This is a genomic window from Arenibacter arenosicollis, assembly GCF_014397245.1.
GTDB classification, from domain to species: domain Bacteria; phylum Bacteroidota; class Bacteroidia; order Flavobacteriales; family Flavobacteriaceae; genus Arenibacter; species Arenibacter arenosicollis.
This window is the reverse complement of record NZ_JACLHY010000010.1, coordinates 1-57,671: the sequence shown is the minus strand read 5'-3', so window position 1 is coordinate 57,671 and position 57,671 is coordinate 1. Positions and strand designations below refer to the sequence as shown.

The 57,671-nt window shown below is 38.6% G+C and carries 47 protein-coding genes (1 of these 47 running past the window's edge); 21 read left to right on the top strand and 26 right to left on the bottom strand.

Annotated elements, in window-relative coordinates:
• The 6 genes from H4O18_RS11445 to H4O18_RS11420 all read right to left on the bottom strand — a co-directional run.
• A protein-coding gene (locus tag H4O18_RS11445) for an alkaline phosphatase D family protein (RefSeq protein ID WP_187584660.1) crosses the window boundary here: on the bottom strand, positions 1 to 2,449 show its 5' portion. Its footprint begins 170 nt before the window's first position; only the first 2,449 of its 2,619 coding nucleotides appear in the window; it begins with the start codon at positions 2,447 to 2,449; its stop codon lies beyond the left edge, outside the window.
• 137 nt (positions 2,450 to 2,586) lie between these two features.
• Entirely contained in the window at positions 2,587 to 3,678 is a 1,092-nt protein-coding gene (locus H4O18_RS11440; protein ID WP_187584658.1) for a DUF5007 domain-containing protein, read from the bottom strand.
• A gap of 22 nt (positions 3,679 to 3,700) precedes the next feature.
• Positions 3,701 to 4,345: a fasciclin domain-containing protein gene (locus H4O18_RS11435; RefSeq protein WP_187584657.1), complete on the bottom strand. Its 645-nt coding sequence runs from the start codon at positions 4,343 to 4,345 to the stop codon at positions 3,701 to 3,703.
• Positions 4,346 to 4,375: 30 nt separating this feature from the next.
• Positions 4,376 to 5,911, bottom strand: a complete 1,536-nt coding sequence (locus H4O18_RS11430; RefSeq protein WP_187584654.1) for a RagB/SusD family nutrient uptake outer membrane protein — start codon at positions 5,909 to 5,911, stop codon at positions 4,376 to 4,378.
• Between the two features lie 19 nt (positions 5,912 to 5,930).
• A complete protein-coding gene (locus H4O18_RS11425) occupies positions 5,931 to 9,122 on the bottom strand; it encodes a SusC/RagA family TonB-linked outer membrane protein (protein ID WP_187584652.1) in 3,192 nt (1,063 codons plus the stop codon).
• 216 nt (positions 9,123 to 9,338) lie between these two features.
• Positions 9,339 to 10,703 (bottom strand): Gfo/Idh/MocA family protein, encoded by a 1,365-nt coding sequence (locus H4O18_RS11420; protein WP_187584650.1) that lies wholly within the window; start codon positions 10,701 to 10,703, stop codon positions 9,339 to 9,341.
• A 217-nt stretch (positions 10,704 to 10,920) separates the two neighbouring features.
• Here H4O18_RS11420 and H4O18_RS11415 point away from each other — a divergent pair, with 217 nt between their 5' ends.
• The 8 genes from H4O18_RS11415 (at position 10,921) to H4O18_RS11380 (ending at position 24,417) form a co-directional block, all read left to right on the top strand.
• Entirely contained in the window at positions 10,921 to 15,018 is a 4,098-nt protein-coding gene (locus H4O18_RS11415) for an ATP-binding protein (RefSeq protein ID WP_187584648.1), read from the top strand.
• 47 nt (positions 15,019 to 15,065) lie between these two features.
• Entirely contained in the window at positions 15,066 to 16,463 is a 1,398-nt protein-coding gene (locus tag H4O18_RS11410; RefSeq protein ID WP_187584646.1) for a DUF3472 domain-containing protein, read from the top strand.
• 195 nt (positions 16,464 to 16,658) lie between these two features.
• Positions 16,659 to 18,215 carry an arylsulfatase gene (locus H4O18_RS11405; RefSeq protein ID WP_187584644.1) on the top strand — a complete coding sequence of 519 codons (1,557 nt, stop codon included), beginning with the start codon at positions 16,659 to 16,661 and terminating at the stop codon, positions 18,213 to 18,215.
• A 69-nt stretch (positions 18,216 to 18,284) separates the two neighbouring features.
• Entirely contained in the window at positions 18,285 to 19,907 is a 1,623-nt protein-coding gene (locus H4O18_RS11400; RefSeq protein ID WP_187584642.1) for a beta-N-acetylhexosaminidase, read from the top strand.
• Positions 19,908 to 19,920: 13 nt separating this feature from the next.
• On the top strand, positions 19,921 to 20,880 hold the full coding sequence (locus H4O18_RS11395) for a M28 family metallopeptidase (RefSeq protein WP_187584640.1): 960 nt from the start codon (positions 19,921 to 19,923) through the stop codon (positions 20,878 to 20,880).
• 45 nt (positions 20,881 to 20,925) lie between these two features.
• Positions 20,926 to 22,065, top strand: coding sequence for a formylglycine-generating enzyme family protein (locus tag H4O18_RS11390; RefSeq protein ID WP_187584638.1), 1,140 nt, complete (start codon positions 20,926 to 20,928; stop codon positions 22,063 to 22,065).
• A 172-nt stretch (positions 22,066 to 22,237) separates the two neighbouring features.
• On the top strand, positions 22,238 to 23,368 hold the full coding sequence (galK, locus tag H4O18_RS11385; RefSeq protein WP_187584636.1) for a galactokinase: 1,131 nt from the start codon (positions 22,238 to 22,240) through the stop codon (positions 23,366 to 23,368).
• Between the two features lie 5 nt (positions 23,369 to 23,373).
• Positions 23,374 to 24,417, top strand: a complete 1,044-nt coding sequence (locus H4O18_RS11380) for a UDP-glucose--hexose-1-phosphate uridylyltransferase (protein WP_187584634.1) — start codon at positions 23,374 to 23,376, stop codon at positions 24,415 to 24,417.
• Between the two features lie 64 nt (positions 24,418 to 24,481).
• Here H4O18_RS11380 and H4O18_RS11375 read toward each other — a convergent pair whose 3' ends face one another.
• From H4O18_RS11375 to H4O18_RS11365, 3 genes are all read right to left on the bottom strand, one after another.
• Positions 24,482 to 24,697: a hypothetical protein gene (locus H4O18_RS11375; RefSeq protein WP_187584632.1), complete on the bottom strand. Its 216-nt coding sequence runs from the start codon at positions 24,695 to 24,697 to the stop codon at positions 24,482 to 24,484.
• A 178-nt stretch (positions 24,698 to 24,875) separates the two neighbouring features.
• A complete protein-coding gene (locus H4O18_RS11370) occupies positions 24,876 to 25,163 on the bottom strand; it encodes a chaperone modulator CbpM (protein WP_187584630.1) in 288 nt (95 codons plus the stop codon).
• A gap of 67 nt (positions 25,164 to 25,230) precedes the next feature.
• Positions 25,231 to 26,124 (bottom strand): DnaJ C-terminal domain-containing protein, encoded by an 894-nt coding sequence (locus H4O18_RS11365; RefSeq protein WP_187584628.1) that lies wholly within the window; start codon positions 26,122 to 26,124, stop codon positions 25,231 to 25,233.
• 337 nt (positions 26,125 to 26,461) lie between these two features.
• On the opposite strand from H4O18_RS11365, the gene H4O18_RS11360 reads away from it, so the two are divergent.
• Positions 26,462 to 27,310, top strand: coding sequence for a universal stress protein (locus H4O18_RS11360; protein WP_187584626.1), 849 nt, complete (start codon positions 26,462 to 26,464; stop codon positions 27,308 to 27,310).
• Between the two features lie 195 nt (positions 27,311 to 27,505).
• Positions 27,506 to 28,468, top strand: a complete 963-nt coding sequence (trxB, locus tag H4O18_RS11355; protein ID WP_187584624.1) for a thioredoxin-disulfide reductase — start codon at positions 27,506 to 27,508, stop codon at positions 28,466 to 28,468.
• Between the two features lie 169 nt (positions 28,469 to 28,637).
• On the opposite strand, the gene H4O18_RS11350 is transcribed toward trxB, so the two are convergent.
• Entirely contained in the window at positions 28,638 to 29,084 is a 447-nt protein-coding gene (locus H4O18_RS11350) for a hypothetical protein (RefSeq protein ID WP_187584622.1), read from the bottom strand.
• Positions 29,085 to 29,319: 235 nt separating this feature from the next.
• On the opposite strand from H4O18_RS11350, the gene H4O18_RS11345 reads away from it, so the two are divergent.
• Both H4O18_RS11345 and H4O18_RS11340 read left to right on the top strand, forming a co-directional pair.
• The gene (locus H4O18_RS11345) at positions 29,320 to 32,442 is read left to right on the top strand and encodes a SusC/RagA family TonB-linked outer membrane protein (protein WP_187584620.1); all 3,123 of its coding nucleotides are present in this window, start codon (positions 29,320 to 29,322) and stop codon (positions 32,440 to 32,442) included.
• Between the two features lie 11 nt (positions 32,443 to 32,453).
• A complete protein-coding gene (locus H4O18_RS11340; RefSeq protein WP_187584618.1) occupies positions 32,454 to 33,935 on the top strand; it encodes a SusD/RagB family nutrient-binding outer membrane lipoprotein in 1,482 nt (493 codons plus the stop codon).
• Positions 33,936 to 33,992: 57 nt separating this feature from the next.
• Here the strand turns inward: H4O18_RS11340 and H4O18_RS11335 are convergent, their stop codons facing one another.
• From H4O18_RS11335 to H4O18_RS11310, 6 genes are all read right to left on the bottom strand, one after another.
• Entirely contained in the window at positions 33,993 to 35,054 is a 1,062-nt protein-coding gene (locus H4O18_RS11335) for an aminotransferase class I/II-fold pyridoxal phosphate-dependent enzyme (RefSeq protein WP_187584616.1), read from the bottom strand.
• The gene (locus H4O18_RS11330; protein WP_187584614.1) at positions 35,054 to 36,064 is read right to left on the bottom strand and encodes a dipeptide epimerase; all 1,011 of its coding nucleotides are present in this window, start codon (positions 36,062 to 36,064) and stop codon (positions 35,054 to 35,056) included. The genes H4O18_RS11335 and H4O18_RS11330 overlap by 1 nt, the downstream gene beginning before the upstream one ends.
• Before the next feature lie 123 nt (positions 36,065 to 36,187).
• Entirely contained in the window at positions 36,188 to 36,913 is a 726-nt protein-coding gene (locus tag H4O18_RS11325; protein WP_187584612.1) for a head GIN domain-containing protein, read from the bottom strand.
• 128 nt (positions 36,914 to 37,041) lie between these two features.
• Positions 37,042 to 38,799 (bottom strand): PspC domain-containing protein, encoded by a 1,758-nt coding sequence (locus H4O18_RS11320; protein ID WP_187584610.1) that lies wholly within the window; start codon positions 38,797 to 38,799, stop codon positions 37,042 to 37,044.
• Between the two features lie 3 nt (positions 38,800 to 38,802).
• Positions 38,803 to 39,138 carry a PadR family transcriptional regulator gene (locus H4O18_RS11315; RefSeq protein ID WP_187584608.1) on the bottom strand — a complete coding sequence of 112 codons (336 nt, stop codon included), beginning with the start codon at positions 39,136 to 39,138 and terminating at the stop codon, positions 38,803 to 38,805.
• Between the two features lie 124 nt (positions 39,139 to 39,262).
• Positions 39,263 to 39,739 carry a DUF4870 domain-containing protein gene (locus H4O18_RS11310; RefSeq protein ID WP_187584606.1) on the bottom strand — a complete coding sequence of 159 codons (477 nt, stop codon included), beginning with the start codon at positions 39,737 to 39,739 and terminating at the stop codon, positions 39,263 to 39,265.
• Between the two features lie 265 nt (positions 39,740 to 40,004).
• Here H4O18_RS11310 and H4O18_RS11305 point away from each other — a divergent pair, with 265 nt between their 5' ends.
• The 6 genes from H4O18_RS11305 (at position 40,005) to H4O18_RS22475 (ending at position 43,477) form a co-directional block, all read left to right on the top strand.
• Complete coding sequence (locus H4O18_RS11305) at positions 40,005 to 40,460, top strand: DUF4442 domain-containing protein (RefSeq protein WP_187584604.1); 456 nt, start codon at positions 40,005 to 40,007, stop codon at positions 40,458 to 40,460.
• A gap of 123 nt (positions 40,461 to 40,583) precedes the next feature.
• Entirely contained in the window at positions 40,584 to 41,381 is a 798-nt protein-coding gene (locus tag H4O18_RS11300; protein WP_187584602.1) for a TIGR00266 family protein, read from the top strand.
• Positions 41,382 to 41,427: 46 nt separating this feature from the next.
• On the top strand, positions 41,428 to 42,081 hold the full coding sequence (locus H4O18_RS11295; RefSeq protein ID WP_187584600.1) for a DUF2461 domain-containing protein: 654 nt from the start codon (positions 41,428 to 41,430) through the stop codon (positions 42,079 to 42,081).
• Positions 42,082 to 42,361: 280 nt separating this feature from the next.
• Positions 42,362 to 42,946 (top strand): GDP-mannose pyrophosphatase NudK, encoded by a 585-nt coding sequence (gene nudK / locus H4O18_RS11290; RefSeq protein ID WP_187584598.1) that lies wholly within the window; start codon positions 42,362 to 42,364, stop codon positions 42,944 to 42,946.
• Positions 42,947 to 42,967: 21 nt separating this feature from the next.
• Positions 42,968 to 43,228 carry a peptide-methionine (S)-S-oxide reductase gene (locus H4O18_RS22480; protein WP_343065456.1) on the top strand — a complete coding sequence of 87 codons (261 nt, stop codon included), beginning with the start codon at positions 42,968 to 42,970 and terminating at the stop codon, positions 43,226 to 43,228.
• A gap of 12 nt (positions 43,229 to 43,240) precedes the next feature.
• Positions 43,241 to 43,477: a hypothetical protein gene (locus H4O18_RS22475; protein ID WP_343065455.1), complete on the top strand. Its 237-nt coding sequence runs from the start codon at positions 43,241 to 43,243 to the stop codon at positions 43,475 to 43,477.
• Here the strand turns inward: H4O18_RS22475 and H4O18_RS11280 are convergent.
• Complete coding sequence (locus tag H4O18_RS11280) at positions 43,471 to 44,784, bottom strand: D-alanyl-D-alanine carboxypeptidase/D-alanyl-D-alanine-endopeptidase (RefSeq protein WP_246474222.1); 1,314 nt, start codon at positions 44,782 to 44,784, stop codon at positions 43,471 to 43,473. The two genes, H4O18_RS22475 and H4O18_RS11280, sit on opposite strands and share 7 nt — an antisense overlap.
• Positions 44,785 to 44,886: 102 nt before the next feature.
• Between H4O18_RS11280 and H4O18_RS11275 the strand changes: the two genes are divergently transcribed.
• Entirely contained in the window at positions 44,887 to 45,084 is a 198-nt protein-coding gene (locus H4O18_RS11275) for a hypothetical protein (RefSeq protein WP_103442351.1), read from the top strand.
• Between the two features lie 143 nt (positions 45,085 to 45,227).
• A complete protein-coding gene (locus H4O18_RS11270) occupies positions 45,228 to 45,623 on the top strand; it encodes a hypothetical protein (RefSeq protein WP_187584596.1) in 396 nt (131 codons plus the stop codon).
• On the opposite strand, the gene H4O18_RS11265 is transcribed toward H4O18_RS11270, so the two are convergent.
• From H4O18_RS11265 to H4O18_RS11250, 4 genes are all read right to left on the bottom strand, one after another.
• Complete coding sequence (locus H4O18_RS11265; RefSeq protein WP_187584594.1) at positions 45,624 to 46,562, bottom strand: LysR substrate-binding domain-containing protein; 939 nt, start codon at positions 46,560 to 46,562, stop codon at positions 45,624 to 45,626.
• 138 nt (positions 46,563 to 46,700) lie between these two features.
• Complete coding sequence (locus H4O18_RS11260; protein ID WP_187584591.1) at positions 46,701 to 48,161, bottom strand: TolC family protein; 1,461 nt, start codon at positions 48,159 to 48,161, stop codon at positions 46,701 to 46,703.
• 66 nt (positions 48,162 to 48,227) lie between these two features.
• Complete coding sequence (locus tag H4O18_RS11255; protein WP_187584588.1) at positions 48,228 to 49,598, bottom strand: ABC transporter permease; 1,371 nt, start codon at positions 49,596 to 49,598, stop codon at positions 48,228 to 48,230.
• 4 nt (positions 49,599 to 49,602) lie between these two features.
• Positions 49,603 to 50,847, bottom strand: a complete 1,245-nt coding sequence (locus tag H4O18_RS11250; protein ID WP_187584586.1) for an efflux RND transporter periplasmic adaptor subunit — start codon at positions 50,845 to 50,847, stop codon at positions 49,603 to 49,605.
• Positions 50,848 to 51,147: 300 nt separating this feature from the next.
• On the opposite strand from H4O18_RS11250, the gene H4O18_RS11245 reads away from it, so the two are divergent.
• The gene (locus tag H4O18_RS11245; protein WP_187584584.1) at positions 51,148 to 51,627 is read left to right on the top strand and encodes a Dps family protein; all 480 of its coding nucleotides are present in this window, start codon (positions 51,148 to 51,150) and stop codon (positions 51,625 to 51,627) included.
• A gap of 121 nt (positions 51,628 to 51,748) precedes the next feature.
• On the opposite strand, the gene H4O18_RS11240 is transcribed toward H4O18_RS11245, so the two are convergent.
• The 5 genes from H4O18_RS11240 to H4O18_RS11220 form a co-directional block, all read right to left on the bottom strand.
• Complete coding sequence (locus tag H4O18_RS11240; RefSeq protein WP_187584582.1) at positions 51,749 to 52,597, bottom strand: metallophosphoesterase; 849 nt, start codon at positions 52,595 to 52,597, stop codon at positions 51,749 to 51,751.
• A 123-nt stretch (positions 52,598 to 52,720) separates the two neighbouring features.
• Positions 52,721 to 53,143 carry a DoxX family protein gene (locus tag H4O18_RS11235; protein ID WP_187584580.1) on the bottom strand — a complete coding sequence of 141 codons (423 nt, stop codon included), beginning with the start codon at positions 53,141 to 53,143 and terminating at the stop codon, positions 52,721 to 52,723.
• 294 nt (positions 53,144 to 53,437) lie between these two features.
• Positions 53,438 to 55,615: an amino acid permease gene (locus H4O18_RS11230; RefSeq protein WP_187584578.1), complete on the bottom strand. Its 2,178-nt coding sequence runs from the start codon at positions 55,613 to 55,615 to the stop codon at positions 53,438 to 53,440.
• 472 nt (positions 55,616 to 56,087) lie between these two features.
• Positions 56,088 to 56,897: an amidohydrolase family protein gene (locus H4O18_RS11225; protein WP_187584576.1), complete on the bottom strand. Its 810-nt coding sequence runs from the start codon at positions 56,895 to 56,897 to the stop codon at positions 56,088 to 56,090.
• A gap of 78 nt (positions 56,898 to 56,975) precedes the next feature.
• Positions 56,976 to 57,518, bottom strand: a complete 543-nt coding sequence (locus H4O18_RS11220; RefSeq protein WP_187584574.1) for a VOC family protein — start codon at positions 57,516 to 57,518, stop codon at positions 56,976 to 56,978.
• Positions 57,519 to 57,671 lie beyond the last annotated feature (153 nt).

Below are 57,671 nucleotides of genomic sequence, written 5' to 3'. Positions count from 1 at the left end.
GGTTATTTTGATCAAAAACCGAAATCACCGGTTTAAGCTTTCCTGCAACTTTTATTTTTGGTAACCAAGCAACAGCTTTACGACCATAATTGTCCTCTTGTTTTATAGTGATTGGCCATCCTGGGAATTGCTCATTTTTATCGCTTATGGGGTCGGCATATCTAGGCCAACAGGCCGTAGTTATGGTTCTTTCTTTTTTATTGAAGGTTACCAAGCCATATCCTGTGGCCCTATTGTGAACCATGGCAGGCTCAATCCCCGTATTGAAAGGATTGCCTACGGCATGGACAGATATTTTATTCCCAAATCCGTCCTCATGATTACCCACATAGGAGGGATTTTCGTAGGTGTGTTGATCGCTTTTTACTTCTGGCCAGAATCTACGTGGCCAAATATTGTTTAATGCTGGCCCAGCAAAAGCGTAACCACTGTCGCCATGTTGATCAATGCCGTATTGGATAAAACTTCCTAAATGCTGATCTCCGGCAATCTGAAAGGCAAAACATTTCCGAATGGCCTTTACTGCTTTATCCCTTTCGTTTGCCGGCCAACCATTGGAATCCATGTCCACGGTAGGAACATCGCCCAAAACGTATTCCCCTTTTTTGGGAATCGGCAAGGAGGGAACCACATCATCATTAAGGGCAGTTTTTGGTAAGGTCGCCACAGTGGCAAAATTGGTCTGGGAAAGTACCACTTTCATTTCTACACTATTGTTCCAATCTTGGGTCCAATGATCAATAAAATTGTGCTGTCGTTTTCCCAAAAGTACAGCATCCAGGTTCCGGTGTTGTTTTATATCGAATTCTTTGTTTTGTATCCATCCATTTCTAACCTTGGCCTCAGGTGGCAAAACATGCTTGGGTGCCGATTTGAATTTTCGGTCCTCCAAGATGGCAAAACTAAGTCCGCCGTAGTTCCAAGTTGTATAATAAACACCGATATTCTGTTGTACTGGGGTAGGGTCGTAGGGATCCGGTAAATGACTGGTTTGTGTAAATTGGACCATATTAACCCATTCGGCAGGCATTTTATATCCACCCGAATCCTGTGCCAACATTCCATGTCCTTCACTGGTATCGGCCTTTTTTCCACTCTCACCCCAAACATTGCCGTGATATACATCATGATCATCAGGGATAATGGCGCAGGGTTTGTGCCTAAACAATTCCCGGTAAGACCAACCGAACATCATCCATTTTCGCAAGTAATCCAAACATAGGTCGTCCAGGTCACCACTGCGTTCTGCTCCATATCCACCGGTGCCCTCGTAAAACTGATCACCTAGGAAAAGTACAATATCAGAATTTAATTTGGATACATTTTCTTGGACGTCGTTATCTGGAAAACCATAGTGAAAATTACAGCTAAAAACAGCGGCAGAAACTGCATCCTTGTCCATTGGTTCTTGGGCTATGGTTCCGTCGTAAGTGTATTGGTGGGTTTCGTTTTTTAAAGGAATTTCTACCAAAATACGATACGGAATATCCGTGTTGGCGTTCCAATCTTCAATTACAAAGTTCACTGCCCTGCCAATATGCTCCAATTTGGTGTTTTTTCTGTTTTTCCAAATTCCTTGTTCCTTGAATTGTAGGATAACGGAGTGGCCATCAATCTCTTCAATAGGAGCTAATTGTGCCGTGAGTTTCAATTTATTTCCGTGTAGGGTATATTGTGCAAAACAAATAGGACCGTATAATTGGTCGTTGTTTGAAACAAGATTATCCGCAGCTATACTCCAATTGGAAAATGCTGCAGAAGGTTGGGATACGTGGCTCTTAGCCGTTTTTAAATCAGAGAGCAGGGCAAAATTACCTACAACACTGGTAGCATCAATGGCTATGTTTTCCTGGGCATGTATAAGTTGATCGGTTACGGCATCCAGTATCAAAACTTTTAATTGGTATTTATTTTCTGAAGGCCTAAACTCTGCCACCAATTTGTAGTTATTCGCTATTTGTTTCAGGTTAGTTTCGAAGGTTTGATCTGCTACCTGTAGGGTACCACTGGGGTTAAGTCCTATATTTAATCCCTTGCCAAAAACGGCAGCTGACCTGTAATCCTCAAAGGGACCTTTACATCCCAATCGCATTCCCAAGCAACCTTCATCGGCTGGTGAAATATTTTTATTCATTAAGTTTATGTCCACGCTTACCGTCAATGGAGACAGGTAATCCGTTTTTTGAACGGTCAATAATTGAAGGTTTCTATTTTCAGCACTAATGTTGCAAACAACGGTCCCATTTGTAAGTCGCCAATCCTGCAATCGGTTTCCCCAATATTCGGGACCTACCCATTTCATATCTGGCCAGTTGTGCCAATTGCTCTTAAACTGTATTTCTTCCAACGATTTTATTTGGCCAACTGATCCAAATGGGAATGCCGAAGCGGAAAAGCTGGGCAATAGGGTTCCCAGGGCAATGGTCTTTATATATTTTCTTCTGTTCATGCTGTATTTATTCTGTTGGGGGTAAGCATTATTACTGCATCCTAGGCTAAAAATAGATAAAAAAAATGGTTTGAAATGGGAGCTAAAGTTGCGCCATTACAAACCATTCTTAGATTCTACTTATTTTTTAGATTAAATTATTCCTTAACTTTTGTGTATGGGATTTTCATTTTAATCTCCCAGGTACCGGAATCGTTTATTTTTATTCCCCATCGGATATAGGCTCTATTCATTATCTCTCCCGTTTCTGGATCTAAATATGGAGTCCAGTCCTTGGGTCCATTATCGGCTTCGAAGGCTTCCGTATCTACTGTAAAGGCATCATCCGTGGTCAGGTAATACATTAAATAGGAGTTGGTCCCTGTAGTATACGTTCTTCCGTACTGAGGAAACGGTGGTGCAGGTAACGAGAATGTAGAACCAGTTGCATCTATTTCCGTGTCAATGGAATTGTCATGATAGTTTTGAAGGTAGGTTGATCCGGAGGGATAGAAGACAACCTTTTCAGGATTTAAGGGTTTATCATAACTGTCGGCAATAATCATTTTTACCTTTACGCCCAAAGCGGGCTCCTCGCTTACTTTGGTTACAGTGATGTATGGGTGTGTACCATCCAAAACACTGGGTACTCCGTCGTCAAAATCGTTCATAATGGTAGAGGTATAGGCAATGTCATATGCTCCACCACCTTTGCCCAACTGTAGTCTTGAACGCATTTCTGTTGGGAATTCAACCGGTTGAAAATCATCCAATTTTACAATAACAAAGTCATCCAATTGACGCTCACCCCTTACATTGCTGGCTTTTACGTTTATTTTGAAAATGTCATTATTGGTTACAAACTTACTGGCCTGGGTAAAGGCCAATTGTCCACTCACTTCATTGATCATAATAGTTGGATAATCCCCTAATTCCAACTTTTCTTCTACCAAGGCCAAAGTAGTGTCGGTCTCCGCATTAAAAGCGGATTTCCAAGTTAAAAGCTCGTACTCGTCGTACAGGTCATTGGTAGGGTTGCCCTGGGCATCCGTTATACTGGTAATCTCCCATTTTAAAGGATAGGTAGATCCTTCTATGGCTGGGGCAGCCCCAACTTTAAACACCCCGCGTGGAACGGCAATGGTATCTTCCAAGGCATGTATATTGTCACTGATATAGCCCACTTCCGGCGGCTGACAAGATGCAACCATTACGATAATGATCAGTATGGAATATAATATGTTTTTCATCTTTTTGTTTTTATGGTTTTTATTAGTCCCTTTCGAAATTGAATAAAGTATGGTTTCCCTGAAGGACATGTATCACTCCATTGGTAGAGATTAAATTGGAGGTTTTTACCACCACCTTATCGTCATCATCAATGTTATCCCATTCGTCCCAATCATCCCCTTGTTTATAAGTGAAATAAACATATTCGGGTTTGGAATCCAACTCATTATTATATTGATCTGTTGGTTCCAAAGAAATTCTTCTTTCTTCACCATTCTCGGCAGTATAGATTTTCCCTTGTTCTTTGGTCATGTTTTCCCTTTTAATTTTTCCGGAAAAAATGTAACCTCCCATATATTTGGTTAGAGTGTCTAAAGGAATATCGTTTACGGTATATTCCGCTTCTGGATCTGTCTCCCTCATATCGGCCAAAACACTATTGACGTAATTCTTAATGGAAAGGTTATTGGGAGCAAAGATGGTGTTGTTTCCATTCACCAAATCTGCCATTCCCGCTTTTTCGATTAAAATTGCCAAAGTATCCAATTGACTATGAGATTTGAAAAATTCCATGGTGGTTGTTCCGACTTCAGAACTACTGATGCCACCGTCTATGAGGTAGTTTCCATCCTTATCACAGGAGTAAAGAACTACGACGGCGGTTAATATGATTATTATTTTTTTCATCGTTATTGTTTTTTTATTCTTAAAATTAGCCTACAATTTACCTCTCCAATATTCGGTTTGAATAATGGAAGGATTCCTGGATATAACCGATGGATGGACAGGCCAGAAATATCCTTTTTTGGCATTTCTTGCTTGATTTACCCATGGCACTCCGTCATAATAATCCATCCTAATTCTGTCATAACCCGATTGAGCTTCACCAACAAACTCTATAGCGCGTTCGTCAAAAATGGCTTTCATTAGGGATTCGCGGTCTGTTCCTCCGGTGTAATCAGGTACATTGGCCTTACTTCTTATGGTATTTAGATCTGAAATTGCAGGACCTGATACCCCTTTTCGGGCATTGGCCTCTGCTCTTAGTAAGTACATATCTGCCAATCTGAAAATTAGAATATTGGATTCTGAAAATTGCGCATAGGCATCTTCGGAAGCTGGATCTTGTTCAGAATGCGAATATTTCTGAAGATAGGAGTAATCTGCATTGGTCCCATATTCATAAAAGAAAAGATCTTTACGAACATCGTTGGACCTATCTGCATCTGTGGCCATCATCTCATTCCCATAAAAATCAGGATCAATATAAGGGCTAATACCAGTATTTACGCTCTGCCAAACAGGGTAATTCAGGGTAAGCCCGGTATGGTTATCGTCATATTGTAACAACCTAAAGGATTCGTTCATCTCCGCGCTGATATTAATTTCGAATAAACCTGTCTTGGATTGACCTATACACATTTCATCAAAACCATCCTTACCTTCATTTAAATAATCTATTAAACTAGCACCGCTATTGTTGATTACCGCTGTAGTGGCGTCTATGGATTGCTGTATCATCTCCACATTATCGTTATCCCTGCTCGCATACCAAAGGGTAATATGGGCTTTTAATGCTTCTGCACTTGCCTTGTTGGCAGTTATGGCCCAATTGGAGGCACCAGGAGTTGAGTACTGTAATAATCCAATGGATTTGTTAACAGCTTCAAGCGCATAATCCAACACTTCCAGCTCGTCCACCCTTGGAGTCTCAACGATATATCCATCTTCACTGATAAGTTGGTCAGAACTTTCAATGGATTGCTCCACGACAGGTACATCTCCCCAGATACGGGCCATATAGAAATAGGTCAGTGATCTAATGAACGCTGCTTCTCCTAAAATCCTATCTTTTTCGGTCTTGGAATCGAACATTTCCACAGGCATATCGTTCACATATTGTTCTATAGTATAGGCCCAGTTAGCTGCTCTATAGAAGTTTTTCCAGTTGATGGATGCATCTCTATATGCCAAGACGTAATTACCACTACCTTCAATATAGTTTACGATCCAGTTACGACTGTTCATAAAGGTCATCCCGGTCCACTCTCCCCAATAAAGGAAATTGGATTGGGTCATAATGGCTTCCTTAAAAAGACCATAAGCTCCTGCTACGGCTTGCTCTGCATTGGCTTGGCTATCCCAAAATACATCGGGATGGGTAATGCTTATCGGCTCCTGGTCCAGCAAATCTGTACAACTCACAGCGCCAAGTAGGCACAGGACCATGATATATATTTTAAAACTCTTCATCTGTTTCATAGTTTTATTATTAAAATTTTGTGTCAATTCCAATAGTGATTGTCCTTGCCTGTGGATATCCGTTACCATAGGTATGTCCTTTGGCATCTACCATGGAGGCATCTACAACCTTTTTAGATCTCTGCCATTGGTATGGGTTTAACATTGCTCCGTAGATTCTTAATCGAGATAGTCCAATGTTCTTCATGAAGTTATCGTTCTGGTCAAAGGTGTATCCAATTGAAGCATTGTTAACTTTCCAATAATCGCCACTTTCTATCCAAAGGGTCTGATTGCCCCTGAAGCCGTAAAATGCTCCAAGTGTTGGACTCTGTGGATATAGTGCAGGAAAGTCTACACCAGCAGCACCATCACCGGGTTGTTGCCAGAATGTATATTCACTGAGGTCCGCAAGTCCGTTTCTTGCCCAGGAATCACCACCTCTATCATAGCTATCCATATAACTGTTAAGAACAGTATTCTTTATATCAGCTCCGAAGGAGAATTGGCTGTAGGCCTGGAAGTACCATTTTTTATACTGTAAGTTAATATTGAAGGAACCTGTAATATCGGGAATAGGAGAATAGTCTGTCGTTAATTTTAGATCGTGCTCCTCATTAAGTAAATAATCCCCGTTAAGATCCTGCCATATTGGAAAACCTGGTCGGATGTTGGCCCAAGCGGATTTACCTTGTAAAGGTTCTCCAGTAAATGGGTTTACAGGCAATTGATCTAGATCATCAATGATATAATCATTAATAAACATTTTATAGAGGTTTATAGGGCGACCTACAACATAACCGTAATCTCCTCCAATGTAATCCTGGTTGCCATTAGGCAATTTGGAAATGTAATTTTTGTTTTGCGCAAAACCTGCGGACAATTCCAACCTCAGGTCATTGGTTCGTGGAAAAACATGGTAACGAAGCATAGACTCCCAACCGTAGTTTAATACACCTGCTACGTTGGTAGGGGCTGAGTTGTACCCGGAATAGGCAGGGAAGGCAACGTCAAAAAATAGCTTATCCGTACTCTTGTTATAGGCATCAAATGCCAAACTTACCCTTCTGTTGAACATATCCAGGTCAAAACCGATATTCCATTGTTTGGTTTCCTCCCAAGAAAGGGACGCATTGCCAATTTGGTCATAATTTGGAATAACGCCGGTTACCCCGCCATAACTGGAAACATTCATTTGGTTTGCCCAATGTACATTACCACCGTAACCTAGATTGTATTTTCCAAAACGAAGGTAGTTTTCTGGAAATTGCTTCCCGTTGATACCCCAGCTACCTCTAATTTTTAAATAATCTATAAAATTGGAAATATGAGGTTTAAGAAAAGGCTCATCGGAAATAACCCAACCCGCATTAAAGGAAGGGAACTTGGCCCAACGTACATCTTTACCAAACCTGGAAGAACCATCGATACTGAAGTTTCCTCCTACCATATAACGATTCTTGAATTTATAACTTACACGACCAAAATAAGATACTAAGGCATTGGCACTGATATCCGTATATCCGCCTATCTGGTCTTGGGTATATCTATTGTTGATGGTTTGTATGGCATCACTTCCAAATCCAAAGGCGGTCAAGGCCATATCCTCGTATTTGTTGTAATCTATCCTATTTCCCAATACTCCAGTAACCTCATGGTCATTATTTGCCCCAAGGTTTTTAAATAGGCTTAAATAGGTCTCGGCCGTCAAGTTCTTACGATTATATAAGGCATAACTGGCAAAACCATCTCTTTCTGTCCGTATAGTGGAAGGCTCATAGAAGTTCTTTTTATTACTATCGTAGACGAAACTTAGTTGTGAATTTAGGCTAAGACCGTCCAATAGATCATAGGTGGCAAAGTTGGAAATAGTAAAGTTTACAGTCTTATCCTCGTTCAACTTGCCTTCCAGTTCCCCGCTTAAGGACTGCCTTCTTTCATCGGTAAGATAGAATAGGGAAGATTGAAGTCCGGCCGGATTTACAGGCAGGGACGAGTTAAGGTTAAAACTTCCTTGATAAGGATTTCCCTGGCCTGTTTGCAGATCGGTATGGGTGAATCTGGTAATTAATTGATTCCTGAATTTTTCACCTGCCTTAAAATTAAGATTAGAGGAAAAAGTTACCCTGTCAACCCCGGTTCCTTTTATGACACCTTCCTGGTTATCATAACCCAAGGACATTCTGTAGTTGGTTTTTTCACTTCCACCCCTAACACTAAAGTCGTATTGTTGGTCAATACCGGTCTTGTAGAACAAACCTTGATAATCAACATTGTTGTTAAACGCGGGGTTTATACTATCGGTCAAGACCATTGGAGTTTGTCCACTTTGCAATTCGTCGGTATGCCACCATCTTTGGATCATTTCCATTTTGGTACGGCGTTCTGCCCCCCCTACCAAGATCGGGACCAAGTTTGGTTTTGGTTGCAATCCTAAGCTGGTGGAAAAAGAGAATTCCGGTTTGTCCAGAGCTGCACCTTTTTTTGTTTCAATGATGATAACTCCATTAGCACCCCTAGATCCGTAAATTGCTGCGGCCGAAGCATCTTTTAGAACATCTATGCTCGCTATGTCGTTAGGGTTAAGCGAGGCCAAAAAATCTACGTTGGAGACACCGTAACCGGCCAAATCCTCAAGACTGGTCTGTACCCCATCAATAACGTATAAGGGGCTACTATAGGCCAAATCTGCATCGATATCTCCACCTATACTGGTATTACCACGAATAATTAGGGCTCCTCTACCTGCTGGTGCACCAGTCATATTTACGCTTTGGATTCCAGTTGCCTGGGTAGCGATCAATCCTGATACATCCAAAACCGGTATTCCTTCAATATCGTCGCTCTTAATACTGGAAACAGCACTGGTGACATCTCTTTTAAATACTTTTTGGTAACCAATTAAAACTACATCGTCCAATTGGGTAGCATCAGGAGCCAAGGTGATGTTGATCTGTGTTTGGTTTCCAACTTGGATTTCCTGTGGTTTAAAGCCAAGGTAGGAAACAGCTAAAATAGATTCTGGTCCCTTAATGTCTATATAAAAGTTACCATCAAAATCGGATTGAGTACCTGTAGAGGTTCCCTTGACTACCACGGAAGCGCCGGGTAATGGAACTCCATTGTCGTCGTAAACGGTTCCTTGGACCGTTATATTCTGAGCCTGGGCCAAGTGCACTATACTCAAAATTAGAGTTAATAAACAAATAAGTGGTTTTTTCATTGATCTAGTTTAAATTAGTAATCGGTTGATGTTAAAATTTGAAAAATTCTTGTCGTTTTAAAATCGTTTAAATACTTCCGTTCATATTATTTCAAGGGTTAAATTGGAGAGGAGCGGGTTACTTTTTTTAACCCATTCCATTTTCATGAAATGGGTCTTAAAAAACAACTTACTCAAACAACTCAAAATGTCTTTATGTGATGTATTAGCTGGTATTTAATACGTATCCTTAATCCAGTTATAAGGTTTTCTCTTAATCCAGGTACCTCTGGTGAAATCCGGGAAATCTTGTGGTTCACCATTATTTTCAATGGAAAGTTCGGAGAGTGGCGTAACTGCGCTCCAGGCTGCAGCATCATACGCATCCATTGGCGGTGCTATATTTTCTTTGGCAGATTCTATAAAGGCGTTCATAACATAGAAATCTATTCCACCATGTCCTGCTTCCGTAGCACTGTTGCCAAATTTTTTCCATAAGGGATGATCGTATTTTTCGAGCCAGGTATCCATGTTTTCCCAACCATGTCCTTCAGTAACACCTTCAATATGAATTCGTTGGGTGTGGTAGTCAAAATCGGTAAGCCCTTGTGCACCCTGAACTTTAAACCCTAAGGAATAGGGGTGGGGGTTATTTACATTATGGGTAACAATGATGGTTTCCCCGTTGGAAGTTTCTATGGTAGAAGTAATAATATCTCCCTGTTTAAACTTCAATTTGGCATTGGGATGGTTTTCACCAGCGGTTTCTACAATATATTTATGCAGTCCAACGCCTTTTGTGGCATGTGATGTTAGGGATAAAAAACGATTACCGCGGTTTATATCTGCCATAACAGCTATTGGTCCCAAACCATGGGTAGGATAGACATCTGCATTTCTTAACAAAGAATGTTGCGTTCTCCATGCCGATTCGGAAATTCCTTTAGCTCCAAATTCGGCACCTTTTCCGTAAGCTGTTTTACCGTCATTAAATTTTACACCTCGTAAATCGTGTTGATAACCACATCTGAAATGTAATAGCTCGCCGAACACGTTCTGTTTTACCATATTCAATACAGCAAGCACATCCCTTCTATAGTTTACATTTTCCAATATCATTAGATGGGAACCAGTTTGCTCATGGGTATTTACAAGATCCCAGCATTCCTCCAGGGTATTGGCGGCCGATACCTCAAGTCCCGTATATTTACCCGCTTTCATTGAATCTACCGCCATTTTGGTATGCCATAGCCAAGGGGTGGCAATAACTACTGCGTCTATATCCTGTAGAGCCAATAGATTCTTATAATCCTGTTCATTCTTCCCGAAAACTTTTGCCTTCTTTCCACCTGCTTTTACTATATGGTCCTGGGCAATATCAATGCGGTTTGGGTCTATGTCACAAATGGCAGCTACAACAACATCATTTCTCTTTAGCAGGTTATCGAGATGATTTGTACCTCTTAGACCAACACCAATTACACCTACTCTTAATTTTTGCGGGTCTTTGGTTAAATTAGTTGCCAAACCTAGGTTGGGTAATAGGGCAATACCGGCACCAGTGAGGGCTGTTTTTTTAATAAAATCTCTTCTGTGGTTCATGTTAACTTAATATTATGTTTCAATAGGTAGTGTCCGCAAATATTAAAATAGTGTTAAATATAAAAGTGTAATTTTTCTGCTTTGTAGGGGTAAAATTTTGGATTTTACGGCCATTTGTGATTATTTTCCACCTTTTTGAAGAAAATACCTCCTTTCGGTTGTAGTGAATAATAGGTACATTTGTTTGGAAGAAAAATGAGGGGTTTAACCCAATGAAATGCATTTGTTGAAAAAGGAATTTAATAGGAACAAAATATATGGCACGCTAGTTTTTGGGCTGTTTTTAGGTTCTTTTTTGTTTGGTCAACATTCCACCAATTTTATCCACCTTCCCTTTAAATTGGATAACCATAATATTAAGGTTACCCATTCCGTTCAGGACAGTCTTGGTTTTGTTTGGTTAGCGCACGCTGAAGGAATCTCCAAATACGACGGTTATAATTACGAATTCACGCCTAAAGATTTAATTTTTAAGGAGGATACTACTTCAGACGAGGTGAAGAAGATTTTTAGAGATGCCAAAGGGGTTATTTGGGCATTATCTATGAACGGACAAATTTCCTATTTGCAGAAAAATGGTAGGTTTTTATCTATTGATAATTCTATAAAGGATTTCCAAAAAGAATACAAGGTCAACATAATACATGAGGACAATGGAATTGTTTGGATGGCCACGAATAAGGGATCTATTTTTTCCTATGACCATAGTATAGGTGTTGTCGATAGTATTACAACTATACCTGCTAATTCTATAGGTTTAAACGAAGTTAATTCTTTGGTGGTTAGAAAATCCAATCAGCTCATTGTAAGTACATATAAGGGACCACACTATATTTTTTATTTGGAAACCAAGCTCTTGGAAAGATTGGAGGTGCCCTACGATTATACCTTGGCGGACAACAACCTCCTACTGTTGGACAAAAAAAATAGACTATGGATTGGTTCTTCTTATGCGGGCCACGGGCTAATGGTTTATGATTTTAGTAAAGAATCTTTTGTTCAGGACGAGATTATACAAGAACGATGGAGGGGGCAATTAAGTGAATTGTTCACTTCTATGTATTGTGATGTAAATGGAGTTATATGGTTGGGAACGGATGGGAACGGACTTTACCGTCTAGACCCGGAAACCGGTGATTTGGGAATTTATAAACACAATGATTTAAATGGATTTTCATTGAGCACCAATACCGTAATAGGTATAAATGAGGACTTAAAGAATAATTTATGGGTCCTCACCAATTATGGGGATATCAACATTCTTCGGAATAGGAATAGTCAGATAAATTACCATTCCGGTTCAGTTCAGGGCAGACCTGCAAGGGTGTTGTCTTCCTTTAAGGCAAAAGATGGTACTCTTTGGATAGGGACCGATGGGGACGGTATAACCAAGGTTTCGGCCAATGGTGAGGAAGAGCAATTTTTTAATAATACGCCAGGAAGCAAAGGATTCTATATCCACTCCATTAATGAGGATAGTGAGAGCAATGTATTGGTAGCGACCTATAAGAACGGATTATGGAAGTACAATACGCGAAGCCATAAATTTTCTAAAGTTCCCCTAAGGAATTCCAAAAACAATATGGTGATGGATGTCCGATTTATTTTTAAGGATTCCAAACACAGATTATGGGTCACAACAGACCTGGGGATATATTTATTTTCGGAACGAAACACTTTATTGGCCCATTTTGAAAATGATAATGCAGGCTTATTCGGTGGAATTTCCCAGTCCGTTGTAGAGGATTCCTCTGGGACAGTCTGGCTCGCATATAACGGGGGTGGATTATTTAGGTTTAATGAAAATATTGATAATATATTAAAATCCAATTTCACTCGGTATCTGCATGTTGATAACCAACTTATCCCCAATAAAAATTATCACATTTGGTCTATGGCTGCAAGTGGAGATGAAGTTTTATGGCTGGTTTTGGTAAATGGTGATTTGATCAAGTTTAATATTTCCAAACAGCAATTTGAACCCGTAAAAATAAAAGGAACTTATGAAAATACCACTTTTAGGTCCGTACTATTGGAAAACAAGGATAATTTATGGCTGGGTTCAACCAATGGTATCTGGCATTTAAATGTAAGGGATTCAATATCAAGGGTTTTTCAGAAAAGTGACGGGTTACAGGATGATTCCTTTATGCAAAGAAGTGCTCATAACGGGACAGATGGGAATTTTTATTTTGGGGGGTTAAATGGGGTGAATTACTTTAAACCCAATCATATAAAAAAGGAAGAATCGGTAGCAAAATTATTTATTGAGGATATAGACATATTAAATCAACCTTCTATTTCGGTTATTCCGGAACAAATTAAAGAAGGGGTAGAAAGGATAGATGTATTGAAACTGGATCATGACCAATCCTCATTTTTCTTTCGATTTTTAGCTATAGACAATGTACTTTTTTCCAATTACAACTATGCATATCGGCTTAGAGGTTTTAATGATAATTGGATTTTATCAGAAAAGGAACGTTTGGCTACCTATACCAATATACCTCCGGGGAGATATGTTTTCGAAGTAAAGGCCAGTTCTGGGAATGGGGAATGGGACATTGAACAAAAATCGGTAGCCATTACCATACTACAGCCATTTTGGAAATCTTCATTGGCTAAAGTTTTTTATACTTTATTGTTCATTGGCCTGCTATACGGTATCGTAATTTGGATACGACTTAGAAACAGAGTAATCGCCGATGAGCTGGAGCACAAGCATGAAAGGGAATTATATGCCTTAAAAATGAACTTTTTCGCGAAGATGTCCCATGAGATCCAAACACCTTTGACCTTGATTCTGATTCCGTTGGAAAATATGCTGGACAGGGCCACAAAAAGCGGTAATGTGCTATTGCAGCAGAGGCTTCGTTTAATTTCCAATAATGCCAACAGGTTATCACGAATTGTCTTTGAGCTAACCTCGTTGCGAGATAAGGAATTGGAGAAACTGGTATTACGCGCTTCAGAGCACAATATTATAGGCGATTTAAAGGAAATTACAAGTTCTTTTGAGGAGCAGGCCACTTTTAAGGGTATCAATTTTAAATGTAGCTACCCTAATGAAGAGCTTAAAATGTGGTACGACAAAGATAAAATGGAACATGTTTTCTTTAATCTGTTGTCCAATGCCTTCAAATTTACCCCCAAAGGAGGAGCAATAACTTTGGATGTTATAGTGGAAGATTGGGAAAGAAATGTAAAAATATCCGTAACCGATTCCGGTCCGGGAATCCCAAAGGAGGAGTTGGAGAATATTTTTCAACTGTTTTATCAGGCCGATTCAGGTAAACAGAAAGTAGGTACAGGAATAGGTCTAGCACTTACCAAAGAACTGATTGACTTACACAGCGGTAAAATAGATGTAAAATCGGACCCGATAAAAGGCACCTGTTTTAGTGTTAGATTTCCAATAGATGGAAATAGGAATGATAGCTTGCAAGGGGAATTAATGGTTGAGGATACTATAATTGAAGTTGAAGATGTTGACCATGAATTGAAGGAGGAAACCAATGGGAAAGGGTATCCCAAATTAGCCAAAACTATCCTAGTTGTAGAGGATAACTATGAACTGCAAATATCCCTTAAGGATATCTTTAGTGACTACTATAATGTTCTCTTGGCTGAAAATGGGGAAGAAGGCTATGCCTTAGCTCTGGAGCATAACCCAGATTTGATCATTAGTGATATTATGATGCCAAAAATGGACGGTATTGAAATGAGTGGCATGCTTCAAAAAAATGAACTCACTACCCATATTCCCATTATTTTACTTACCGCCAAAAAAACATCGAAAAATAAGATATTGGGGTTACGAACTGGTGCCCTGGAATATATTAGTAAACCATTTAACATAAACGAGCTCGTATTAAAGGTAAATAATATAATTACCCGTAGCGATCGGATTATTTTAAAGTATAAGAACGACTTAATAACTGCGCCAAAGAGTGGGTCAGGCAGGTCGCAAGATGAAGTTTTTCTGGAAAAGTTGGTTGGTCTTGTTGAGAATCAGATGAGCAACCCTGATTTTAAGCTGGAAGATTTGTCGAGCGAATTAAACATGAGTTATTCCGCGATTTACAGAAAATTTCAGGCCTTGACAGGAAAGAAAATTGTCGATTTTGTGAGGACTATGCGCCTAAAAAAGGCGGCTATTTTGATCTCCGATTGCAATTATTCCGTATCCGAGGCAGCATTTTTGGTAGGCTTCAACGACCCTAAATATTTTTCAAAATGTTTTAAAAAGGAATTTGGCAAAAATCCTAGAAAGTTAAAGGGGAGGGTAGATAGTATTGAAGTATCGGATTTATAGTGATTGGATTTAGGGATATAAAAATTGAAACAACCATAATAATTATAATGAAAGAAAAAACAAATATTGGAACTACCGTCTCAAATACATTTACCAAGATTGTTGCAACACCTTTTATTGGATATAAAAATAGTATTGTAATTACCTTGCTGCTATGTGTTTGGTCATGTACCACATTGTCCAAGCAAGATGTTCCGGAAGAAAATATTCAGGAAAAATTAATTTTTACCGAAGCAATAAATCCTGGGGGTAATAGTTGGGTAGTAAATAATGTGGAAGAAAATCAAGAGCTTATTTCCGATAAGGGGATACGCAATTGGAATGATGGGAATACTACTATTCGAACCTATTTTAAGACCGACCAAATTGGTTCATTGAATGTTGGACTAAAGCTTAAGGTGTCCACTGGCAACTCCAAACTAAAAGTCTCATTGGATGGAACGGTCAAAGAAGTTGAAGTTTCCAACAGGGATATTGAAATAGTGGAGGTGGGAACCTTTAAGATTAGCGAACCGGGGTACCATTTTTTGGAACTGCAAGGTTTGGAAAAAACAGGAAACACTTTTGCGGAAGTTAGTGAGGTACTAATTGGTGGGCAAGCAGCAAATGGCAGCCTTACCTACGTAAAGGAGGATTTTTATTGGGGAAGAAGGGGCCCATCGGTCCATTTGTCCTATACCACTCCGGCCAACACGGAAATTCTGTGGTTTTATAATGAAATAACGGTACCCGAAAATGAGGACGTAATAGGATCCTATTATATGGCCAATGGCTTTGGTGAAGGTTATTTTGGAATGCAAGTAAATTCGGAAACTGAAAGAAGAGTTCTTTTTTCCGCATGGAGTCCGTTCGAAACCCAAGACCCTAAAAATATCCCGGACGATTATAAAATAATTATGTTAGGAAAGGGGGAGGGAGTAACTACGGGCGAATTTGGGAATGAAGGTTCAGGTGGACAAAGTTATAAAGTGTTTAATTGGAAGGCCGGAAACACGTATAAATTTTTATTGAAAGGGGAGCCTTCGGTGAACAATTCAACGGATTATACGGCATATTTCTTTGACCCGGAAACTGATAAATGGAATTTGATTGCCGGTTTTAGAAGACCACATACCAGTACCTATTTAACCAGGCCACATTCATTTCTAGAGAATTTCCGGACCGAAGTGGGCCATTTATCCAGAATGGGGGAATATACCAATCAATGGATTTACGATACCAAGGGCAATTGGCACGAACTTACCAGTGCTAAATTTACGGCGGACGCCACGGCAAGAAAGGGATCAAGGGAAGATTATGCAGGGGGTGCCATTGGGAACAAATTTTTTATGAAGAACTGTGGTTTTTTTGATGAAAAAACTACAATGGACACTTTCCATGAAAGGACGGCCAACGGAATAGCTCCGGATATAGAATTTTCATTATTGGAAAAACCAATGCAATAGAAATTTAATGATTTGGAAATGTGTTATTTTGAAAATTGGTAAATAAGCTAAAGGGAATGGAAAGCGAGGAATAGATAATAAAATAATATTGATTGCTCAGAGCCATAAGCCTTAAAAAAAGAGAAAAGAAAATAGAATCAAGACTTTAGTTATTAGATAAAAAAGGCGCCAAGCCACAAACCAGAAAAAACTGTTATGAATAAATTAATTGCTCTAATTTTAATTCCATTTGCCTTATTAAGCTGTAAGGATGAAGCTAAAAAAGATGTTAGTAGTACTCCATCAGTAAAACCAAATATCATCTACATTTTGGCCGATGATCTGGGGTACGCCGAATTGGGTGCCTACGGACAGGAAAAAATAGAAACCCCTAATATAGACGCCCTGGCAAAGGAGGGTATGTTGTTTACCCAGCACTATACCAGTGCCCCTGTTTGCGCCCCAGCACGTTACATGTTGCTTACCGGGACACATTCTGGACATGCCTATATTCGAGGCAATGAAGAATGGGGAGAACGGGGTGAGGTTTGGAATTACAAAGCAATGGCCAAGGATTCCGTTTTGGAAGGACAACGACCTATGCCGGATAGTACCATGACAATTGCTAAAAAGCTGAAAGGAGTTGGATATAACACGGCCATATTTGGGAAATGGGGACTTGGAGCACCTCATACCCAATCCATTCCTACAAAAATGGGCTTTGATTATTTTTTCGGGTATAACTGCCAACGACAAGCCCACACCTACTACCCGTTGCATCTTTATAAAAATGAAAATAGAGTGCATTTGAATAATGATACCATTGCACCTAATACTAAATTGGCCAAAGGGGCGGATATAAATGAACCAGAAAGTTATGCACCCTTTACCTTGAACGATTATGCGCCCGATCTTATGTTTGAGGAGCTAAAAGGGTTTGTAGATAGGAACAAGGAAAAACCATTTTTTATTTATTGGGCTACCCCAATTCCACATGCGGCTATCCAAGCTCCCCAAAAATGGGTAGACTATTATAAGAACAAGTTTGGGAAAGAAGAACCATATTTGGGAGAAAGAGGTTATTTCCCACATCAAAATCCCCATGCCGGTTACGCTGCCATGGTTTCCTATTTGGATGAAAATGTAGGCAAATTAGTAGCGAAGTTGAAGGCCGACGGTCTATACGAAAACACCTTGATTATTTTTACCTCGGACAATGGTCCTACTTTTAATGGAGGTTCGGACTCGCCATGGTTTGATAGTGCCAAACCTTTTAGGAGCGAGCAGGGGCGAGGAAAGGGATTTGTATACGAAGGTGGAATTCGGGTGCCCATGATAGCTTCATGGCCCGGAAACATAAAGCCTGGAACCACAACCGATCATATTTCCGTACACTATGATGTTATGGCCACATTGGCTGATGTAGCAGGTTATGAAAAACCAGGTTATACCGATGGAGTAAGTTTTCTACCTACCTTGCTTTCTAGGGAGGATCAAAAGGATCACGACTTCCTGTATTGGGAGTTTCCAGAATATGGGGGGCAATTGGCCATCCGAATGGGCGATTGGAAAGTGGTGAAATCCCATTTGAAGGACAAAAAAAATGAACCAAAACTGGAATTATTCAACCTGAAGAAAGATTTAAAAGAAACTACAAACGTCGCGGATCAACATCCAGAGATTCTGGAGAGAGCTGCCAAAATATTAAAAAGTCAGCATACGGAACCCACTATTGAAAAGTTTAGGATTCCGGCCCTTAGTGAAGGTCTGTGAAGAAATGGAATTATATTATCTGCAAAGAACTTCCTGTTAAATGATTTTAAATAGCAATTATTGAAAAAAATGAAGAACATTAGAATTGTTTTGCCTTTGGTTTTATTTTGGGCTATATCTAGTATCGGACAAAACACTGGAATAATTCCACAACCTTTGAGTGTGGATTTGAAAGAAGGGAAGTATATTATTACTTCCAATACGCCTATAATAGCTGACAGTCCCAACCAACAAAATGCAAGCTATCTACAAGAATTATTGAAAGTTGAATATCAGAAAGAACTGAAAATCAAAAGAAAAGGGGGAAAAGGAATCATCCTTACCCTCGACCCTGGATTAGCCCAGAAATTAGGGGAAGAGGGATATGTCTTAAAGGTTGCTAATAGTGCCATATCAATTTCAGCTGGAACATCTACTGGAGTTTTTTATGGTATAATGTCCCTTAGGCAGTTAATTGGGGAGGATAGTGATAATGGGAACCTTTCAATTTCCGGGATCAGCATCGAAGATGGTCCAAGATTTAGCTGGCGTGCATTTATGTTGGATGAAAGTCGATATTTTAAAGGGACTGAACAGGTAAAAAAACTATTAGATCAGATGGCACTTCTAAAAATGAATGTGTTCCACTGGCATTTGACCGATGATCAAGGATGGCGATTGGAAATAAAAAAGTATCCCAAATTGACGGAAATTGGATCTTTCAGGAACAATTCCCAAATAGGGGGTTGGGATAGCGCAGAAAGGTCTAACACCCCTCATTCCGGATATTATACCCAGGAAGAGATTAAGGATATTATTGCATACGCCAACGAAAGACAAATTACTATTATTCCTGAAATCGAAATGCCCGGTCATGCATCTGCAGCTATTGCCGCATATCCTTGGTTGGGAACTATTGGGGAAATCAAGGAGGTACCTACCGTTTTTGGGAAGCTCCCAGATTCTTTTAATGTGTCCGATCCACGGGTGTACGAGTTTCTTGAAAATGTACTTTCAGAGGTTATGGAATTATTTCCTAGTAATATAATCCATATTGGCGGTGATGAAGTAAAATTTGATGCATGGAAATCTTCAGTGGAAATTCAAAATTTCATTAAAGAAAACGGATTGACATCTCCAGCTGACTTGCATATTTTTTTCACAAACAAAATCTCGAATTATTTAAATCAGAATGGGCACCGAATGATGGGCTGGAATGAAATTCTTGGAGAAAATGTACATGAATGGCAGGAAGCTACGGACATGGAGGTCAAAAAAAGCTTAGCCAAAAATACCTTGGTCCATTTTTGGAAAGGGAATTTGGATTTGATATCTAAAGCGGTTCACGACGGATATGATATAGTAAATTCATATCATGAATATACCTATTTGGACTATTCCTATAAATCTATCCCATTGGAAAAGTCCTATAGTTTTGACCCCATTCCTGAAGGATTGGAAGAAAGATTTCACGACAAAGTTATTGGGAGCGGGTGCCAAATGTGGGGAGAATGGATTCCTGAAGCCATTGACATGGACAAAATGGTTTTTCCTAGGTTGGCCGCTTATGCAGAAGTGGGTTGGACATCCAAAACTAGAAAAGATTATAGTGTTTTCCGTTCCAATTTAGACCGATTGTTGATTAGATGGAGAGGTCAGGGCATAAGTTTGCCGATGAATTTTGAAAAGGCAAAATTTGAAGAAAAGAAGTAAAGAACATCGATATATGAAATTAATTATTGCAATTTTCTTGTTGGGCAGTTGGTTCAATATTTGCATCGCACAGGAAGATATTACTACCGATGAACTGAAAGAACATATTACCTATTTAACCTCTGATAAAAATTCAGGTCGTTATCCTGGAGGAAAGGTCAATAAAAGGATTGTAAACTATATTAAAAAGGATTTTAAGGGATCCAATATTCCTTCCTATTTGAAATCTTATAAACAACCTTTTATGGCCCAATTAAGGGTAAAGAAAGGGCTGATGCCCAAAAAGGAAGCTAAAACTTGGAATGTTATAGGTGTTATTGTAGGAAATGACCCCAATTTAAAGAATGAATATATTGTACTTGGAGCCCATTACGACCATTTAGGTATGGGTGGTGGCCCCTCCTCAAAATCCGAAAGGATAGACATCCATCATGGTGCGGACGACAATGCAAGTGGCACTTCGGCCCTATTGGAAATAGGGGAGAAATTATGGGCGCATAGGGCAGAGTTAAAAAGAAGTGTTTTGTTGGTTGCCTTTGGAGCCGAGGAACAAGGGCTATTGGGCAGTAAATATTTTGCCGATAATCCGGTTGTACCCTTATCTAACATCAAACTAATGATAAATATGGATATGGTAGGCAGGTTAAACGAAGCCAAACAGGTTTATATGGGGGGAGCGGGAACCTTTCCTGGGGGAGTGGAATTGATGAAGGAATTGGGACCGCCTTTGGGGCTGTCACCTGTAATTCATGCAGGTTCGGTGGGAGGTTCAGACCATGTCTCTTTCTATAAAAAGAATATTTCTGTTCTAGGTATCCATACTGGTGGTCATCCACAGTATCACACCCCCGAAGATACGGTAGACCTTATTAATTTTGAAGGTCAGAAACAAGTCTGCGACTATATATACAATGCGATTATGAAAGTGGCTTCAACCACTTATGATATGAAATTTATTCCACAAGGGGAATAGAATGATTTTCGTTCTTTACATTTGCAGAATCATAAATAAATTAGAATGCAATATTATAAGCTATTAAGTGCCCTTCTTTTAGTGGGATTGTTGATTCAGTGTAAGGAGGAAAAAAAGTCATCCGACGAAAAAGACGTTAATGCCCCCATGTCGGAGGTCGTGGAATCCAAAATTGATACTACCCCCATTTTGGTTGAAAAACCGGAAAATATAAAGGCTCCGGAAGGAATGGTGTGGATCCCGGGAGGGGAGTTTATACAGGGTGCAGTACCCCAGGATAAAATGGCCATGGATCATGAAAAGCCGGCCCACAAGGTAAAGGTCGATGGTTTTTTTATGGATATTACAGAGGTAACCAATGCACAATTTGCAAAATTCGTAAAGGAAACAGGATATATTACTATTGCTGAGCGCGCCATAGATTGGGAGGAAATGAAAACCCAAGTTCCTGAAGGAACGCCTAAACCGCACGATTCAATTTTACAACCTGGCTCATTAACGTTTAAGAAGACTAAGACCTCGGTTCCCAACCTTTATGACTTTTCTCAATGGTGGAACTGGACCATTGGAGCTAACTGGAAGCAACCTAATGGCCCAGGAAGTTCTATTAAAGGCAAAGATAACGACCCAGTTGTCCAAGTGGCCTATGAAGATGCCTTGGCATATTGCCAATGGGCAGGTAGAAGATTGCCCACAGAGGCAGAATGGGAAAGAGCCGCAAGGGGCAATAAGCCGGAAAGTATATACTTTTGGGGAGATGACGATACTGTTTTGTCGCAAATGGCTAATACATGGGAAGGAGAATTTCCTGTTAATAATAGTAAAGCGGACGGTTTTGAACAACGCGCAAGGGTAAAATCGTACCCTCCAAACGATTTTGGACTATATGATATGGCCGGTAATGTTTGGGAATGGACCAGTGATTGGTACAATACCAATTATTATAACGAATTAAATGCAATAAACGGTCCTGTTGTAAATCCTCAGGGGGCAACCAATCCTTATAATCCAAATATGCCCTATGCAAGGGAGAAGGTAATGAGAGGCGGTTCTTTTCTTTGCAATGCTTCTTATTGCGCCAGTTATAGGATATCCTCTAGAATGGCTTCCAGTCTGGATTCCTCATTGGAGCATTTAGGATTTAGGACCGTAGCAACGGTATCTATGCTTAAAGAAGATAAATAATACTTATTTTTACTGTTTCTCATACAATCCTCTAGGCTTTTGTCTGGAGGATTTTTTTTTGTCATAATTTTCCAGTTTTACCATGAAAGTAATAGGCCTCGCTTTATAAATGTAAATTTTACGTTTATAAGGAATTTTTGCTATATTTGTGATCTTAATAACATTTTTATTTATGATTTTTCCAGAAAAATTTATCCCAGAGCTTGTTATTGAATCCCCAGGAAGGATCAATTTAATAGGGGAGCATACGGACTATAACCTTGGTTATGTATTGCCTACGGCCATTGAAAAAAAAATAACCTTTAAATTCAAAAAGAATAATTCCAAAACGGAGTGTAATCTTTATAGTTTGGGATACAATACTGGTTTTACCCTGTCTTTGGATAAAATAGCCAAAAGCAATGTAGAATGGGAAAATTATATTCTTGGTGTTTTAAATGAGATATTATTAAGGACCGATAAATTAAGGGGTTTTGACTGTACCATTGAAAGTAAATTGCCAATGGGTTCCGGTCTAAGTTCTTCTGCGGCCTTGGAATGTGGACTGGCTTACGGTCTTAATGAACTGTTTGATCTTGGGCTCTCCAAAATGGATATTGTGCTGCTTTCGCAAAAAGCGGAACATACCTATGTAGGAACGCAATGTGGTATTATGGATCAATTTGCTTCTGTAATGAGCGAAAAAGGGCACGTGATCTTATTGGATTGCCAGTCTTTGGAACATCAACAAATTCCTATCCAAATAGATCCATATAAAATGATAATGCTCAATACCAAAGTCTCACATAATTTGGCATCCAGCGAATACAATACCAGAAAAAAAGAATGTGAAGAGGGTGTTGCAATTCTACAAGGACATTATCCAGAAGTAACTTCCTTGAGAAACGCCAATAACGAAATGCTGGAAGTTTGTAAAAATGAAATGGGTGCCACTATTTATAAAAGATGTTCTTTTATCATCAATGAAAATGAAAGGGTATTAACAACGGCAAAGGCATTGAAGGACAATGATTTAAAACTATTTGGTGAGTTGTTATATGAGGCTCACGACGGAATTAGTAAATCTTACGAAGTGAGCTGTCCGGAATCGGATTTCTTGGTCGATTTTTCCAAGCAATACGATGCCGTGTTGGGAGCAAGACAAACAGGTGGTGGATTTGGAGGTTGTACCTTAAATATAGTACATCAGGACAAGGTAGATGATTTTGTGGAAGCGGCCACCAAGGCATACAAAGCAGCTTTCAATATAGAATTGGACGCATTTGAGGTAAAACCCAGTGCAGGAACCTACATACAAAATTAATCGTAATGGCAAATAATTTTAATAACAATCCACATAGAAGGTTAAATATCCTAACAGGAGAATGGATTTTGGTATCTCCACATAGAACCAAAAGACCATGGCAGGGAAAGACCGAAAAAAGTGCTACTACGGACCTGCCCGAGTATGACCCTTCCTGTTACCTCTGTCCGACCAATGAAAGGATGGGAGGGGAGTTTAATCCCGGTTACGATAAGCCTTATTCTTTTGTCAACGACTTCTCGGCCCTACTACCGGATGTTGAAGAAGAGACATACGAAAATGGTCTGCTATATGCAGAAGCCGAATCCGGTATTTGCAAGGTAGTTTGTTTTTCCCCTAACCATGCCCTTACCTTACCATTAATGTCCGTATCGGATATTACAGAGATAATTTCACTTTGGCAGAAAGAATATATAGAATTGGGGAGTAATGAAGCCATCAATCACGTTCAGATTTTCGAAAATAAAGGTGGTATAATGGGGTGTAGTAACCCCCATCCACATGGGCAAATTTGGGCCCAAAATAAAATACCGCAGGAGGTACAAAAGAAAATTAGCAATTTAAAGGCTTATTGGGAAAAGAACAAAAGAAGCATTTTAGAGGATTATATTGAACAGGAATTGAAGTTGGATGAACGTATTATAGTCGAAAACGAGCATTTTGTAGCGCTGATTCCCTATTGGGCAGTATGGCCTTATGAGACTATGATCCTTCCTAAGAGAAAATTGGCACATATAGGTTTGCTTTCAGAAAGTGAAAAGCGTTCCTACGCTGAAATCCTGAAACAACTTACTATTAAATACGATAATATATTCAACACTTCTTTTCCTTATTCCGCAGGCATACATCAGGCACCAACAGATGGTATGGACCATCCGGAATGGCATTTTCATATGTCTTTTTATCCGCCGTTACTGCGATCGGCGACTATAAAAAAGTTTATGGTAGGTTACGAAATGTTTGCAAATCCACAACGCGACATTACGGCGGAACAAGCAGCAGAAACAATGAAGTCATTATCCAAAAGACATTATAGTCAGGAGGAATAACTTTCTCAAAGTTTAGACAAAAATAGACTATTGAACAGGTTCAACGGTTTTAGTACCAATGGATTTAAAGGTAGGGAGTATTTTGAAATGAAAAGCCTACTCGGCCCAATTCTTTTTTTGCTTTGTCCAACACAAAAGGGTTGTTGTAGACAAGGGAGATTGTTTTGTTTATAATATCAATGTCCAAAATTCTCAAATCCAAAATCCGACTTAGATTTCTTGTTATTATGCTTTTATTTTCTTCAGAAATAAGTTGTTCTACTTTAATCAAGGTTGTCATGGAATCTTGTTTTTGGATTACTGATTTCAAAATTAGATATCCAACACTTCATGTAAAATGATTTAAATCAGTTGTGGTAATTGTTTTAAAATTATATCTTTTGAACGCTTAGGTATTTGGGAGAATTTATATTGCGTTAGTTAACGGATTGAAACTTACACCATTTTTGGAATTAGGCTTATTCATAGAGGTCCAGTCTGTTTTTTAGATGGGTAATTTCATCCTGCATTTTTTCAATTTTGTTGAGTAGTTGGGTAATAACGGCTATGCCTTCCAAATTAATGTCGAGGTCGGAATAGAGCCTAATTATTTTTTCGGCTTTTGGCAATTGCTGAATGGGGAGATAACGTACATCTTCTTTAACAACAAGGTCCACTAGTCCAAATTCATAAAGTTCCATTACAAAATGGGTTTCAATATTGTGACTTAAACAGAAGTCGGTAATTAATATATATTCCTTTTCCATAAGATTAAATTTGGGGGATAGGGAATCCTTAATGCCTCGGGGCCAGTTTCTCTATCCGTATACATTATTATTTTCTTAGCTCCGCCAGTTTCTTAAATAAATCTTTTTCCTTTTGCGTTAAATTGGTAGGGGTAACCAGGTTATAGGTAATATATAGATTTCCATAAACGTCATTTTTTTTATACACGGGGAAGCCTTTGCCTTTTAATTTAATTTTGGTGCCGTTCTGCGTTTCCGGTTTAACATTTAGTTTTACCTGTCCGTCAAAAGTATTCACCATTATTTCACCTCCCAATAATGCAGTATATAAGTCTAAGTTTACAGAAGTATACAGGTCGTTACCGTCCCGTTTAAAGGGTGTGTCATTTATGATTCCAAAGGTAATATACAGGTCGCCATTTGGCCCTCCTTGATGACCAGGTCCCCCATGTCCGGTAATCTTTATGGTTTGCCCATTTTCAATACCGGCAGGGACCGTAATTCTGATATTCTTACCATTTACAGTGAGGGTCTGCTTATGGGTCTTAAAAACATCCCTAAGATGTAATTTTAATTCCGCATTTAAATCCTGCCCTCGAAAACGTGTCTGTCCTCTCCCAGAAAAATTACCGGATCCTCCAAACATAGATTCGAAAAAATCCGAGAAATCATGTTCTCCATAATTTTGTGAAGAAGTTCTCCTGCCTCTACTTTGGCTGGAGCCCTGTGAGGATCGCGCCTTTTCAAACTCTTCTGCATGTTGCCAATCCTTTCCGTATTTATCATACTTTTTACGCTTTTCCGGGTCGCTCAATACCTCGTTGGCTTCATTAATTTCCTTAAATTTCTTTTCAGCCTCTTTATCGTTTGGATTAACATCAGGATGGTGTTTTCGGGCTAATTTCCGATACGCCTTTTTAATGTCGCTTTGGCTGGCACTTTTGTCCAAACCCAATATTTTGTAGTAGTCTATAAAATTCACCTGTCCGTTATTTTTACTTTACATTTTATTGCTTGTTCAACCAATCATATCAAAAGCATGTGCAATTGAAATACTTTCTTCTCCAATTCTGGAAATTTCAATTGGACCAATTGCATGGCGCAAAATTATTTAAATCCATCGTTGATTCAACTGATGAAAATCATATCTCGTTCCATATTATTCCTTAAATTTAATAGAAACTTACATAAATGCGCAATTGGAGAGTATCTTGATTAAGATAATCATTAATTCATTCCAAAGCGTATTTTAAGAATGTAGGGTATATAGGTTATAAACCTATGTTTCAATTTACTTTTTATAAACCAAAAATACACAGATGAAAAATATATTAATACCCACAGATTTTTCTGATAATGCCTACAGGGCAATTTCCTATGCGGTACGTTTGCTTAAGAGTGAGGATTGCACTTTTTATCTGCTACATACCTATACACCGGCCATATATCAGTCTGAGTATTTATTACATAGTCCTGGACAATTGGGATTGGGAGATATCTACCGGACCGATTCTGAAAAAAGATTGGAAGAGTTAAAATTGAAAATCGTTACAGATTATAATAACCCCAAACATAATTTTATAACCTATAGTGCCTTCAGTGTATTAATGGAGGCGATTGATGAACTTGTGGAAAGTAAGAAAATAGACCTTATAATTATGGGGACCCAAGGAGCTACGGGTGCAAAGGAAATATTTTTGGGCAGTAGTACCGTACATACCATTAAAAGGGCTAAATGTCCAGTATTGGCCATCCCTTTTGATTATAATTTTGAAATTCCAAAAAACATCCTATTTCCAACGGACTACGAAATTGATTATAGTTTAACCTTACTCAAGGAAGTATTGTTTATTGCCGCCATTCATAAATCTACCATAGATATTATGCATGTCTGTACTAGTTATGAACTTAACGAGAAGGAGAAAACGAACAAGAATAAATTGGATCATTTACTTGTGGAAATTAAACATAAGTTTCATGAACTGCCAGATCAAGGAATCATTGATGCAATCAATAGTACTCAATCGGAGCAGCATGCCCAACTACTGGTAATGGTAAAGAATAAGCATAGTTTTCTCGAAAACCTCTTCTTAAAACCGGTCATAAACCAAATTGGTTTCCATACAAGTATACCATTTTTAGTTTTGCCCTATCAATTATTGGAATAGGTTGTCGGGCAACTACAAAGTATTCTCATTTAAGAAAAAATCCAATTTTACAACAAAAACCTAACATTAAGGCATATGGTGTAACAGCCCATAGTTTAAGCCTCTTCTTTTATAATAACTTTTTATAACTTTTGATGTAAGTTTTTTATTGAAAATCCTACTTTTGTTTTCTAATAAGTAATGAAGATTTTGATTATGGCAGAAAAAGTAGAACGTTTAAAAACGTTGATCATAGGTTCGGGACCTGCAGGCTATACTGCGGCAATATATGCGTCTAGGGCAGATTTAAAACCGGTTCTGTATACTGGAATGGAACCTGGGGGACAATTGACTACCACAACGGAGGTTGATAACTTTCCTGGTTATCCTGACGGGGTAGACGGACCCACGATGATGATGCAATTACAGAAACAGGCGGAAAGATTCGGTACCGAGGTACGTATTGGTATGGCTACAGCTGTTGATTTTAGTGATGAAGTTGGTGGCATACATAAGGTTACCATAGACGATAATAAGATTATTGAGGCAGAAACAGTAATTATTTCTACTGGGGCTACGGCAAAGTACTTGGGCATTCCTAGTGAACAAAAATTACGTGGTGGTGGAGTATCTGCATGTGCCGTCTGTGATGGATTCTTTTACAAAGGACAGGATGTCGCAATTGTTGGGGCAGGGGATACAGCTGCAGAAGAGGCCTCTTATTTGGCCAATATTTGTAGGAAGGTCACCATGTTGGTAAGAAGAGATGAAATGCGTGCTTCAAAAGCTATGCAACATAGGGTTAACAGCTTGGACAATATTGAAATCCGTTACAATACCGAAGTGGATACCGTTTTGGGCGATCAAGTAGTAGAGGGATTAAGAATGGTGAACAATGTAACCGGAGAAAAAGAGGATATTGCCATTACAGGATTGTTTATTGCCATTGGTCACAAACCAAATACGGATATTTTTAAAGGACAATTGGAAATGGATGAAACAGGGTATTTAATTACCCAAGGTAAATCTACCAAAACAAGTAGGCCCGGAGTATTTGCCAGTGGCGATGTTCAGGATAAAGAATATAGACAGGCAGTCACAGCTGCCGGTACAGGTTGTATGGCCGCCTTGGATGCAGAAAGATATTTGGCTACCATTGAAACCCATCAAGAAGCCTAGTCTAAAATCAATTATAGGGTATTACTCAATACTCACTGCGAAATTGGTTGAGGGGAAACAAAAACAATCTGTATATGGAATTATTATCCACGTACAGATTGTTTTTTATTTGGTACCATGAGTACCGTGTATTTAAGTTCCTTTTTTGAAATAGCTGTAAACTACAATATTAATTTAGACGCTTATAGTTCTCTGAATTAATGCGATTTCCATCGGCATCAGTAAAGATTTGGCTGTATTTGTCACCTTCCAATTGAAGTTCCATATGCCATTCCATATTTTCATTGGCAACTTTTCTCATAGATGATGACATGTATTCCAATTTTTCTGTCAAGGTACTATCTGTTGCTACATAAGAGCCGTACCCAAACCATTCAATGGAGTCTGTAGGAACATATCTTGTCCACATCACCTTTCCATTGTAATACATTTTAATTTGACGGTAGCCATCTGTTGGAGGTATGGTTTTAACCACATCGTTACCATCGTAATTGTTAAAGCTTACTAATTCCCACGTACCTTCAAGGGTATTGGGGTTTTGAATTTTTGTAGATGCAATTTGGGTGGCGGACACCAAAAAAAGCATCAAGAAAACTATTCCAAGTATTTTTTTCATGATTATAGTATTTATGATTTTAGATACTAATAAGTTACAACTTTTTTGGATTATTAACATATTAAACAAAGGTTATGTTAAAAAAGAATTCAATAAAAGAGGTTTTACGTCTTAATTCTGTGACAAATACACTTCAGAATAGGTTGATTTTTACAAAAATCACATTTCGAAGGCCCAATGTTTGATTTTTATGGTTTTTTTAAGATTTTAGCATAGATTAATTAAAAAAACAAATATGATACAAAAACTTTTATTGTTGTGTTTGTTCATGCTCACATGGCATGGCTATGCACAAAATGTTACCGGTAACGTTAAAGATGAAAGTGGGGCACCACTTCCAGGCGTTACCGTTTTGATTGTAGGAACCAACACAGGAACCACGACAGACTTTGATGGTAACTTTATCATTGCGGCCAATCAAGGTGACACATTGCGCTTCTCCTATTTAGGGATGAAATCTCAGGATGTTACTGTTAGGTCAAATTCCGAATTAAGTGTCGTTTTATTGGAAGATGCCAGTGCTTTGGACGAAGTAGTGGTAACGGCCTTTGGTGTTGAGAAAAAACAAAAATCTCTAGGCTATTCAGTTACCCAAGTTAACACTGAAGACTTAAACCTAGCAGGTCAATCGAACCCTATGGAGAGTTTGCAGGGTAGGGTTGCCGGGGTTCAAATCAACAGAACCTCTGGATCATCTGGTGGCGGAGTCGATATCTTGATAAGGGGTATAACTTCAGTAAATCCCAGTAGAAGCAATCAACCATTAATTGTTGTTGATGGAATTGCCTTGAACAACGATACCTTTTCTGGTGAAGTAAGACCTAGTGCAGGTTCCAATTCGCCAAATAGTTCCGAACAATTTGCCTTTTCCAATAGGGCCGGTGACATTAACCCTGAAGACATTGAAAGTTTCAACGTATTAAAAGGAGCTGCCGCAACTGCATTGTACGGTGTAAGGGCTTCTAACGGGGCAATCATTATCACAACAAAAAAAGGAAAACAAGGAAAGGCCAAAATAACATTGACGGCTTCAACAACCTTTAGGGATATACAAAAAACGCCTTCCTTACAAACTACCTATAGGGAAGGATTCAGCGGTGCTCCTAGGACGTTATATGATCCAAATTCTGAAACAGGGTTTAATAGGGTGCAAAATTCAACCTCTTTTTATAGCTGGGGTCCTAGATATTCAGATGATTCCTATACATTGTCCAACGGTACGGTGGTTGATTTGTCCAATGACCAATTTTACAGTCCATACGATATATTTAGAACTGGTTTTAATTCCCAGGTAAATTTTAGCCTAAGTGGGGCCAATGAGAAATTGGACTATTTCTTTTCTATGGGAAAGGATAATGAAGATGGGGTTCTGCCAAACACGGATTACGCCAAAAATAATTTTAGGTTAAAAGCAGGTTACAAGATTTCAGATCAATTAACACTAAATTCATCCATCGCATATACCAAATCCGGTGGACGTAGGGCCAACGGTGGAGATAAATCTGTTATGAGTGCATTGTCTTATTACTCTGGGACCTTTCCAATAAATGATTATCAGAATGCCGATGGTACAGAAAGGGATTATTCTTTTGGTATAATTGATAACCCTAGGTATTTAATGGAAACAAGTAGTTTAATCGATAACGTGAACAGATGGATAGGTAATGCCACATTAAATTGGAAACCTAAAGATTGGGTTAATGTAACCTATTCTGCCCAGATAGATAATTATTCGGATCAGCGTAACAGATATGTGGGACCGGATTTAGACGGAGGATCACAAGTAGGTGGGTTTGTATTGAATCAAAATATAAATTTTACCGGATTGGAATCGAACCTTTTGGTTGCCTTTACTAAGGATTGGTCGGACGATTTCACTACAGATCTTACAGTGGGACATCAGATTTCTGATTCAAAAAGGGATTATGCCCAGGCTAGGGGTGAAGGATTGAACGTACCCGGAATCAATGAAATTGGAAATACGATTAATTATTTTGTGGATAACAGTATTACACAATTGCGCAATGTGGGTGCATTTGGAGAACTGAAGTTAGGATATAAGGACAAATTATTCCTGACCGTAACAGGTAGAAATGACTGGTTATCTACCTTACCCAAAGAAAATCGTTCGTTCTTTTATCCATCTGCAAGTTTGGCATATGATGTTTCCGATGTATTTGGTGATAATGATGTCTTTACTTTTGGTAAACTTAGGGCATCCTGGGCCGAGGTTGGAAAGGGTCCCGGATTTGGTGATGTAGGCCAGTATTTTGTTGTTGATGGGGATTTTCCTTTTGGTGGTGCCGGAGGATATAGAAGAAGTACCTTATTGGGAGATTTGGAGATAGTTCCGGAACGTAACCAATCAACAGAATTTGGTGCCGACCTTAGGTTTATGAAAGATAGGATTAGGTTGGATTATGCCTATTATAAAACTCGTGTTAAGGATCAAATATTTACAGTTGGAACCGCATATTCTTCAGGACTCTCAGGAATCACAAGGAATGCTGGCGATTATGAGGTTTTTGGACACGAATTGTTGGTTAGTGCCGATATCATTAGAAGTAATGATTTTAGGTGGGAGTTGATTTTAAATTGGTCTACCAGCGAAGGGAAAGTACTGGAAATCCCAGAGGATATTGAATCTATTATTTTTGCGGATTCAGGGTTTGCCGGAATAACTTCCGAAATCAGAGCTGGAGACAAAATGGGGAATCTTTACGGATATAAATGGAAATATGAAGATGGTCAGCGGTATTTGGATGCCGATGGTTTTCCGGAAATTGTAACTGATGAAAGGGTGAAGGTAGGTAATGCCTTTCCAGACTTTATATCATCCTTGGGAAGTAATTTCAAATGGAAGGGACTTGGGTTTAATTTCTTGGTGGAATATAAGGAAGGTGGAGATCTGTATGATTCAGGGCTTAGAAATTCTATTAGAAATGGTAATCCTTTGAGTACTTTGGTCAGGGATGAAGAAGTGGTGTTGTCGGGAGTAATGGACAACGGAAGCGGCGGATTCACAACCAATACTACCCCAGCTTTAATTGATCAAGATTACTATAGAAATTCTAACGTCTACAATAGGGCTTCTGAAATATTGGTTCAGGATGCTTCCTGGGTTAAACTTCGTAATGTTAGTGTAAGCTATGATTTGGACAGTAAATTTATAAGGGATTTGAATATGGAGAAAGTAAGCCTGTCCGTTAGTGCCGGGAATATACTCTTATGGACTCCGTTTGATGGTTATGACCCTGAAGGGAACCAGTATAGTGCTGGTAGCAATGTTTACGGCTTTACAGGACTTAGTGTACCTGTGAGCCAAAGCTACTCTTTCGGTCTAAATATTTCATTCTAAATATGATAAACATGAAAAACAATATAATAAAAACTGGAATTTTATCACTGTTATTGGTTGCACAGATTTCGTGTAGTGATGATTATTTTGATGTAAATACCCCTTCCAATACAGCAACTTTGGAAGAGTTAAGGATGCAGGATTTAATGGCGCCGGTAATACATAGTACCATGGAGGGTCAGCGTTCTGCTGAATTGGCATTTGGGAATTATGTGCAGAACTTTGTTTCTACAGGTGGAGGAGCTGCTGGACAGACGGAGGCCAGTGGATTATGGAGTCAGGTTTACCTTTATATATTGCCGAATCTTAAAGCAATCAAGGAAAAGGCTGCAGAGACAAATGCCACACATATTGGAGCTATTTCGGATATTCTTATTGCAATAAATCTTGGAATAGCAACGGATACCTGGGATAATATACCCTATTCGAATGCTACTGATGGCCCTGACAACAATTTCCCTACTTTCGATACCCAAGAATCGATTTATGCGGAAATATTCACGCTGTTAAATTCGGCGATCACTGCCTTGGAAGGTCCGGATAACTCTGGCTTTAATTTAGGGAGCTCGGACCTTATCTACGGGGGAGACTCGGATCAATGGTTAAGGGCAGCTTACTCTATAAAAGCAAGATATCAGTTGCATTTGGTAAATAAGGGTACCGTTACGGCCAATGAAGTCTTGGCCTCGATTGCAAATGGTTTCACCTCAAACGATGATAATTTTGAAATGTTCTACAATGAGAAAAACATCAACCCTTGGTATTCTGTCGAAGTACTTGCAAGGTCTACAGGTAACCTTAGCAATGATATAGCCAGCCAGCTGGTAAGTTCCATGAACGGGGATTACTATCCTTTTGAAAGTGCTGCGCTTAGCATTGATCCAAGACTGCCCCTTTTCGCAGAAAACGGGGATGAAGCTGAATGGAAAGGTTTTGTTAGTGGCGGAGAAGGGCAGTCCCCGGACGGTAGTGATGCCAATACCCGATTTAAGACAGATGGTTATTATACTAGTGTAGATTCACCTTTAATGTTGATCAGTTATGCCGAAGCCAAATTTATTGAGGCAGAGGCCGCCTTTTTGGCCAATGGTGGCAATACAACCAGTATAGGGTCTACTACAGAGGCATATACGGCTTATGTGGAAGGTATCCAGGCCAGTATGGATATGTATGATGTTGATGGAACCGATTATTTAGCCGACGGTGCCATTGCAGTTGGAGAAGCAGGTTTAATGTTGCATCATATCATGAAGGAAAAATACATCCATAACTTTTTGAATCCTGAAACTTTTGTGGATTATAGAAGATATGATTTTTCCAATGATGTATTTACCGGTCTGCAAATCAGGTTGGATGAATCAAGTAACGACAGCGAGTATTTTGGACAGTGGTTTAGGAGGGCCATATATCCCTCAACCGAATTGAGCCGAAATGAGGCCAATGTTTTGGCAAATCAACAATCTCCTGTTACCCCAGTATGGTGGGATAATTAGTAATTAATAGAGAACTATTAAAACAACGGCCATCCTTTTTTGGATGGCCGTTTCTTTTTAGAAATATGAGTTTATAAGATTACACAATAAAAGGATATCCTCCCTTGTGTGGTGGGCGCTGATTACAATTCTGCTCATAAGTGTGGAATCTTCATCTGGGTATCTAAAACTGGTCACCACTACCTTTTGGTCCTTCAGATATTTGGTGAGGTCCTCGTCATTAAAACTAAAGGCAGGATGTTCTTCCATAAACTTAAACTTGTCCAGCGCTTTTATATTGGACCTGAATAACCCAATATTATTTTTTAGGACAGTCCTTTTTTCTTTGAAAATTTCACTGGCGTCAATAATGCTGGCCATGGCAGCAGGTGCCGCTGGACTTGCACCTCCAAAAAATGGAGTATCCACCAATTGTTCCATACGGATTCTAGAACCAAAAATGGTACCTGCCTGTATCCCAAAACCCTTTCCCAATGAGCAACAAACAATCAATTCCTTTGGGTTTAAATCCTGTATGTTGCGAAAAACGCCACCTCCGTTGTTGCCCACAATTCCAATTCCGTGCGAATCATCTACCACTAGAATGATATTTTCCAATGGTAGCATTTTTAACCCCTCAAAATCGGGATAGTTAGATCCGGAAAAATCAATGGCATCCAAAAACACCACTGGAGTGGTTTCCTGATCGGTTTCCAAATAATCTCTGACGGCTATATTTAAAGCCGTGAAGGTTATGTATGGTTTAAGTTTGGATATGCCACGGTTAGGGGAATAGAGTGCAGAATGGGTATTTGGGGCATAGAATAGCCTATTTGCCTTGGTATCCAAACTTTGTCTTATAAGTTGTCCTGCCAAATATCCGGACGATAAACTGATACAGGCCTCGCTTCCCACTAGACGGGATAAATGCTGTTCGGCCTTCTCATAAATTGAAAGTCGGATATTGGATTTTCTGGATGCTCCGTAATTTGTACCGTATTTCCTTATATTTGAGATAAAGATGTCCTGGAAAGCTTCATCGGTCTGAAGCCCTAGATAGGAGGTACCTCCAAAATACAAGTATTTCTTCCTGTCCAGCTCTATTTCCCTGCCCGGGAATCCATCGATATAAAAAGTCATTATCGTAAGCTTATTCCACTTCCGCCTTCGGAGGGAAAAATTACTTTTCCATTGTCCTGTATGACAACCCCATCGGCAATATCCTCTTTTAACAACATGGCACCGTCCATATCTACATAATCCAATTGTGGAATTAATTGGGCTATGGCCGATATGCCCACAGTAGATTCCGTCATACAACCTACCATTACTTTAAGTCCCATTTCCTTGGCCTTGGCAATCATACGTCGTGCAGGGGTAAGTCCACCGCATTTGGTCAATTTTATGTTGATTCCCGTAAAATGAAGGCCACATTTTTCCACATCTGTTTCCACAATACAGCTTTCATCGGCTATAATGGGCAGAACACTTTGGTGCATTACCTTTTCCATGCCTTCCCAATCATCGGCTTTGAGGGGTTGCTCTATAAACTCTACACCCAATTCCTTTAAATATGGTGCATTCAAGATAGTTTCTTCAGCTGTCCAGGCACAATTGGCATCAACCCTAAAAATAGCATCCGTATGTTTGCGCAACGCCCTTACAATTTCCACATCTTTATCGGTGCCAAGTTTAATTTTATAAATGGGCCAGGGCATTTCTTTCATTTTATCCACCATTTTTTCAATGGAGTCCAATCCTATGGTATAATTGGTTATCGGATAAGTGCTGTTGTCCGTATTCCATAATTCATGCAGGGGTTTACCTTGTATTTTGCCATATAAATCATTGGCGGCTAAATCTAATGCACAAATGGCAAAATTGCTCAGGTTTTTAGAAACCAAAAATGCATGGAATGCTTCCGGTTCCTTAAAATTGAATTGCTCAATGTCATTTCTAACATTTTCAATCTCTGCCTGCATGGTTTCAAAGGTTATTTTGTAATAGGGGTTGGAAGTTGCCTCCCCATAACCCGTTTTACCATCCAGTTCCAAAGAAACGATCATGGAATCTTGAAAATCATGGGATTCCCTAGAAATACTGAAAGTGTGTTTTAAAGGGAGTACGTATTTTTTAATCTTTATTTTCATACCAAAATTTATAGAACGAATATAAAGAAAGATGACGTATTGGAAAGTCAAAACCCATTGAAATCTCAATGGGTTTTATCAACATTTGTGCTATACAGTTGTTGTCAAGGCCTTGACAGTAATTTACAAGGCACTTACGCTTCCAGAGCTCGATTTTTTATGTTCTACTTCGGCATTTCCGGTATAGCGTATATTTCCACCACTACTAGCTTTTGCTATTAAGGATTCGGATACGTTTACTGTAATTCCCGCCCCACTACTGGCGCTGGCTTCGCATTTTGCCGTGGTTAAATGCTCTGCTTTAATACCAGACCCGCTGCTGGCATTGCTATAAAGGGACTCTGTTTCACCCTCCACCTTAATGTCGGCACCACTACTGGAATCCGCGGTTACTTTTTCGGCCTTTAAATTCTTAATTTGTAGACTGGAACCACTGCTGGCACTTAAATCGATGTTTTGTGCACTAATTGCATTTTTGGTTATCATATCGGCGCCACTGGAAGTTTCCAAATTGGTAATTACTGGTAATGTAACATAAACTTTTTTGGTAGCCCTGCCAATATTTTCGATGGCATGAATTCGTAAAGTTCCATTTTTGATATCGGTACCTATAAGGTCTATTACATTTTCGTCCGCTTCTACTACAATTTCAAAATCATTGCCTTGGGTAACATAAACATCCAAGCCCTCAGAGGCTGAAATAGAGGTAAAATCCGAGTTAACGGCACGATGGTCTTCTTCAACAATTCCATTTCCCTTCTTACCGTTTCCAATATTAATATCGAAACCGCAGGAAGAAAACAAAATAGCCAAGATAAGAGTGATGGTAATTCTTGCAAGTGTTGTCATGATTGTTGTTTTTTGGCCTGAAATAAACCTTGGGGGAAAGAGGTGTTCAAGAATTGATTAATGATTGAATAAAAATATTAATTAGGTTTCTTTAAACCCACTATAAATTGCTGAGCTGTTACAAGAGGCTACTGAACTGTTTCTTTTTTTATTACCGTTTTTTTACTGTCCTTTGTGTTGAACTGTACGCCTTTTTCGTCGATTTTTAGTTTAAAATTATCTCCATCTCCTTTTATATCTATATCCACTCCATCTTCATTGATGATAATTTTACCATTATTATCGTCATCATCATGGTCTTCTGTATTATCAGGACAATTTTGGCATACTAGGTTGCCATTTACATTCATTTTCCATAGATATTTTGTCATTTCACAACCATTCATGTCCCGATCCAATGGGGCTCTCATTGTCCAACAATGATTATTGTCGCTTTCATAAGCCAATACGGTACCCTCGGGTATATATAGATAGATTCTTACTTCTTGGTCCCTGTATTTATTTTCTTTGGCGGTAGTCAAAAAATCGTCCAATATTAAAGTATTTCCTTGCAACTCATAATAATAATTGATTTTTTCCGCAGTCTCAGTGGCATTTTTAAAAGTATTCCCATTCGCGTTTTTGCGTACCTCCAAACGCACTATTGAATCTTTGGACATTTTTAAGTTGATACGAAAATCTTCTGACACCAGTACTTCTTCCCCGTTTTCAGTGTAATCCAGTACAACCCCGTTTATGCCAATGTTATTACCATTATTTTGGTGGGGAGATGATTTTAAACTAATTTTTATGGGTTGATCTGGTAATTGGAAGGCCAGTTCCGTTTCATTGGAAACGCTACCTGTGTAGGCGTGGGCAGCTGCTTGTCTTATACCAAAAACGGCCAATAAAATAATAGCGATCAACCACAATCCCAAAAGTGTAAATTTTGCGATATTACCAATCGATTTTAAGTTGTTCACCAAAATCTTTAAGCCTAGGTACATGAGAAAGAAAAAGGGAATTCCAATTGCGAAAAAGCCTAGTAGTGATACTAGCCAAACCGGGGTATTGGTTGAGTTTACCATATAGTAAAAATCTATTCCTGGAAGGTGTATGATATCCAAAATCCCTACGGTAAAAAGACCTACGAACAAGGATACAATTCCAGCAGCACCGATTATGATCAGGATAATCCCAATAAATTTGCCAATGATCTTAAAAAAAAACATAATTATATCGGCAATGGCATTAAAGAAGCTCCTGCTACTATCTTTTACTTTGGTTCCCACTTTTTCATAGTCCACGTTTTTTACTTTTTCGGCTACGTCGTCAAAACCTTCCTTTACTTTTTTTTCAATATTACTTATGTTAACGGCTTCGCCGCGCATGTCCAACTTCTGGGCAGTAGTAACGGCCTCGGGAATTAATATCCACAGTAGACCGTAGATAAATACAAATCCTCCCCAGCTAAAAATGGTCAGTAGGATCCACAACAATCTAACCCAGAGGGCGTCAATTCCAAAATAATGCCCTAGGCCAGCCGATACACCTCCAATATACTTATTGTCTATATCCCGATATAATTTCCTTACACGTCCCGGGTTTTTGGAAGTTTTGGGTTGATCCTCAAAAATGTCCTCATCAACCATATAATCTTCTGGTTGTCCCATTATGCCTATAATCTCGTCCACTTCCTTTTCGGTAATTACCTGTCTTTCGTTTTCCATTTTTTCATGGAACAGTTCGGCAATTCTGGCTTCTATGTCCGCTATAATCTCGTCACTACCATTGGTATTGGCGAAAGAGCGTTTTATGGCCTCTAAATAGCGTTGAAGTTTGCTATAGGCTACTTCATCTATATGAAAGAATAAATTGGCCAGATTTATATTTATTGTCTTGTTCATTTTTTAGTTGTTTTTTGTTTTGGTTACGAGGTTTGTCGCATTTCTTAATTCATCCCAAGTGGTATCCAATTCTTTTAGAAAAAGTTTACCAGTTTCAGTTAGGGTATAGTATTTTCTTGGGGGACCTGATGTAGATTCTTCCCAACGATAATTGAGAAGTCCAGCATTTTTTAGTCTTGTGAGCAGTGGATAAATAGTACCCTCCACCACCAGCATTTTGGCGTCTTTTAAGGTGTCCAGAATTTCGGAGGTATACTTGTCCTTTCCATTGAGAATGGAAAGTATGCAGTACTCCAAGACTCCCTTGCGCATCTGTGCTTTTGTATTTTCAATATTCATAGTTGCATGATTATAATAATTTAACTGTTCGTTTTTTTGATGATCGCATTTTAGTGTTTCACTTGTAACTGATTTGATGAATAAACTCCGGAATTAGTTTGATGAGTACTAATTTTAAAAGGTGTTATTTTATAAAGGGTATGCTTATGGGGTATTTAAAATCTTGTCCTTCACTGGTACGAATGGTAGCTAGGATGGTGTAGACTATATTTACTAAAAATAAACCGAACTGTGCAACACCTGCTATTCCCAAAGGCCAGAGTAGTTTGCCCAATTTAAGAGGGTTAAAATCAAAATTAAATACATTGAAATTATTGAACTGCGCAAAACCAAAATCTCCCTGATGAATAATTTCTGGAATAATTCCAATAAAGAAAGGAATAGTGAAAATTCCTAGTATAACGGAATACAGGAGAAGGCTAATCTGAAAATTTAAGGCCTGTTTTCCATTTTGGTCTACAAATCCATGATCTTTCTTTTTAGCTGTCCAAAGAATTAAGGGCAGGAGAAAGTTCCCGAAGGGGATAAAGTACTTGGAAAAAGTTGAGGCATGTATTATCGCCGACAAATTTTTTTCGTGTTTGCTTAGTGTTGAGGTCATGGCTTTTAATTAGTGTTCAAAAGTTTTATTATTTGTTTTCAATTCTAAACTGGAATAAGAACGATTTCCAATTTTGAAAGGGCCTGAAAAATGGATCAGTTCAATTTAATTTTGGAAGTCAAATCTGCTACACATAATAACTTTCTATGCAAATATATATCTAAAAGAAGGTACTATGCAAAACAAAGTACTAAAATTTAACACCATATTAACATTTATAAGTTCGTACATTTTACATACTTTTGAATTAAATTAAACTAGACCTATGGCATCAGATGCGAGTAAAATTAACATGTTCAGCTTTTTTAAGCTGCCTGCCGTTTGGTGGACAGGAGTGCGTTTAAGGTATATTGATGACCAAAAAGCCATTGTAACCGTAAGACATAGGTGGATAAATCAAAATCCTTTTAAATCCTTGTTTTGGGCAGTTCAAGGAATGGCGGCGGAATTAACGACAGGAGCCATGGTAATGAACCAGATTAGGAAAAGTAGAAGAAATATTTCCATGTTAGTGGCGAACAATAATGCTAATTTTTCCAAGAAAGCCACTGGTAAAATCACCTTTACCTGCACAGATGGTCATCTTATTGCCGAAGCCATTAAGAATACAATTGCTACAGGGGAGGGGCAGACCGTTTGGATGAAATCTGTTGGGGTTAATGAAGAGGGGATTGTAGTTTCCACCTTTAATTTTGAATGGACTCTTAAGGTTAAGGGTTAATGTTCCAATGTGTTGTCTAGGTAATGGATTTATGAATCAGGGAAGTAGTGCGCCATTGTAACAAAATGGTATTTTTGGTTACCAATAGGCCGAAATAATAATAAAACTAGTAAACTTTAAAAAATGAATGCACACGAAATAGACTATGTGATTTATGGGGAGGAAATGCAATATGTAGAAATAGAATTGGATCCCCAAGAGGCCGTTGTGGCGGAAGCTGGGAGTTTTATGATGATGGATTCCGACATTAAGATGGATACAATTTTTGGGGATGGTTCCAATCAGGACAATAGTGTCCTGGGAAAATTGTTCTCTGCGGGCAAGCGATTGCTGACAGGGGAAAGTCTCTTTATGACGGCATTTTTAAATATAGGTCAAGGTAAAAAACAAGTGAGTTTTGCTTCCCCGTATCCAGGTAAAATTATTCCAATAGACCTTTCTGAATTTCAAGGTAAGTTTATTTGTCAGAAAGATGCTTTTTTATGTGCAGCAAAAGGGGTTTCCGTAGGCATTGAATTCTCAAAAAAACTAGGCCGTGGACTTTTTGGGGGAGAAGGATTTATAATGCAAAAATTAGAGGGAGACGGAATGGTTTTTGTACATGCTGGTGGTACCACCGCTCAGAAAATATTGGGTCCAGGCGAAACACTAAAAGTGGATACGGGCTGTATTATTGGCTTTACAAAAGATGTGGATTATGATATAGAATTTATTGGCGGAATTAAAAATACCATCTTTGGAGGTGAAGGTCTGTTTTATGCCACTTTAAGGGGGCCTGGTACCGTTTATATTCAGTCGTTACCTTTTAGTCGATTGGCGGGAAGGGTCTTGGCATCCATTCCTAGAGGAGGTAAGGATAAGGGAGAGGGAAGTATTTTAGGTGGCTTGGGCGACCTATTGGACGGGGATAACCGATTTTAACGAATTTAAGAATCCCTTATATTATCCATAATAACGTATCCCAATAATGAATTTTGATTCCCTGTTTAAATTTCTAACCGAGCTCAACCAGAACAATTCCAAGGAATGGATGGATAAAAACCGAAAATGGTACAAAGAAATTAGGGATGAATATATAGGATGGTTAAATGATTTGGACCTTGCATTAGCGGCCGTAGATAGTGAATACTACAGTACACCAGGTAAAAAAGGCATAAATCGAATCAATAATAATTTGATGTTTCATCCCAATAAACCTACTTACAAGGACCATTTTGGGGCCGGCCTCGATAAGGCGCCCAATACGGGTGATTTTTATATTGAGATTGGACTTAGTAGGTCTATGTTGGCTGGAGGAATTTGGCGACCAGACCCTAAAACCTTGCGCAGTATTCGTGAGGCCATTGATTATGACGGAGAAGAACTCAAAAAGATTCTCAACAAAAAGTCATTTAAAGAAACTTTTGGGGAATTGGTGCTGAATGAAACCTTGAAGAAAGCACCCAAAGGATTTTCCAATGATCATCCACATATAGATCTTTTGCGCAATAAAACCTTTGCCGTAATGCATCCCTTGACCCAGGAAGAAATATTACAGCCAGGTTTTAAAGAGAAGGTAATCTCGGTTTATCTAGAAATGCTGCCCTTTAGAAGGTATTTGAACAAGGCAGTTACGGTGTAAAGGTAGGCTGTTGAAAAAGTTAATGTTGAAGGATTAATGTTTATATAGAGAATATCTGTTGATTAAACCAATCCGTTTGTACAGGAGGCGATGGAGGCGAAGCTATCTTATCCGACTTTAACAGATTGCTTCGCAGGGCTCGCATTGAAGTGATAAATGTCCGGCATAGCGCATCATAATGGGTATGATGGGTTCCATAGAAAAAGACTTTATCTTCACCGTTATCTGGGCATTTAAAATTCCTAGATTTGTATGAAATTAATAAAATAAACTTCCCAAAGTGAAAAGCAATAAAGTAAGAAACATAAAGAGGGAACTATTATCTGATAACTGGTATAAACTTGAAAAGATAACCTTTGATTATCTAAAATCGGATGGCAATTGGGAATCCCAGTCCAGAGAAGCCTATGATAGGGGTAATGGTGCGGCTATCCTATTGTACAACAAAAAGAAGGGAAGTGTCATCCTTACAAGACAGTTTAGAATGCCAACGTACATTAACGGCAACGAGTCGGGCATGATGATAGAAGTGTGTGCCGGACTGTTGGACGGTGACCATCCGGAGGATTGTATAAAAAAGGAAACCGAGGAGGAAACAGGATATAAATTAGATCATGTGGAAAAGGTATTCGAATCCTATATGTCTCCTGGATCCGTAACCGAGATTCTGTATTTTTTTATAGGATCTTACGAAGAAAAAATGAAGGTGAGCGATGGCGGTGGAGCGGAATCCGAAACTGAAAATATTGAAGTGTTGGAATTGCCTTTTGACAATGCATTTGCTATGATAGCTTCGGGAGAAATAAAGGACGCCAAGACCATAATGCTACTCCAATATGCTAAAATTAACGGGTTATTTTCCTAGTAGTTTTGCGACCAATGCTTTATGGAAACAAATCAGAAAATTGCTTTTGGAGGTGGATGCCATTGGTGTACTGAGGCGGTGTACCAGTCCTTGAAGGGGGTTGAAGTGGTAGAACAGGGCTTTGTTGCTTCAAAAGGGGAAGAATCTTTCTTTTCCGAGGCTGTAATTGTGCATTACGATCCAAAATCCATCGCCCTCAAAGACTTAATTTTAATACACCTTTATACCCATAAATCGACTTCCGATCACAGCATGCGGAATAAATATCGGTCTGCCATTTAAACTTTCACCCCATTGGATGTTGAAAAGTCCAAAGCGGCAATAGAGAATTTTCAAGAGCTTTTTAAAAAACCTTTGGTAACCAAGGTCTTGCCGTTTGGAGATTTTAAACTTTCGGACAAAGCTTTCCAAAACTATTATTTTAACAATCCACAAAAGCCTTTTTGCGAGACCTATATTGCCCCTAAACTTAGACTCTTGTTATTAAAATTTGGGAAGTATGTTGATGAAAGTAAGGTCTTGGGTCAATAATTATCCCTAATCATTTCGAAAATGGATTGCATTTGTTGTTTTACCTCCCCGTTGCTCTTTGTAAAATGATTGTTCATAAAACTAAATATCAAAGTTTTTCCTGAACGGGTTATCAGATATCCACTAAGGCAGTAATTATTGCCCAGCGACCCTGTCTTGGCGTAAATATAGGGGCTGTCATCACCATTGAATCGGCCTTTTAAGGTTCCTGATAAGCCACCAACAGGGAAAAAATTGAAAAGGCGTTCCCGAGGTATTTCTTGGTACATTTTATTTAGTACATATACCATGGTTTCTGGTGTGAACAAATTATATCGGGAGAGACCGGAACCATCCACCCATCGGGGTGGTTGTTTAAGTTCCTGTAAATAATTATCCAAAATATACTTTCTGGCCTTGGCACTGTTTAAGGTGTCAGATAGGGTGGAGGAGCTTAAAATTAATAATTGTTCCGCAAGAAAATTATCACTTACCTGCATCATTCTTTTATATACGGAATCTGAAGGAACGCTGTACAATATTTGTTTTTTCGTATCTGGCATTTTTTGTACAATATTCACCTTTTTAAGAAGCACTGCTTCCAGCAGTTTTTTGGTAAGGGTACTATCTATCATATAAGGACTCTCCAAAGTATCTTTTCTTTGAGTATCAAAATAAAAGGTATTGCTGTACAATTCCCTGTTTACCCCATAACTAATAGGTACAACCTGATCTTGGAAATAGCTTGGTATAACCTGTAGATTGTCATTAGTGGAAATGGTTACAACATTGCCGTATAAAGGCAAACCGCTTCTTTCCGGACTAAAATACAGCTCATAATCCTCCCATGCCCAACCGGGGCCAAACCTACTTTCCTTAAAATTATTCAAGTAGAGGGATATGTTATTGTAGTCCCGGGCAAATTTTATTGCGGTACTGTCGGCAAAATAGGAGTGCAACAAAGTTGGGTCGCCTGTGCCTTCCATATATAGGGTGTCATTTTTAACAACATATTTTAGCGCTGGAATATTTTCCGGTAATGTTTTAAGTGATGAAAATAGTGTAATTATTTTGGTATTACTGGCGGGAGTAAAATATTTCTGACTATTATGGCTATACACCGTGTCCTTTTTTACAGGGTCATAAATTAAAACGCCTTGGAAGTAATTAGTAGCGGCTTCGGAACTTAGTTGTTGATTTATTTCTTTGGATAACTTACTGTTATGTAATGTTTTACAACCTGTAAAAGTCATCACTAAACAAATTAAAATTAACGGTTTAAGCATGCTTATTTTACCAGAATAGGGCATTTGAAATTGTACGTTCATCGACTTTAACATCCTTTTATCTATTATTTAACGGAAAGACGGCAATAATATATACCTTTTATTGGTTATCTTAGTGCAAGCAACCTAAAATTATTTTGAAATATGGCAAGAGCTATGTTAGAGTACACTAAAACCGTATTGCAAAAGGTTAGTTTTGATACAAAGTTATTTTGCAAAGAACTAGAAAAAGCAGTGACAAGACTATTACCATTTGAAATAGAAGAATTAAAACTCTGGTTAAAACAATTTATTTTTGATAAGCCAGAACTACAACAAAGCTTACTTTATTTAAAAGCTTAGATACAGGCCACCCATAAAAGGTGGCTTTTTTTATGACTTCTAGAGCGGCAACGAGGCAGTTATTTTAATAATTGTTTTGTTCCGAAAACAACTTTTTTGGTTAATTCAACCGTATATAATTGCGGACCCCCAATTTTATATACGTGAAATATTTAACCTACCTATTTGTTCTAATCGTTTTGAGCTGCGGAAAGGACGAAGATACTTTACCTAAATTTGCCAACGAGCTTCTCGGGAAATGGCAATTGGAAGCTACCAAAATAAGTCCTGGCGATATTGTTGAAAATTGGACAATAGTAACCAATGGACCTATCTTCGAATTTAAGGCAAATGGGTCCTATACCCATAACGAGAAGGCCTGTGGAGGTATTGTCAATGGAATCTTCAGTACAAATGACCAAGTATTAACATTGAGATATCACTGTGAAAGCAATGCCATCGAGACCAATTTCAATATGAATTTCTCGGAAGGAAATCTTATTTTATCAAACGTGGGCTGTATTGAGGAATGTTCCTATAAATACCGAAAAATGGAATGACTATTTGTTTAACGGACTAATAATTTTTACGTCTTGGAAAGCAATAGCGCCTCTTACTACACTGGCAATCACATCATATAATGCTTCGGTAATCTGAATTTTTAGTTCACTCTTATGATATATAAGACTTACTTCCCTTGCTGGTGATGGATTTTTAAAGAATTTGAGGTTCTGCTTCTTTTTATCATCAAGTTCAATAGTATTTAGGAAGGGTAGGAGGGTCATTCCCAAACCTTCGTTGGATAGATTGATCAGTGTTTCAAAACTACCACTTTGCAATTGAAAGTGTTCTTCCTGATAATTTTTGGAAGCATTACACAAATTTATTACCCCATCCCTAAAACAGTGTCCGTCCCGCAAAAGCAGAACATCTGAAATTTCCAGATCTTCCGGAGTTAATTCGGAAAATTTCCCCAATCGATGGTTAGGCGGTACATAGCCTACGAAAGGTTCATAATATAGTGGGCGTTCCTTTATATATTCGATCTCCAAAGGCGTAGCTGCAATGGCCGCATCAATATGGCCATCTTGTAGATTACGAATCAAATTTTCAGTATTTTGTTCCTTGATGATCAGGTTTACTTTGGGATATTTCTTGATAAAGGTCCTTAGGAACATTGGCAATAGGGTGGGCATAATTGTAGGAATGATGCCTAGAGTAAACTCCCCACCTATAAACCCTTTTTCTTGGTCAACAATATCTTTGATACGGTTGGCTTCATTTACAATATTTTTGGCCTGCGCTACAATTTTTGCTCCCACTTCAGTTATGGTGATGGGTTTTTTACTTCTGTCGAAAATCAATATGTCCAATTCATCCTCCAATTTTTGTACTTGCATACTTAGGGTAGGTTGGGTAACGAAGCTTTTTTCGGCTGCCAAAGTAAAATTTTGGTACTCGGCCACGGCTAGTACATATTGCAATTGTGTAATGGTCATGCAGTATTATTTTAAAGGATAAAATTATGAAAACTAAAAACAAAACCTAGACTGTTTGGGCCTTACTTATAAAATCTTTTCTCTGTACCGTAAATAGGGATATTGGTTGTTAGGTTTTATCCTTTAAAATATAGGCCTTTAATCTAAAATTATATTTTCAGCTTCAATCTTTTTGTCATTGATAAAATCGTAAAGTGTTAGTTTCCTCAAGGTATAATAGTCGGTCCAAAAATTTTCCAAGGAATTAAGGTAATCAATCTCGGCCTTATCTTTTTCCTGTTGAGCCAGATTTAGATCGGTAATGGTAATTTTGCCCAGTATATATCTCTCTTTGGTAATTTGATAGCGTTTAATGGCGATCTCTTTGGCTTTTTCCGAGGTGGAAAGAAAATCACGCTTGCTGGACCAATTTAGTATATGTAGATAAATTTCCTGTTCAAAGGCCTGCTGTTCTTGTTTAATGTTGGTTTCTACCAAACCTAGATCGGCCTCTCCCATCTTTCTTTCGGATTTGGATACCCCCCAATCAAAAATGGGAATACCTAACCTTACAGATACCCTTTGTTGTCTGTCATAGTCCTGGAACAAGGCATCATAATCCTCGGCGCGTTTATTTAATCCAAAATTGGCATTAACATTTATTTCCAACCTATTGTTGCCTTTTATTTGAGCTAGATTTCTTTCCGCCTCCAAACGTCTCCTTCTAAATTCTATAACAGACTTTCTATTGTTGGTAGCTTCATCCAAAGCGGTCTGTACACTCACCTCAAAATCTACCAGTTTCTCGGGAATGAAGAGTTCTATGTCCTCGGTTTTCAATTCTAAATAACGGGCTAGGTTTTGAGATGTCCTTTTAAGTAGGATAGTATTTGTTGTAACTTCATTTTTCGAATTTAAATGTCCAAGTTCCATCTGCAATAGCTCATTTTCGGCAATCTTTCCAATTTCGAACCTCCCTTTGGCAATTTGTAATAAGGTATCCTGGGTGGCCAAATTTTTCTTGGAATTTTTCAATCTCATTTGTGCGGTCAATAATCCAAAATACCGTTGACAACTGCTAAGGGAAATATCTTCCATGCGCTCTATAAATTCGCGCTTGGATTCTTCGTATTTTAATGGTTCTATTTGTCTGTCCCACTTATATGGATTAAAGAACAAGGAATTTTGATAGTAATTTACGGAAAATGGGGTGAGGGAGTAATTGCTGTTTTCATCTGCACCAAAGCGATCAATTCTTTGGATTTGGGAATTAAGGGAGAGGTTACCTCCAGTGAAAGGAACCCGCTGGTCTATGGATAAAGTCCCATCTACTCTGGATTGATTTTGATTTACAAAAATATCCTGCCCCTCGTCATTGGTAATTCTTGTAATGGATTTGGAATAATCCGGCAAAGTCGCTGATAATCTAAATTGGGGCAAAAATTGTGCTACATAAGTTCTGTATTTCCAATAACTGGCTTGTGATTGATTTAGTACGGCTTGGTATTCAGGGGAGTTTTTTTTTGCCATTTCAATGGCCTCAGTTAGCGTAAGCTTTTTGGTCTGTCCCAGTACATTAAGGTTTGAACAAAGGAACAACAACAAAATACATTTTTTCATTTTGGACTGTTTTGATTGATATAATGGGGGAGGGTAATTGTGATATATGTTATTCGGAATATTATTTTATTCCCGTCTAATGGCCTCTATTGGATTTTTATTCGCAGCGGATTTAGCTGGTAAAACTCCAAATGCAAGCCCTATAAAAGTGGCTACAAAAAAGGATAAAATTATGGAGTTTAAAGAAAGTATGGTTTCTATTCCCGTTGCCAATTCCAATCCGTAGGATGCCACAATTCCCAATATTATTCCAATAATCCCACCGCCTATGCTTATTAGGACGGACTCTGATAAAAACTGTAGGATAACATCCTGCTTGGTAGCCCCTATGGCCCGCATGATACCGATTTCCTTTGTCCGCTCCAGTACAGAGGCCAACATAATATTCATAATACCGATACCCCCAATAAGGAGGGATATACCCGCAATTACACTAAGCACTATATTAAAAATCTGTTTCGTTTTCTGTTGCTGCTTTAGCAATTGTATAGGGATGGTTATTTCAAAATCCAACACATCATTATGTTTTCTTTTAAGGAGTTTGCTAAGTACTTCAGCGGTCGATTTTAGTTCGTTGGAATTATTTACCTGGACCGTTAGCTTGTCCAACTGATGATAATTGCCCCTGGGTATTCTCTTTTTAGGTCCATTGTTGGCACCACCAATTATGATCATTCCTCCTCCACTAAAATCTAGGGGTTCATCGGATATAATCTTTCTATCCTTATAGCGGACCAAGAAAGTCTTTACAGGAATGTAGATATCCTGGTTAAGATCTCTGATACCTAGGTTTTCCTGGGCTTTTTCAGAAATAAGTTTTTCCTCGATTATTCCAATCACTTGAAGCCATACGTCTTTGACCTTGATTTGCTTGCCTATGGCACTCTCGCCCGGGAATAATTTTTTTTCTACTTTTTCACCGATAATACATACCGAAGCAGCATTTACAGCATGCTCCTCCGAGAAATTGCTGCCTTTACCTATATGTATATTAGAAGTTTGAAAAAAAGAATTAGTGACACCTATTAATTTAACCGAATTTTGCCTACCCTTATTTATGACATAAGTTTCCAGGATTATTTCGGGACTAACGGCTTTAATGGTGGGGATATTATTTTGTATACTGACCACATCCAATAGATCCAATCCTTTCGAAAATCTGGTAGTTTCTTTGGCACCTTCATCATCTTCACTGGCGTTCTCATCTTCTTCGTCCGGTATGGGGGTTACCACAATATTGTTTACACCTACGAGTTCCAATTGTGCCAAAATCTCCTTTTCCGCACCATTTCCAATAGACAACATGGTTATTACGGCTGCAACACCAAAAATGATTCCCAATGCTGTTAAAAAGGTTCTAACCTTATTGATCGTTACCACACGGATGGCTTCTCTGAAATTAGAGATAATCTGTTCTAGAAGTATCTTGTCTATCATGAATCTAATTTAAAGACAGTATACTCTTTTCTTCCATTCCTTCCGGTTTGCTCAGATATACAACTTCATTCTCATTTAAACCTTTTTTAATGATTACCACGTCCAGATTGGATTCGCCCATCTCTATTTCTTTCTTATCGATGGACAAGCCGGATTTGGCGTAAACAAAACTTATGGAATCTTGGGAAAATACGGCTTCCAAAGGCACCATAAGTACTTCTTCTTCCTTATGTATCAGTATCCTATTTGAAGTGGTCATCCCGGGTCTAACATTATCATTATTTTCATCAAAATTCACCAATACTTGAAAGAGTTTAATATCCGATCCTCTTTTTTCTTCCCCTACATTGGCCACGTTGGTTATGGTTCCTTTTACCGTTACGTCCGGGAATGCATCGAAACCTATTATTACGGGAAGGTCTTTTTTAATCTTTCTTATATCCACCTCATTGGCGTAGGTTTTGGATTCCATTTTGGTTAGGTCTGGTAAGGTTGCAATAGCAGGATCCCACATACTAATGGACGACCCGACCTTTCTTTTTGAGCCATCCCAGTTCTTGGCATAGGTTACCATTCCATTGGCGTCCGAATGTATGGTAAAGGATTTTTGAAGATTCCTTAGCTCGTCCAGCATTTTACTTATTTTAGAGACTTCCGTACCAACCTCGACCATTTTGGCCATGGCTTTCTGTTCTTTAATTTTATAATCCTCGGTTTTTTCTTTTAGATCACGTTCCAGACGCTCAATACTTATTTCCAACTTTTTAATAGTGGCGGGAGGTTCATAGATAGATTGTTTAAGCTCCAGCCTATTTTCTTCAATATCAAATAACAGATCCTTGATAGCAGTCCGTTCCTGTTTCAGGGTCAAGGTGGTGTCCAATTGCTCTTGGGTGTATTTTGACTGAGCGGTTTCCAAGTTTAATTGGGCATCCAATATCTGTTCATTCACTTCTGAGGGATCTAATCTGCCCACATAGTCACCTTCTTTGACCAAAGAGCCTTCAGGAATTAAATCTTGAATTTTCACATCCCGAAGCTTGAATTTCCGAATGTCATCCGGACCATTAATTTTTTTCAAACTAGTAGATTGGGCCTCTCCAGAAATAATCACTTCATTTAGAAAATCGCCCTTGACTACCTTTGTAGTAATGGCTACATCTTCATCCGAAGTATTCCCGAACAAGGTGTAGCCTACAAGAACAAGAACAATGGGGATACCAAATAGGAGTAGTTTTTTTTTAGTCATTATTAGGTGGTTTAGTTAAAGGGGGAGAATCAAATTTAAGCTAGTACCTTATTATTCAATAAGATATTTTGTTATTATTTTCTTAATTTATCGTAATACTGATGTCTTAAGAATCGTTCTTTAATTTTTTATAAATTTTTTAGTTAAAATTTTAGAAATATCATCAATAATCATACCATTGACTAAGCTTACGTTTTACCTATCGTATATTACTATACAATCATAAAATCTATCAATAAATTTACGCTTCAATGGCAATGGGAAAGCTGTAGTTTAGTAGTATAATTAAAAGAATAAATTATGAAATTGAACAGTATAGGTTTGGATATTACCAAATCAAAATCGTTAAGTAAGGATTTAAATCAGTTATTGGCAAATTTCCAACGCTACTACCAAAACCTAAGGGGAATTCATTGGAATATTAAAGGGAAAAGGTTTTTTGATCTACACGTGAAATTCGAGGAATTGTACACCGACGCCAACCTAAAAGTAGATGAAATAGCGGAACGTATTCTAACCTTAGGAGGTGTGCCTTTACATACCTTTGAGGATTATATCAGTAGCTCAAAGGTGCCGGTAGGTAAAAACATAACCAAAGATGAAGATGCTATTCGTTTAATTGTAGATTCACTTTCTCAACTTCTTATAATTGAAAGGGCCATTTTGGATGCTTCGGATGAGGCTTCGGACGAGGGTACCAATGCTATGATGAGCGAGTTTATCACCCAGCAGGAAAAGACGGTCTGGATGATGAAAGCATGGTTGGCCGAAGAAATCTAATCCTTATAGTTGGAGTCTTTTAGGTGCTAAAATTAATGGGCGCCAAATAGATTAAGTTTACAGATCATCCCTAGTTGAGATATGGCAATCATAATTAGGGATGCTTCTTTATATTACTACATCAATTTAAAAAATTCCTATCGAATAAAAAGGGATAATCAAGATTCGTATTTACCGTTATCTGTACTGCAGTGTCCCGCCCATCTATTTGTAAACGGGTAATATTTTGTTCAGGCCAAGGATTATTCTTGATCCAGAAATGTCCATCGCCCTGAACCATAAGAACGGGTTTCCCAAAAGACAGTGATGCAGCCCGGAACAAATCTGTAAAGGGTTTAAACTTATCAGGGTCTGCTTCCACAATATTGGCATGACCAAAAACAACCGTTGCTTCCACCGAGCTCTTATGTTCTTCCAGCATCGTTTTAACCCACTGGCCATTTTGTGTTAATCTGTCTTGCCATTCTATGGAATCGTGAACCTGACTTCCCACTAGATTAATACCTATAAATAAAACTTTATTCTCTATCCAACTAAAATTTTCTGGACGTTCCGTTTGATAAGTGATGTGAGGTTCAAAGGACCAATTTTCATTAAAATGCAGGAAATATTTATTCCAATATTCCAGGCCCAGTGCTGGATCTTCACAGTCGTTATACTCATTGTCCCCCAAAACTATAAAGGTGGGAACCTTAAATGTTTTTAATATATCGGCAACATCCAGATAGACGTCTTCATCGCAATCACGGGCCCCTGGCTTAATGTCGCCAACATGGATAACGAATTCAGAAGAATTGATAGTATTGTGTTTGGAGATAATATCGATCAGTCCAAGACGCTGTTCTTCATTGTATGGAACATCGCCAATTGCCGTGAAGGACACAGGGGAGGTTTCCTCCGTTGGTCCTTCATCTGTATTGGAGTCGGAACTTTTGTTTTCCCCACATGAACATAAGAGAAATGTCAACATCAATAAAATCCAGAAATTATTACTGGACTTCGTGAATCTTAAGCTAGAATTGGAATAAGGCATAATAAAATTTAACCGTGTAGAATTAAATTTAAATATAATTTAAATACGGTATAAATGGCCTTATTTCTGCATTTTTAAATAATAATCCGCTGAATGTTTACCCGAACCATAGAATAAAAAGAAAATACATACCAATAAGGTAATAGTGGCCAAAACAAGGTTACTTGTGTTCATCACTCCTAGGAAATTCGCTAGCACGGCACCAATAAGTATTGGTAGCTGTGCAAAAACCGCCCAACGGGTCAGCAAGCCGATTACCAATAAAAATCCTCCTACAAAATGTGCAGGAGCCACATAATGCATAATCAACATACCTCCTGGTAGATTTTGGAATGGTTTAATGATTTCTGCCATTTGTTGGTGATTGGACATAAAATCCACACCTTTCATAAAAAGAAAAACACCTAATGCAACTCTTAATAAATCCAGGGGATAATAAGTATGTGCATTGGCCCATTTGTTTAAAGATTTAATTGTTGCCATAACTGAAGATTATTTGTTACTTACCCTAAGATACTCATTTTTAACTAAATGTAAAAGATTTAATAGATGCTATTTAACAACCATTTTACCCAACACGGTTATTTTGCTTGTGGGTACCAATAACTCAAAAAGGAAAACTTAAACTTCGGTCCAAGTCTTAAAACCGCGGTATTTCAGTTTGTGCTTTAAAGTGCGTCCATTTTTACGCTATTACTTTGTGGTAAACCTAAGATTATTATTTCCAACCGTATTTACGAATGTTGTGTTATGGAAAGCCTATGGTCGTTTGATTTCTTAAACCAAAACATTTTCGAAATCGGAGTCGGCACAAAAAACGGCTGATATACGGGATTCATTTACAATATTGACCATGTCGTCAATAGTCATCCCCGGCTCGATATTGAATATGTTGACGTCGGTGTTCTTCTGTTGAATCACATTCTCGAGCAAGTCGCCCTGTTGTATATTTATTGAAGTGTTCTTGGGAAATCTGACCATAGTGTTCAAGTCTTCGATATCGCTTTCTGAGAAAATCAATTTAGGATTATTGTTCAGAATATGAACATCAATGTTTCCTTTCCAGTTACGGCAAATTAAAAGCGAGATTAAGGCGGACAGGTTATTGTCCTTAACACTAAATGTTGCCTTCCAGTCTACGGGAATATTGGTCATCCACAGGTTGATGCTTTTTTCTATGGCCAGACTGGCGGTGGCGTAAGGAATGTAAATAATCATCCCAAAATTATTCTTTTTACTATCCAATATTAATCGGTTGTAATATCCCAGATTGGAAGTGGCCGAATCCAAACTTGCAAAGATGATGTTGGGCTTAAAGAAGGCAGCATTGAGCGACTGCATGCTAACATTTACGGTAGTGTTAAAGTCGGTGTTATCTATTACGGTATAGGAAACCGATAAATCACTTTCCTTGAATTTTTTCACAGCATTTTTTAGAAAGTTCTCCATGTTTCTCTGTTCTACCTCATTCTCATTTCTTAGTGCCAATATCTTTACTGAGCCTTTAGGATATATTATGGAATGTATAAGTTTAAACGAACTTCTGATCTCCTTGGGCATTGTTACGGGAATTAAAAGGTCTGGACGCCAGGACCGAACTTCCCTTTCTTGGCGCAAACTGTTTGTTTTTTTTGTAGCCCATTCCGCCAAGGCCGTGAATAGACCACTTCGGGAGTCCCCTGCGGCCGATTTAATATTCATTTTTACAAGGTACAGGTAGAATATTACTATAAATATCAATGAAAATAGGGCAATGATCACGTTCAGTACAAACATAATGGCAATGGAGCCAAAGGCCCCAATGGCCGGGACAATAATCGGAATTTTTAGGGTTGGTCTATAACTGGGCAAACCCAGGGTCTGCTCCACGAGGGCCACTACATTTACCATGGCATAGGTAATCATAAAAAACATGGTGAGTAATGGGGCAATGGTATTTAGATTTCTCAACGATATGCCAAAGAGAACAAGTACTGCGGTGATCAACATGGCATTGACAGGCTCTCCTTTTTTAGATTTTTTTGCCAATTTCTGACTTTTTGGAAGAATATTCTTTTCTCCCAAGGCCAATAATATTCTTGGAGCTCCCACAAACGAGCCCAGAGCGGAGGAAAGGGTAGCCCCTAACAGACCTGCCAGCACTATGGGACCATACAGGGATTTGTCAATGAATACATTGTAATTTTTTGCCAGTTCGTCCGGAGTGGCTATAACAGCGGCAACAAAAATTAGACTAACATAAATTATGGTCGTAATTATTACCGATGAAATGGTGCCGACAGGAATACTTTTACGTGGATTTGCGAGGTCTCCAGACATATTGGCTCCGGCCATTACCCCGGTAACTGCGGGGAAAAAGACTGCAAATACTATCCAAAAGGAGGAACCGCTAAAATCGTTTTCAATAGATCCAGGGTAAGTGCCCGTCCATTGAATATTATAATCCAGTTCGTTGACAAATAGCGCCCCATATATAGACACCAAAGAGAGAACAATAATTCCCAAAATCACAAATTGAATCTTAAAAGCAAAACTGGTACTTATAAAAGCAATACCCATGACAACTGCGAAAATCAACAGGTCAAGTATCAGGGGATTGACATCTGGAGTTAGGGTTTGCAGACCTTCTCGGAAACCGAAAATATACATGGCAACTGCAATGGACTGGGCAAAATAAAATGGAATGCCTATGGCGCCCCCAATTTCCAGACCTAGGGATTGGGAAATTAAACTAAAAGCGCCACCACTGCCAATCCTTATGTTGGTGGTTATAGAAGATAGGCTAAGGGCCGTTGTAAGCGTAATGGCCACCGATAATAGAACTATGCCTAAAGCCCCTAAGACCCCGGCATTACCAACAACCCATGGCTGGCGGATATACATGATGACACCCAGAATGGTTAAGGTGGTTGGTGTAAACACCCCAGCAAATGTACCGAAGGTCTTCTTGATCATATCCTATTTTTTTAAAAGCCCTTGGTGGATGTAAATAGGACTTTGTTGGTTATAGTTTGTTGGAGCATTCAATTTGTACCTATTGGTTAAGGATACACAGATTATCAGGTACTAAATGCGCTACCTTAGTCAGCAATTGCTCACCTTTAAGATATTCATTTATTTTTGATTAAGCACCAAGTGTGCCCATACATTTTAACATTTTCCTCGGCTACGAATTGTGATGGGCCTTGAGTTCAAATTATGATCTACCCAAGTCTATAGCGCTGGCTTGTAAATTACTTCCCTTCTATTCCCTGTAGGGATTTGCTTAAGACTGAAGTTGTGAAAAGAAGGGAATATTTTAGATTTAATTGAAATTTGTCTCAACGAAATGGGATGCATATACCAACGCAAACGGATTTAAGCACTATGTTGAACCTACAAAGTAAAAGGTTCAACTACACAGGCTCCAATAAATTAATAATGCGTTTTATAACTTGGATACATCAATCTTAAAAAGTTCCGCCGCGTTCTTCCAAAGAATAAGTTCTTTCTTCTCTTCGGGCAGATCCAATTGTTTCATGAAATTGAGATAGGAATGCATATTGGAAATGGGCCAGTCCGTACCGTATAAAAGATACTGCGGATTCCCAGCATAGGTAATCATTTCCTCCAATTCATTTTTCATGAATCTCTCAAACTTATATGAGAAATTACCCAACACCAGGCCAGAGACATCGCTATAGACATTTTTGTTTTTGTACACTACTTCCATGCAGTCTTTGATCCAGGGATTGCCAACATGGCAGATGACTATTTTAAGGTCAGGAAAATCTACGGCTACGTCGTCTATATGAATGGGATGGGAGTATTTTATCCTTCCCGTTGGCGAATAGGTGTCCCCGGAATGAAACATTACGGGAATATTGTATTCAACCGCCATGTCATAAACTACCTGTAGCCTTTTATCATTGGGGTAGAAGGGCTCATAACCAGGGTATAGTTTTAAACCTTTTATTAGGCCTTCATCAAGAAATTCGCTTATTTCCCTTAGGTCCCTATGGTTGTAATTTAAATAACTTATACCGGCAACCACGCCTAAGTTGTCCCTGCCACTTATGGCTTCGACCACCTTCTTTGTGCTTGGTCTATGTTCGTTGACCTTGTAGGAGGTAAGTACCAAAGAATAGTCTACCTTGTTTTCCTGCATGGTATCAGTGAGCAGATTTAAGCATTCTTCCAAGGAAACTACCCGGTCTTCATGGTAGTTATTTATATGTGTGTGGACGTCGATGATCATGGACAAGGAGTTAGTTTACAGTAAAAGTAAGGAAGCTTTTTTACACTTGGCATTTAAATTGCATAGAGGAAGAAAAAATTAAGGGAATCCTACAATGATTTTTTCATTTTTAAATTCAATGCCGTAGGTTTTTCTATTCTGTGATAATTTTAATTCAAACTCTGAAGGAGAAGCCTTATCCTGGGTAGGGTACCAATCTTTTCTTTCCCTATTGATGCATATAAGCAATCCGTTTTCATCGCCAATTGCACAAAAGTTTCCAAATCCCCCATCATAAATTGCGATATCCATAGCATGTTTTAAGGTGTTGAATTCCCTTTCAATATCTGTTGTAGGGACTCCAATTTCCGATATTTCCAGAAAATGCTCCGGCCCAAAATTATGGTCAGAGGCATTTTTAAGATTTTTTCGGGCTATGAGTTCCACAATATTTTTGTCTTCATCATAAAAGTAGATGGCTTTGGCATTCCAAGCCGTGAAGTTTATAATTTCATCTTCTCCGTCCTTTAAGATCGGACATCGCGATTTTAACCATTTTAAAGCCTCGAACTCCTTATTGGCAGGAATGTTTATAGCAAAATGATAAGGAGTGGCAGATTGCTTGTATTCAAAATGAAGCATTGAACTCCCAATTTGAAAGGAAACATGGATCAATCTCAAAAGTTGGGTCTAAAGAGAAAAATAATTTTCTTTGTGCTTTAAATTACATTGATGAATAAAGGCACTGAGTTATCCTTGTTAAGTTTAATATTACCAGAAGGAATATTAGAGTAT

Coding starts and splice junctions, on each gene's coding strand:
- H4O18_RS11440 (WP_187584658.1), bottom strand. CDS start 3,678: ATGAAAAACATATTATATTCCATACTGATCATTATCGTAATGGTTGCA.
- H4O18_RS11435 (WP_187584657.1), bottom strand. CDS start 4,345: ATGAAAAAAATAATAATCATATTAACCGCCGTCGTAGTTCTTTACTCC.
- H4O18_RS11430 (WP_187584654.1), bottom strand. CDS start 5,911: ATGAAGAGTTTTAAAATATATATCATGGTCCTGTGCCTACTTGGCGCT.
- H4O18_RS11425 (WP_187584652.1), bottom strand. CDS start 9,122: ATGAAAAAACCACTTATTTGTTTATTAACTCTAATTTTGAGTATAGTG.
- H4O18_RS11420 (WP_187584650.1), bottom strand. CDS start 10,703: ATGAACCACAGAAGAGATTTTATTAAAAAAACAGCCCTCACTGGTGCC.
- H4O18_RS11415 (WP_187584648.1), top strand. CDS start 10,921: ATGCATTTGTTGAAAAAGGAATTTAATAGGAACAAAATATATGGCACG.
- H4O18_RS11410 (WP_187584646.1), top strand. CDS start 15,066: ATGAAAGAAAAAACAAATATTGGAACTACCGTCTCAAATACATTTACC.
- H4O18_RS11405 (WP_187584644.1), top strand. CDS start 16,659: ATGAATAAATTAATTGCTCTAATTTTAATTCCATTTGCCTTATTAAGC.
- H4O18_RS11400 (WP_187584642.1), top strand. CDS start 18,285: ATGAAGAACATTAGAATTGTTTTGCCTTTGGTTTTATTTTGGGCTATA.
- H4O18_RS11395 (WP_187584640.1), top strand. CDS start 19,921: ATGAAATTAATTATTGCAATTTTCTTGTTGGGCAGTTGGTTCAATATT.
- H4O18_RS11390 (WP_187584638.1), top strand. CDS start 20,926: ATGCAATATTATAAGCTATTAAGTGCCCTTCTTTTAGTGGGATTGTTG.
- galK (WP_187584636.1), top strand. CDS start 22,238: ATGATTTTTCCAGAAAAATTTATCCCAGAGCTTGTTATTGAATCCCCA.
- H4O18_RS11380 (WP_187584634.1), top strand. CDS start 23,374: ATGGCAAATAATTTTAATAACAATCCACATAGAAGGTTAAATATCCTA.
- H4O18_RS11375 (WP_187584632.1), bottom strand. CDS start 24,697: ATGACAACCTTGATTAAAGTAGAACAACTTATTTCTGAAGAAAATAAA.
- H4O18_RS11370 (WP_187584630.1), bottom strand. CDS start 25,163: ATGGAAAAGGAATATATATTAATTACCGACTTCTGTTTAAGTCACAAT.
- H4O18_RS11360 (WP_187584626.1), top strand. CDS start 26,462: ATGAAAAATATATTAATACCCACAGATTTTTCTGATAATGCCTACAGG.
- trxB (WP_187584624.1), top strand. CDS start 27,506: ATGGCAGAAAAAGTAGAACGTTTAAAAACGTTGATCATAGGTTCGGGA.
- H4O18_RS11350 (WP_187584622.1), bottom strand. CDS start 29,084: ATGAAAAAAATACTTGGAATAGTTTTCTTGATGCTTTTTTTGGTGTCC.
- H4O18_RS11345 (WP_187584620.1), top strand. CDS start 29,320: ATGATACAAAAACTTTTATTGTTGTGTTTGTTCATGCTCACATGGCAT.
- H4O18_RS11340 (WP_187584618.1), top strand. CDS start 32,454: ATGAAAAACAATATAATAAAAACTGGAATTTTATCACTGTTATTGGTT.
- H4O18_RS11335 (WP_187584616.1), bottom strand. CDS start 35,054: ATGACTTTTTATATCGATGGATTCCCGGGCAGGGAAATAGAGCTGGAC.
- H4O18_RS11330 (WP_187584614.1), bottom strand. CDS start 36,064: ATGAAAATAAAGATTAAAAAATACGTACTCCCTTTAAAACACACTTTC.
- H4O18_RS11325 (WP_187584612.1), bottom strand. CDS start 36,913: ATGACAACACTTGCAAGAATTACCATCACTCTTATCTTGGCTATTTTG.
- H4O18_RS11320 (WP_187584610.1), bottom strand. CDS start 38,799: ATGAACAAGACAATAAATATAAATCTGGCCAATTTATTCTTTCATATA.
- H4O18_RS11315 (WP_187584608.1), bottom strand. CDS start 39,138: ATGAATATTGAAAATACAAAAGCACAGATGCGCAAGGGAGTCTTGGAG.
- H4O18_RS11310 (WP_187584606.1), bottom strand. CDS start 39,739: ATGACCTCAACACTAAGCAAACACGAAAAAAATTTGTCGGCGATAATA.
- H4O18_RS11305 (WP_187584604.1), top strand. CDS start 40,005: ATGGCATCAGATGCGAGTAAAATTAACATGTTCAGCTTTTTTAAGCTG.
- H4O18_RS11300 (WP_187584602.1), top strand. CDS start 40,584: ATGAATGCACACGAAATAGACTATGTGATTTATGGGGAGGAAATGCAA.
- H4O18_RS11295 (WP_187584600.1), top strand. CDS start 41,428: ATGAATTTTGATTCCCTGTTTAAATTTCTAACCGAGCTCAACCAGAAC.
- H4O18_RS22480 (WP_343065456.1), top strand. CDS start 42,968: ATGGAAACAAATCAGAAAATTGCTTTTGGAGGTGGATGCCATTGGTGT.
- H4O18_RS11280 (WP_246474222.1), bottom strand. CDS start 44,784: ATGAACGTACAATTTCAAATGCCCTATTCTGGTAAAATAAGCATGCTT.
- H4O18_RS11275 (WP_103442351.1), top strand. CDS start 44,887: ATGGCAAGAGCTATGTTAGAGTACACTAAAACCGTATTGCAAAAGGTT.
- H4O18_RS11265 (WP_187584594.1), bottom strand. CDS start 46,562: ATGACCATTACACAATTGCAATATGTACTAGCCGTGGCCGAGTACCAA.
- H4O18_RS11260 (WP_187584591.1), bottom strand. CDS start 48,161: ATGAAAAAATGTATTTTGTTGTTGTTCCTTTGTTCAAACCTTAATGTA.
- H4O18_RS11255 (WP_187584588.1), bottom strand. CDS start 49,598: ATGATAGACAAGATACTTCTAGAACAGATTATCTCTAATTTCAGAGAA.
- H4O18_RS11250 (WP_187584586.1), bottom strand. CDS start 50,847: ATGACTAAAAAAAAACTACTCCTATTTGGTATCCCCATTGTTCTTGTT.
- H4O18_RS11245 (WP_187584584.1), top strand. CDS start 51,148: ATGAAATTGAACAGTATAGGTTTGGATATTACCAAATCAAAATCGTTA.
- H4O18_RS11240 (WP_187584582.1), bottom strand. CDS start 52,597: ATGTTGACATTTCTCTTATGTTCATGTGGGGAAAACAAAAGTTCCGAC.
- H4O18_RS11235 (WP_187584580.1), bottom strand. CDS start 53,143: ATGGCAACAATTAAATCTTTAAACAAATGGGCCAATGCACATACTTAT.
- H4O18_RS11230 (WP_187584578.1), bottom strand. CDS start 55,615: ATGATCAAGAAGACCTTCGGTACATTTGCTGGGGTGTTTACACCAACC.
- H4O18_RS11225 (WP_187584576.1), bottom strand. CDS start 56,897: ATGATCATCGACGTCCACACACATATAAATAACTACCATGAAGACCGG.
- H4O18_RS11220 (WP_187584574.1), bottom strand. CDS start 57,518: ATGCTTCATTTTGAATACAAGCAATCTGCCACTCCTTATCATTTTGCT.